46 protein-coding genes (1 of these 46 running past the window's edge) are annotated in these 57,671 nt (G+C 66.0%); 16 read left to right on the top strand and 30 right to left on the bottom strand.

Features of this window, described 5'->3' with window-relative positions; all coding sequences use genetic code 11:
- Positions 1-703: the 3' portion of a 2OG-Fe(II) oxygenase gene (locus tag ABE543_RS08370; RefSeq protein ID WP_074902476.1), read on the top strand. The gene continues 8 nt to the left of window position 1, outside the view; the window shows 703 of its 711 coding nt (coding positions 9-711); its start codon lies off the left edge, out of view; it ends in the stop codon at positions 701-703.
- A 347-nt stretch (positions 704-1,050) separates the two neighbouring features.
- On the opposite strand, the gene ABE543_RS08365 is transcribed toward ABE543_RS08370, so the two are convergent.
- The 17 genes from ABE543_RS08365 to dnaA all read right to left on the bottom strand — a co-directional run bounded on the left by ABE543_RS08365 (position 1,051) and on the right by dnaA (position 23,350).
- The gene (locus ABE543_RS08365; protein WP_346475572.1) at positions 1,051-3,264 is read right to left on the bottom strand and encodes an RHS repeat-associated core domain-containing protein; all 2,214 of its coding nucleotides are present in this window, start codon (positions 3,262-3,264) and stop codon (positions 1,051-1,053) included.
- A 14-nt stretch (positions 3,265-3,278) separates the two neighbouring features.
- Complete coding sequence (locus ABE543_RS08360; protein WP_346475571.1) at positions 3,279-6,527, bottom strand: DUF6531 domain-containing protein; 3,249 nt, start codon at positions 6,525-6,527, stop codon at positions 3,279-3,281.
- Positions 6,528-6,726: 199 nt separating this feature from the next.
- Positions 6,727-7,818 carry a PA0069 family radical SAM protein gene (locus tag ABE543_RS08355; protein WP_346475570.1) on the bottom strand — a complete coding sequence of 364 codons (1,092 nt, stop codon included), beginning with the start codon at positions 7,816-7,818 and terminating at the stop codon, positions 6,727-6,729.
- A gap of 77 nt (positions 7,819-7,895) precedes the next feature.
- Positions 7,896-8,639, bottom strand: a complete 744-nt coding sequence (locus tag ABE543_RS08350; RefSeq protein WP_065182131.1) for a pyridoxine 5'-phosphate synthase — start codon at positions 8,637-8,639, stop codon at positions 7,896-7,898.
- Between the two features lie 9 nt (positions 8,640-8,648).
- The gene (locus ABE543_RS08345; protein ID WP_053517208.1) at positions 8,649-8,918 is read right to left on the bottom strand and encodes a hypothetical protein; all 270 of its coding nucleotides are present in this window, start codon (positions 8,916-8,918) and stop codon (positions 8,649-8,651) included.
- A 40-nt stretch (positions 8,919-8,958) separates the two neighbouring features.
- Complete coding sequence (gene cls / locus ABE543_RS08340; RefSeq protein ID WP_346475569.1) at positions 8,959-10,422, bottom strand: cardiolipin synthase; 1,464 nt, start codon at positions 10,420-10,422, stop codon at positions 8,959-8,961.
- A 160-nt stretch (positions 10,423-10,582) separates the two neighbouring features.
- Positions 10,583-10,996, bottom strand: a complete 414-nt coding sequence (locus ABE543_RS08335) for a biopolymer transporter ExbD (RefSeq protein WP_053517211.1) — start codon at positions 10,994-10,996, stop codon at positions 10,583-10,585.
- Between the two features lie 3 nt (positions 10,997-10,999).
- Positions 11,000-11,425, bottom strand: coding sequence for a biopolymer transporter ExbD (locus ABE543_RS08330; RefSeq protein ID WP_053517212.1), 426 nt, complete (start codon positions 11,423-11,425; stop codon positions 11,000-11,002).
- 61 nt (positions 11,426-11,486) lie between these two features.
- Complete coding sequence (gene exbB / locus ABE543_RS08325) at positions 11,487-12,248, bottom strand: TonB-system energizer ExbB (protein ID WP_053517213.1); 762 nt, start codon at positions 12,246-12,248, stop codon at positions 11,487-11,489.
- Between the two features lie 92 nt (positions 12,249-12,340).
- Complete coding sequence (locus ABE543_RS08320; protein ID WP_180876273.1) at positions 12,341-12,898, bottom strand: energy transducer TonB; 558 nt, start codon at positions 12,896-12,898, stop codon at positions 12,341-12,343.
- 254 nt (positions 12,899-13,152) lie between these two features.
- A complete protein-coding gene (locus ABE543_RS08315) occupies positions 13,153-14,346 on the bottom strand; it encodes a tetratricopeptide repeat protein (protein ID WP_128987818.1) in 1,194 nt (397 codons plus the stop codon).
- A 132-nt stretch (positions 14,347-14,478) separates the two neighbouring features.
- The gene (locus ABE543_RS08310; protein ID WP_053517217.1) at positions 14,479-15,285 is read right to left on the bottom strand and encodes a M48 family metallopeptidase; all 807 of its coding nucleotides are present in this window, start codon (positions 15,283-15,285) and stop codon (positions 14,479-14,481) included.
- A 70-nt stretch (positions 15,286-15,355) separates the two neighbouring features.
- The gene (locus tag ABE543_RS08305) at positions 15,356-16,201 is read right to left on the bottom strand and encodes a CPBP family intramembrane glutamic endopeptidase (protein WP_053517218.1); all 846 of its coding nucleotides are present in this window, start codon (positions 16,199-16,201) and stop codon (positions 15,356-15,358) included.
- A 67-nt stretch (positions 16,202-16,268) separates the two neighbouring features.
- Positions 16,269-18,728 carry a DNA topoisomerase (ATP-hydrolyzing) subunit B gene (gyrB, locus tag ABE543_RS08300; RefSeq protein ID WP_164151460.1) on the bottom strand — a complete coding sequence of 820 codons (2,460 nt, stop codon included), beginning with the start codon at positions 18,726-18,728 and terminating at the stop codon, positions 16,269-16,271.
- 112 nt (positions 18,729-18,840) lie between these two features.
- Positions 18,841-19,935, bottom strand: coding sequence for a DNA replication/repair protein RecF (gene recF, locus ABE543_RS08295; protein WP_065182135.1), 1,095 nt, complete (start codon positions 19,933-19,935; stop codon positions 18,841-18,843).
- A gap of 707 nt (positions 19,936-20,642) precedes the next feature.
- Positions 20,643-21,743 (bottom strand): DNA polymerase III subunit beta, encoded by a 1,101-nt coding sequence (dnaN, locus tag ABE543_RS08290; RefSeq protein ID WP_005411731.1) that lies wholly within the window; start codon positions 21,741-21,743, stop codon positions 20,643-20,645.
- Positions 21,744-22,018: 275 nt separating this feature from the next.
- Positions 22,019-23,350, bottom strand: a complete 1,332-nt coding sequence (dnaA, locus tag ABE543_RS08285; RefSeq protein ID WP_065174068.1) for a chromosomal replication initiator protein DnaA — start codon at positions 23,348-23,350, stop codon at positions 22,019-22,021.
- Between the two features lie 254 nt (positions 23,351-23,604).
- Between dnaA and rpmH the strand changes: the two genes are divergently transcribed.
- The 6 genes from rpmH to ABE543_RS08255 all read left to right on the top strand — a co-directional run bounded on the left by rpmH (position 23,605) and on the right by ABE543_RS08255 (position 31,360).
- A complete protein-coding gene (gene rpmH / locus ABE543_RS08280; protein ID WP_005411729.1) occupies positions 23,605-23,745 on the top strand; it encodes a 50S ribosomal protein L34 in 141 nt (46 codons plus the stop codon).
- A 5-nt stretch (positions 23,746-23,750) separates the two neighbouring features.
- Positions 23,751-24,245, top strand: a complete 495-nt coding sequence (rnpA, locus tag ABE543_RS08275; RefSeq protein WP_262218830.1) for a ribonuclease P protein component — start codon at positions 23,751-23,753, stop codon at positions 24,243-24,245.
- The gene (yidC, locus tag ABE543_RS08270; protein ID WP_346475568.1) at positions 24,245-25,960 is read left to right on the top strand and encodes a membrane protein insertase YidC; all 1,716 of its coding nucleotides are present in this window, start codon (positions 24,245-24,247) and stop codon (positions 25,958-25,960) included. Before rnpA ends, yidC begins: the two co-directional genes overlap by 1 nt.
- A 115-nt stretch (positions 25,961-26,075) precedes the next feature.
- Entirely contained in the window at positions 26,076-28,748 is a 2,673-nt protein-coding gene (locus ABE543_RS08265; protein WP_346475567.1) for a polysaccharide deacetylase family protein, read from the top strand.
- Complete coding sequence (mnmE, locus tag ABE543_RS08260) at positions 28,749-30,101, top strand: tRNA uridine-5-carboxymethylaminomethyl(34) synthesis GTPase MnmE (RefSeq protein WP_197571995.1); 1,353 nt, start codon at positions 28,749-28,751, stop codon at positions 30,099-30,101.
- A 143-nt stretch (positions 30,102-30,244) separates the two neighbouring features.
- Positions 30,245-31,360: a glycerophosphodiester phosphodiesterase gene (locus ABE543_RS08255; protein ID WP_065182139.1), complete on the top strand. Its 1,116-nt coding sequence runs from the start codon at positions 30,245-30,247 to the stop codon at positions 31,358-31,360.
- Between the two features lie 88 nt (positions 31,361-31,448).
- Here the strand turns inward: ABE543_RS08255 and ABE543_RS08250 are convergent, their stop codons facing one another.
- Together ABE543_RS08250 and ABE543_RS08245 are read right to left on the bottom strand one after the other, a co-directional pair.
- Positions 31,449-32,219: a rhomboid family intramembrane serine protease gene (locus ABE543_RS08250; RefSeq protein ID WP_053517228.1), complete on the bottom strand. Its 771-nt coding sequence runs from the start codon at positions 32,217-32,219 to the stop codon at positions 31,449-31,451.
- A 103-nt stretch (positions 32,220-32,322) separates the two neighbouring features.
- Positions 32,323-33,285, bottom strand: coding sequence for a TerC family protein (locus ABE543_RS08245; protein ID WP_053517229.1), 963 nt, complete (start codon positions 33,283-33,285; stop codon positions 32,323-32,325).
- A gap of 350 nt (positions 33,286-33,635) precedes the next feature.
- Between ABE543_RS08245 and ABE543_RS08240 the strand changes: the two genes are divergently transcribed.
- A complete protein-coding gene (locus ABE543_RS08240; RefSeq protein ID WP_053517230.1) occupies positions 33,636-34,805 on the top strand; it encodes a class I SAM-dependent rRNA methyltransferase in 1,170 nt (389 codons plus the stop codon).
- Positions 34,806-34,933: 128 nt separating this feature from the next.
- On the top strand, positions 34,934-36,175 hold the full coding sequence (locus ABE543_RS08235) for a membrane dipeptidase (RefSeq protein ID WP_197572078.1): 1,242 nt from the start codon (positions 34,934-34,936) through the stop codon (positions 36,173-36,175).
- 51 nt (positions 36,176-36,226) lie between these two features.
- On the opposite strand, the gene ABE543_RS08230 is transcribed toward ABE543_RS08235, so the two are convergent.
- From ABE543_RS08230 to ABE543_RS08220, 3 genes are all read right to left on the bottom strand, one after another.
- Complete coding sequence (locus tag ABE543_RS08230) at positions 36,227-37,654, bottom strand: amino acid permease (RefSeq protein WP_053517233.1); 1,428 nt, start codon at positions 37,652-37,654, stop codon at positions 36,227-36,229.
- Positions 37,655-37,827: 173 nt separating this feature from the next.
- Positions 37,828-38,457, bottom strand: a complete 630-nt coding sequence (gene leuE / locus ABE543_RS08225; protein ID WP_053517234.1) for a leucine efflux protein LeuE — start codon at positions 38,455-38,457, stop codon at positions 37,828-37,830.
- A 15-nt stretch (positions 38,458-38,472) separates the two neighbouring features.
- Positions 38,473-39,444: a LysR family transcriptional regulator gene (locus ABE543_RS08220; protein ID WP_197572079.1), complete on the bottom strand. Its 972-nt coding sequence runs from the start codon at positions 39,442-39,444 to the stop codon at positions 38,473-38,475.
- A gap of 91 nt (positions 39,445-39,535) precedes the next feature.
- On the opposite strand from ABE543_RS08220, the gene ABE543_RS08215 reads away from it, so the two are divergent.
- Positions 39,536-40,543: a zinc-binding alcohol dehydrogenase family protein gene (locus ABE543_RS08215; protein ID WP_164151451.1), complete on the top strand. Its 1,008-nt coding sequence runs from the start codon at positions 39,536-39,538 to the stop codon at positions 40,541-40,543.
- A gap of 72 nt (positions 40,544-40,615) precedes the next feature.
- Here the strand turns inward: ABE543_RS08215 and ABE543_RS08210 are convergent, their stop codons facing one another.
- Entirely contained in the window at positions 40,616-41,221 is a 606-nt protein-coding gene (locus ABE543_RS08210) for a glutathione S-transferase N-terminal domain-containing protein (protein ID WP_164151449.1), read from the bottom strand.
- 50 nt (positions 41,222-41,271) lie between these two features.
- On the opposite strand from ABE543_RS08210, the gene rmuC reads away from it, so the two are divergent.
- The 3 genes from rmuC (at position 41,272) to ABE543_RS08195 (ending at position 43,909) form a co-directional block, all read left to right on the top strand.
- Positions 41,272-42,834, top strand: coding sequence for a DNA recombination protein RmuC (rmuC, locus tag ABE543_RS08205; protein WP_164151447.1), 1,563 nt, complete (start codon positions 41,272-41,274; stop codon positions 42,832-42,834).
- Between the two features lie 71 nt (positions 42,835-42,905).
- The gene (locus ABE543_RS08200; RefSeq protein WP_111187105.1) at positions 42,906-43,295 is read left to right on the top strand and encodes a hypothetical protein; all 390 of its coding nucleotides are present in this window, start codon (positions 42,906-42,908) and stop codon (positions 43,293-43,295) included.
- Positions 43,296-43,363: 68 nt separating this feature from the next.
- Positions 43,364-43,909: a glutathione peroxidase gene (locus ABE543_RS08195; protein ID WP_065174060.1), complete on the top strand. Its 546-nt coding sequence runs from the start codon at positions 43,364-43,366 to the stop codon at positions 43,907-43,909.
- Positions 43,910-43,967: 58 nt separating this feature from the next.
- Here the strand turns inward: ABE543_RS08195 and ABE543_RS08190 are convergent, their stop codons facing one another.
- From ABE543_RS08190 to ABE543_RS08165, 6 genes are read right to left on the bottom strand one after another with little or no spacing between them, the layout of a single operon-like run.
- Positions 43,968-44,972 carry a VacJ family lipoprotein gene (locus ABE543_RS08190; RefSeq protein ID WP_065174059.1) on the bottom strand — a complete coding sequence of 335 codons (1,005 nt, stop codon included), beginning with the start codon at positions 44,970-44,972 and terminating at the stop codon, positions 43,968-43,970.
- Position 44,973: 1 nt separating this feature from the next.
- Positions 44,974-45,285, bottom strand: coding sequence for an STAS domain-containing protein (locus ABE543_RS08185; RefSeq protein ID WP_053517244.1), 312 nt, complete (start codon positions 45,283-45,285; stop codon positions 44,974-44,976).
- Complete coding sequence (locus ABE543_RS08180; protein WP_053517245.1) at positions 45,275-45,937, bottom strand: ABC transporter substrate-binding protein; 663 nt, start codon at positions 45,935-45,937, stop codon at positions 45,275-45,277. The genes ABE543_RS08185 and ABE543_RS08180 overlap by 11 nt, the downstream gene beginning before the upstream one ends.
- Positions 45,934-46,458 (bottom strand): outer membrane lipid asymmetry maintenance protein MlaD, encoded by a 525-nt coding sequence (gene mlaD / locus ABE543_RS08175; protein WP_053517247.1) that lies wholly within the window; start codon positions 46,456-46,458, stop codon positions 45,934-45,936. The genes ABE543_RS08180 and mlaD overlap by 4 nt, the downstream gene beginning before the upstream one ends.
- 58 nt (positions 46,459-46,516) lie before the next feature.
- Positions 46,517-47,266: an MlaE family lipid ABC transporter permease subunit gene (locus tag ABE543_RS08170; protein ID WP_053517248.1), complete on the bottom strand. Its 750-nt coding sequence runs from the start codon at positions 47,264-47,266 to the stop codon at positions 46,517-46,519.
- A complete protein-coding gene (locus ABE543_RS08165) occupies positions 47,266-48,054 on the bottom strand; it encodes an ATP-binding cassette domain-containing protein (protein ID WP_065174056.1) in 789 nt (262 codons plus the stop codon). The genes ABE543_RS08170 and ABE543_RS08165 overlap by 1 nt, the downstream gene beginning before the upstream one ends.
- Before the next feature lie 190 nt (positions 48,055-48,244).
- Between ABE543_RS08165 and recC the strand changes: the two genes are divergently transcribed.
- The 3 genes from recC to recD are packed head-to-tail and all read left to right on the top strand — an operon-like array spanning position 48,245 to position 57,143.
- The gene (recC, locus tag ABE543_RS08160) at positions 48,245-51,595 is read left to right on the top strand and encodes an exodeoxyribonuclease V subunit gamma (RefSeq protein WP_346475566.1); all 3,351 of its coding nucleotides are present in this window, start codon (positions 48,245-48,247) and stop codon (positions 51,593-51,595) included.
- 8 nt (positions 51,596-51,603) lie between these two features.
- On the top strand, positions 51,604-55,266 hold the full coding sequence (gene recB, locus ABE543_RS08155; RefSeq protein ID WP_346475565.1) for an exodeoxyribonuclease V subunit beta: 3,663 nt from the start codon (positions 51,604-51,606) through the stop codon (positions 55,264-55,266).
- Positions 55,263-57,143, top strand: coding sequence for an exodeoxyribonuclease V subunit alpha (gene recD, locus ABE543_RS08150; protein ID WP_346475564.1), 1,881 nt, complete (start codon positions 55,263-55,265; stop codon positions 57,141-57,143). Before recB ends, recD begins: the two co-directional genes overlap by 4 nt.
- Positions 57,144-57,190: 47 nt before the next feature.
- Here the strand turns inward: recD and ABE543_RS08145 are convergent, their stop codons facing one another.
- Positions 57,191-57,589, bottom strand: coding sequence for a hypothetical protein (locus tag ABE543_RS08145; protein WP_053517252.1), 399 nt, complete (start codon positions 57,587-57,589; stop codon positions 57,191-57,193).
- Between the last annotated feature and the right edge of the window lie 82 nt (positions 57,590-57,671).

Here is a 57,671-nt window from a genome sequence, read left to right as displayed (position 1 = left end):
GCAGGGCCCGGTCGATTTCATCGAAGTCATCCACAACGCGGTCCCCACGGAGGTCTGCGCTGCCATCGTCGAGCGCCTCCGTGCCACCCGCGGGCTGATGCCAGGTGCCGTCGGCAGCGGCGTGTTCCCGGAACTCAAGCACAGCAAGGACCTGCGCATCAGCGGCCTGGAGGGCTGGCAGGACGTCGACGTACAGCTGCAGCAGGCCGTGTTCAAGGGCCTGCTGACTTATCTACGCCGTTATCCACAGGCGCTGATCGCACCGTTGATGTTGCAGATCCAGGACAGCGACGGCCAGCCGCGACGCTTGTCGGCCGAGGACTTCCCCGACATGCCGGAGCAGCAGCTGGCCGACCTGGCGCGCACCTGCCTGCGCCCGGGCGCGATCAACCTGCAGTGGTATGCCGCAGGCGAGGGCGGTTACCCGTACTGGCACTGCGAGCTGTACCCGAAGGATGCGCAGGCCGAAACGCTGCACCGGCATGTACTGTGGACGCTGTACCTCAACGATGGATTCGACGAAGGCGAAACCGAGTTCCTGTTCCAGGGCCGCAAGATCGCACCGCGTACCGGCAGCCTGCTGATCGCCCCGACCGCCTTCACCCACACCCATCGCGGCAATCGGCCGCAGGGCGGCGACAAGTTCATCGCGACGAGCTGGATCCTGTTCCAGAGTGCGCAGAAGTTGTTTGGGGGTGGGTGAGGCATCACGGACATCGCCGGATAGGTTCTGGCAGGTCGGTGGTCCTGCCAGCGCCTGCTGGAGAGCCGTCGAGCAATACATCCGGTACGCGGCGTAAGGAAAAGGCGACACAGCGGACGACTGACATCAGCGTCAACGATTGCCTTGTCGTCGAGAGCTTCCGAGCGAGCGCCGTCTATACAGAATGACGGCCGCCGCTACTCCGAATATCGCCATGCCAAGACCTACCATGTCCTTCTCTCCCCAGGCCTCGCCTGACAGAATTCTGCCAATAGTCACCACGAGGAAGTTCACCGGAAGCATCAATAGAAATGCCATGCCAAGCCAGAAAAGTGTTTTCATAATTTTTACTTTCCACAATCGCAGGGCGATGCAGGGTCCGTTACGTTATCTTTTATCCCTTTTGCGACTTCGTTCGCGTCCGACAACTTAGCATTTCCTCGTAGCATGTTCCGGATTCCTTTAGTCAGGCCTGTGACTGAGTTGAAGTCACTCGCATATCGTCCGATCTGAGCTCCGTGTGCGCCAAGTACCGCACCACCGACTTTTTCCAACGCTGGCGTCCTCTGTTTGCCGTCGAAGGCTGTCGCCAAGTTGTTGGCGCCGTCGTGAAACGTTGCAAGGCCAAGGGCAGCTACAGATAAGCCTATAAGTCCGCCATCTTCGCTTCCGGCGATAGACGCAATGATGGCGTCTGCCCCACCTGCAGCCAAGGCGCCGGCTCCTGCGACCATATCGGCTACCCCCAGCACCGCTCCAAGGTAGTCCGTTTTGCAGAGTCCGAGCGGATCAAAGCCGCTGATTGGGTTTCCCTCCGCATAGGCATAGGTGTTCATCCCACCCGCCAACCCAATCGGATCACTCTGCACATAACGCCCAGCGCTCGCGTCATAGTCACGGAATCCGTTGTACCAGAGCCCACTCTCACTGTCGTAGTACTGCCCCGGGAAACCAATGTTGAGCCCACCGATATCGTCCTTCAGGACGCTGCGCCCGTAGGCATAGTTGTACGCTTTCCACACCACCTGCTGCGCCTTGTTGGTCGCATATTCCGGCCGCCCCAGATGGTCGTTGTGAACGAAGTTCACCGACCCCTTCCTGTCGATGCCAACCAGCTCACCACCGAACCACAGGTAGTTCGTCCAGGTGTTCCCGGTCTGTTCGGCCAGAAGCTGGTTCTGACCTGCATAGAAGTAGCGACTGGTCGAGCTCGCGCTGCTCTTGCCCACGCGCTGCCCTTGGGCATTGAGCAGATAGTCCGTTCGTTGCCCGCCTACGTTGCTTTGAATCATCCGGTTGAACGGGCCGTAGGTGAACGTCGAGATGCGGCTGCCCGATGTTTCGCTGATCCTGTTGCCGAGCGCATCGTACTGATACGTACGGGTGCCATCCTGGTTGATGAACTGCAGCATCCGGTTGCTGCTTGCGTCGATGACGTAGCGGGTCGCCTCTGTTTTTGCGTTGAGCGCGGTGTAGTTCCCACCCGCGTCATGGGAAAGCGTATAGGCGATGCCAGCTCGTGTCAGCGTGCTCAGGCGTCCCAGTGCGTCATAGCCCAGGACCTGGCTGAGGTTGCTCGTCACATCGTCGTTGATCTTGATGATCTCGTTGTCGCCGTTGTAGCGGTATGACGTGCGGCTGAGAGCGGTGGTCTGCTGATTCCGCACCGCCTGGGCCTCCAGGCGGCCGCCCTGATCGAACGCGTAGCTGCGCGCCAGGCCGTTGCCAAAGGGCATGCGTTGCCGCGCTCCCAGAGCGGAGTAGACGCTGGGTCCAACAATCTGTTGCGTCACCGAGCCCTTGGTGAGGGTCATGGACTGCGGAAAGCCCCTACTGTTATAGACGTACTTCGCGAGCGTGCCATCGGGATAGGTGACGGTGCTGTTCCTCCCGATACTGTCATAGGTGTAGCTGACAGTTCCCTCACTCAGGGTGTTCGCCTGCGAAAGCTGGTCAGTCCGGCTTACCAGCTGTCCTGCGGCGTTGTACGTGAAGCGCGCGCTTGCACCTGGAGCCGAATGGGCACACAGACGCCCCTTGCCGTTCACGCAGTTGTCGTACGTATAGGTCTGCTGCTGCCCCTCAGCATTCTGGCTGGTCAAGCGGCCCAGCCCGTCGTACCCGTAACCGACAGTGCTGCCGTCGTTCAACACTGTCGCAATGCGCTTGCCCGCCGCGTCGTACTCATGGTCTGTCCGACCCGTGTCCGGACTGTTCTGCGTCCAGAGCTGTCCAAATCCATCGGTCTGGTAGGTCGTTACCAGGCCGCGGGGATCGGTCACAGATGCCAGCCGGTCACCCTTGTCGTAGGCAAAGCGTGTCGTTCCGCCATTCGCATCCGTCTGTACGAGCAATCGACCCAGCGGATCATAGGAGTATCGGCTCACCCGGTTCTGGGAATCGGTGGTCTGCACCAGCCGATCCTCCAGATCATAGGCATAGCGCACATTGCGCCCCTGATCATTCCGCTCGGCGACAAGCCTTCCCAGCTCGTCGTAGTCGTAGTTCACGGCCGAGACGATGGTGTTGAGCCCCATCATGGCCAAAGCAATTGTGGACATGGTCTTGGCTTTCCTTAGCGGGGTTGTTCACAGAAGATCAGGTTGCAGCTTCCTGTATGGTTCTCGGCTCTGATCGTTATCTGTCCCTTAGGTCCCCAGGCGGTTGCACCGGATGCGAGCTGCCCGAAGTACTGGAACTGGGCAACTCCGCTGCCACTGTTGACCGGCGAGACGTTGATGGTGAAGGTCGCGACGGCACCAGGAGCCACCGTATTGTTGAGCCCCACGGATTGACTCGTCCGCAACGTCGTCAGCGCCAAGTAGGTGTCACCGGGGTTCCAGACAACGTTGCCGGTGTTCCGGAACTGGAATGTCACCGTGGACGTTTCACCATTGAAGATGTGCTCTGGGCCGGCTGACGCCTGCACCAGCTCAGCAGTACGCGAGATGGTTGGAACGGTGAACGTGCCGGACCGATTGATGGCCAGGTTGGGGCCGCCCCAGGGAGAGATGCCATGAACATAAAGCGGCTTTCCGCCATGAACGCTTCGTGTATTTGCATCCAATGCAAGTCCGAACCAGTAAGAGCCTTGTGATTGGCAAGCCTCTTTCACATCGTCATTCGGGATCAACATACCGGTCACACTGCCGAGGTAGGTGCCGCTCCCTGCAGGTCCACCTGCGTAGACATGAACCGTGGTCGCGGCGTTGACTCCTACCGAGCAGGCCCATCCCTGCACGGAATAGTTCCAGTTCCCATCATTCATGATCCCTGCAACATCACCGATGATGTGCGCGGTGGGAATGGAGAAGGTGCTGGAGTTGTCCAGAGCTCGGTTGTACTGCGCGCCCAGCGGAGAGTGGCCGTAGAGCGTGATCTTTTTCCCACCCAGCTGCTGGCGCTGTTCCAGCGTGAGGGGGAGCTGGAATCGATATGCGTTTCCTGTTGCCTGGCACGCGGATGCTACCTGGCTCTCGCTGGCGAGGTTCGCCTGTGCGCTGCCGAGATAGGTTCCGCCCTCCGCATAGCCATCAACCTGGATGGACGAAGCCGATCCCGAGGAGCAGGCCCAGCCTCGCACGAACCAGTTCCATTGCGCGTCGTGGGTGACCTCGTCGATTACGCCCCTGACAACGCTCTCGCTGGAATAGTCCGTCTGCGCGATTTCAGTGCGTGTGCGATTGGATGCGGTGTCATACGTGTGACGCGTCCACAGCCAGTTGCCGTCCCCAATCGGCTGAACTTCGCTCATCAGGCGCCGGCCAGCGTCGTAGCTGTATAGCGTCTTGATTCCCACAGGTGTGGTGATGCTGGCAATGTCGCCCGTCGCGTTGTACGTCGTTGTGGTCGTTGCCCAACCGGACCCTGTGTTGATCCGGTCTACCAGAACACGGCCGCGAGCGTCATAGGTGATTTCACGGACATCGCCATTGGGTCCGGTGATACGGCCCGGCTGCCCCAGTTCGTTGTAGGCGGCGTACGTCACCCTGTGCCCCAACGCGTTGGTGACACTGGACAGATCTCCCTTCGCATTGAAGGTGGACGTGATGTCGTCCTGCGCCAAGGGGCCATCTTCCTTGACGGAAGCCGTCAGTCCATTGGCGTGGTAGGTATAGGTGTACTGAGTGGTTCTGGCCTGACCATTGACGCCGGCAGCACTGAGATTTCGTGTCGTGACCGAGCTGACGTTACCGCGGCTGTCATAGCTGAAGCTGGTCTCGCGATCACCAACCCGCGTTTCCTTCAGCAGATGCCGTCCCGCCGCATCCCACTGATAGAGCGTGACACGTTCCGCAGCGCTGCCAACGGCCTCGGCCTTCCTCAGCAGATTGCCATCGGGGCTGTAATCAAAATCGGTGACGTTGTCGACAAAGTCGTGAACGAGGTCAGGATTGCCATTGGCATCGTAGGTGCGTTCCTTGTAGCTGGCGGGACAGGTCGTTGACCGGTTGCCGGTCACCGACACCTGGCGTCCGTCCTCATAGGCATACGTTGTCGTGCGGCCGAGTGGATTGGTCTCGCTGACCTTCAGTTTGACCGGACGGGTCCGATCCCCGGCTGCGGCCAACAGCACGCCTTGGGCGCTCGGATCGGCGGCGATTTGAACTGGGCCGCCGGGCAAGGACCGGGGCTGGATGCAGATATTGCCTTGGCCCGGTCTGTACTCACACCAACCCGTCTCTTCGTTGCCCCGGATGCCGCCTGGATGCACTGGCGCTGGAGGGACCGCCACCGGCGCGCTGCTCTCGATGGCGTAACTGAAGGTGTGCCGCTCGATACCGCCGGCATGTTCCGAGAGCGTTGCTCGCCTGTTGGCATCGTAGGCGAAAGTAGAGTAGCGCACGCCGTTGTAGGACTTGCCGGTGAAGCCACCTGGATATCGCGCGTCCTCGTAGTGGTAGCTGATCGTGGTCTGCGGCGAACCCGGTAGGGTTGCGCTGGCAAGACGCGCACGCCCCGTGCCGAACGCATTCGGGGTATAGGTGTACTGGTAGACGTTGCCCGCAGGATCCTTGACCTGTGTCAGCGATCCATTGGACCAGACGAACTGGATGCTGCGGCCGGAGGAATGCGTAACCTTCTGCAGATACTTGTCGCTGTACGTGAATGTCCAGAAGACGCCCTGCTCATTGCGAAGCTCGGTAATGTATCCAGCGGCGTCGTACCGCTCGCTGCCCAGCTCCTCGTTGTACAGGGTGAAGCTGCCATCGCTGTTCTTTGTCAGGTAGGCGATCGGCTTGGCACGATCCTCGTTCCAGCGCCCGTTCGCTTCGCTCCAGACGAACTTGAGCCTGCGACCGTCCGGCCGCTGTGCCCAGGCCGTCTTCTGCGCGTTCGAGAATGCGATGCTGTAGTCGAAGTTGCTGATCCAGTGGTTGCCAAACAGGCCAGCAGCACTCCAGTGATGGTTGTAGGTGCGCTCCAGGTACAGGCCCATCTCCCCACCGACGGTGAAGTCCCGTTCGATTTCGACCTTGTTGCCGGTGTAGAGCACAACGGGGTTGCCCTTGCGCTCGCCGCAGTCATCACGACGATCGTCGGTTTCCTGTTCCACCGCTGTCCTGGCGGGCATCGACGCGTCCGAGTGGTAGGACACCCCTATGCCAATCGAGATGACACCTGAAGTGCCAACTGATGGACCACGCAGATGGGTAACGGTGATCTTGTCCAGATCCTTGATTCCGGAGTCCCCGTTGTTGTTCTGATAGAAGACCCTGGTTGCCTTTTTCGCGGACGCAGGAGGTGCCAGGAGGAAGCCCGATATCAGCACGGGCAGCAGAAGTGCGGCGGTGGTAGACACGCCTTTCGAACGGAGCTTCATGCTCGCTTTTATTCCTTGTGTTGCCAGATCTGAAGTCGCTTTCGCCTGAACCGTGAGTTCAGGAGGAAGTGGATAGTAATCTGGAGTTCACACAGTTGAACAGAGCGATGTGCGCAGTCGCGATGTCGTATCCGTCGCCGAGGCGCAGATCGTGATCACGGTTTTCCATACGCGTTCCGCAGTAGCCAGTGCCACTACTTCAGAACAACGACCCCTGAGGCGAATCCACCTTCGGCGGCAGTGGCTTCTGGAAGCGGCTGCAATCCAGTTTCGGCCAGTGGCTGTTCTGGGCGTCGAAGCCCAGGCGCTTGCGCGCCAGCTTGAAGCGGTTGTTCAACAGATCCGCATAGACCCCCTGGCCCCGCATGCGCGTGCCGAAGCGGCTGTCATAGTCCTTGCCACCGCGCAGCTGCTGGATGGTGCTCATCACGTGCGCGGCGCGATCCGGATGGTGGGCGTCCAGCCAGTCGCGGAACAGCGGTGCAACCTCCAGAGGCAGGCGCAGCAGCACATAGCCGGCAGTACGCGCGCCCGACGCGTGCGCCGCTTCGAGCACGCCTTCCAGTTCACTGTCATTGATCCACGGAATCACCGGCGCAACCATCACGCCAACCGGAATGCCCGCCTCGTGCAGACGCTTCATCGCGCGCAGGCGCGCGTGCGGTGCAGAGGCGCGCGGCTCGAGCTTCGCCGACAGGCGTGGATCCAGCGAGGTCACCGAGAAATGCACGCTGGCCAGGTTCTCTGCCGCCAGTGGCGCAAGCAGGTCGATATCGCGCTCGACCAGCGCGTTCTTGGTGATCAGCGAGAACGGATGCTTCGTCTCCAGCATCACCTCGATCAACTGACGGGTCAGCTTGAACTTGCGCTCGATCGGCTGGTACGCATCGGTATTGATGCCGAGCGCGATCGGTTGCGGGACGTAGCCTGGCCGGGACAGCTCCTTGCGCAGCAGCTGCGGCGCATTGGTCTTGGCAAACAGCTTGGTCTCGAAATCCAGGCCCGGCGACAGGTTCAGATAGGCATGCGACGGGCGCGCGAAGCAGTAGGAACAACCGTGCTCGCAGCCACGATACGGATTGACCGACTGGCTGAAGCCCACGTCCGGGGAGGTATTGCGGCTGATGATGCTGCGCGCGGTTTCAGCGCGTACCTCGGTGCGCAGACGGGGGGCCGCGAACTCTTCGCTTTCATCCACTTCCCAGCCGTCGTCCACTGCCTCGCTGACGGTGCTCTCGAAGCGCCCGGCAAGGTGGGAGCTGGACCCTCGGCCTTTGATCGCGATACCCATGTGGGTAGCCTACGCCGCTGCCGTCTCAGCGGCTGCGACAACAGTATTGGCCCCGCCGGGCAGGGTCCGGCGCTACCTCAGAGCAGCGCCAGATAGCCCCGAACGGTCGCATCCAGCCCGTCATACAGGGCCTCGCCGATCAGCGCATGCCCGATCGAGACCTCCAGCACCTCCGGCACGTTCGCCAGGAAGTCACGCAGGTTGTCCTGCGACAGATCATGGCCGGCGTTCACACCAAGCCCAACGGCCTGCGCGCGGCGCGCGGCCGTGGCGAACAGCGCCAGCATCGCTGCGGCGTCGCCTGCGGCGTGCGCTTCGGCATAGGGTCCGGTGTACAGCTCGATGCGATCGGCGCCGACCTCGGCCGCCTGTTCCAGCAGCGGGTTGCCGGCATCGACGAACAGGCTGACCCGGCAGCCCATCGCCTTCAACTCCGCCACCAGCGGACGCAGGCGCTCGCCGTCGCGCTCGAAGTCGAAACCGTGGTCGGAGGTGATCTGGCCATCGCCGTCCGGCACCAGGGTGGCCTGCGCCGGACGCGTCTGCGCGCACAGCGGCAGCAGCCCCGGGTAGCCGTCGCGTGGCGGTGCGAAGGGATTGCCTTCGATGTTGAATTCGACGCCACGGACGCGGGTCAGCGTGGACAGCGCAAGCACGTCCTCGGCGGTGATGTGGCGTCGATCAGGTCGCGGATGCACGGTGATGCCATGGGCGCCGGCATCCAGGCAGGCCTGGGCGGCACGCACCACATCGGGTTCGGCACCACCGCGCGAATTGCGCAGGACGGCGATCTTGTTGACGTTGACACTGAGCTGGGTCATCGAACGGTACTACTTGGAAAGAGGGGACGGATCGTGTTCGTCGCGTTGATCCGCGCCACGGGCCTCGGCCTGCTCACGCAGGCGGCGCAGCTCGTCGGCATCGATCAGGGTTGAGGGATCACTCTGCAGATCACCGAACCGGGCCACGTAGCGGCCACGCACCCAGGCCAGCAGGAAGGCGAGGGCCGCCAGCAGCGCCAGCGCCATCAGCCCCGGGCTTGGGGTTTTCAGCGCGAAGGCGAAACAGCCCAGCGCCGGCAGCAGGTACAACCAGTACATAGTCAGGCTCCCCGGATGATCGCCGCAGTGTAGCGCCGCCTTACAGCAGCGGCGAGGCCAGGCGCGCGAAGGCCTCGGGCAGGCGTTGCAGCCACAGCGAGCGGGCCGCGGCCTGGTCGTGCACGCGGGTAGCGCGCTCGAACTCGGCCTCCAGCAGGGCCGCCAGGGCGGCCACCCGCTCGCGGTCGCTGATCATCATCGACAGTTCGAAGTTCAGGCGGAAGCTGCGATGGTCGAAGTTGGCACTGCCGACGATGCAGACATCGTCGTCGGCGATGAAGGCCTTGGTATGCAGCATGCGGGGGCCGTACTCGTAGATCTTCACCCCGGCGTGCAGCAGCTCGTCGAAGTAGGACCGTGCGGCCTGGGTCACGAACCAGGAATCGCTCATCTTCGGCACCAGCAGCCGCACGTCCAGCCCCCCCAGCGCGGCCGAGGTCAGCGCCATCCGCGCGGCTTCGCCCGGCACGAAGTAGGGCGTGACCAGCCACACGCGCTCCTGCGCTTCCTGGATGGCCGCCACGTGGAGCCGGTGGATGGTCTCCCAGCCCGAGTCCGGGCCGGACACCAGCACCTGTGCGTTGATCGAGCCTTCGCCGCGGAGCGGCATGTCCGCCGGCCACATCCGCGCGATGTCGAAATGCGAGTGGTCCTGACCGCTGGCGTAGAGCCAGTCCTCGGCAAACACCAGTTGCAGGCTGCGGACCACGTGACCGCGGATGCGCATGTGCAGGTCGCGATAGGCGTTGGCGTTGCGGCTCTCATCCTCGTCATCGGTGATGTTGATGCCGCCGGTGAAGGCGAGGCGGCCATCGACGATCACCAGCTTGCGGTGGGTGCGCAGGTTCAGCCACGGTCGCTTGAAGGGCTTCAGCAGCTGGCGGGGATGGAACCAGACCGCTTCACCGCCGGCGTCGAGCAGCGGCTGCAGGAAGCGTCGCGGCACCGCGGACGAGCCCACTGCATCGAGCAGCAGCCGCACCTGCACGCCGGCGCGGGCACGTTCGACCAGGGCATCACGCAGTGCGGTTCCGGCATGGTCGGGATTGAAGATGTAGTACTCCAGATGCACGTGGTCACGCGCCTGCGCCACCGCTTCCAGCAGCGCGGCATAGGTCGCCGCGCCATCGACCAGCCAGGTCACTTCGGTGGCACTGCTCGGCGCCAGTCCGGTGGTGGCCTGGGCGATCTTGGCCAGCTCGGTGCAATCGGCATCGGGCGGGCAGACGTCGCTGTAATGCTCCATCCCCGATCGCGCGCGGCCACGACGCAGGCGCTGCCGCTTCACCTTCTGCGGACCGAGCAGGTAATAGATGAAAAGGCCGAGGTAGGGCAGCAGGGCCAGCGACAGGATCCAGCTCAGCGTGGCTACCGGTTCGCGCTTCTGCAGCATGATCCAGCCCGCCAGCGCGAGCAGGTACAGCAGGTAGGCCACGGCCAGGATCGAACCCAGGTGGGCAATGCCATCAAGCCAGTGGCGGAGGGAGTCGAAGAGGGCGAGCATGCGCCGATCATAGCGGGCGCGTGAAGTCAGAGGGGGTCAGATCCCTTTTCCGCAGGGAAAGGGATCTGACCCCGTCGGGCTTCGCAGGCACAAAAAAAGACGCCCCTGTCTCCAGGGGCGTCTGCAGTCGCGTCATGACTGTTGTGTTGCGGTATTGCGTTTACTGCTGTACGAAGCCGATCTTCTTCATCTGAGCATTCTTCGCGGCAGCCAGAACCTTGGCCATCACGTCGTACTCGGAATCCGGGCTTGCATCGATCCGCAGTTCCGGCTGGTTGGTCGGGTCACGCTGGACCTCCTGTTCCATCCGCTGCTGCAGCTCGCTGGTGCTGATCGGGCTGTTGTTCCACGAGACCTGGTTGCTGGCGTCGATCTTCAGTTCGATCGGCGGCGGCGGTTCGACCAGCTGCGGCGGTGGGTTGAGCACGCGCTGCGGCAGGTCCACGGCGATCGGGTAGGTCATGATCGGCGCGGTCACGATGAAGATGATCAGCAGCACCAGCATCACGTCCACGAGGGGCGTGACGTTGATGTCGGCCATGGGGCCCTTGCCACCACCACTACTGAATGCCATGGCTTATTGCCCCTTTTCTTTGGTCGCGACGAAGCCGACGTCCAGCATGCCCTGCTCCTGCGCGACCTTGGTCAGGTCGTTGATGACGCGCATCTTGGTGGTGCGGTCACCACGCAGGTTCAGCGGCGGCTGCGGGGTCTGCTGGGCGGCGGTCGCCAAGCGCGACTCGAGCGTCTGCTTGGTGATTTCTTCGTCGTTCCAGTAGATCGAGCCGTCTTCCTTGACTGCCAGGGTGATCGGACCGGAGCGCTTTTCGGCGTCATCCGGATTCTGGATCAGGTTGGCTTCCGGCAGATCCACCTTGACCTTGTGGGACATCAGGGGCGCCGTGATGATGAAGATGATCAGCAGCACCAGCATCACGTCCACGAGGGGCGTAACGTTGATGTCGGCCATGGGGCCGCCGCTGTTACCACTACTGAAAGCCATAACGGGCTCCGTCTAGATCTTGATGACTACTTGCTTCGTCGCGGGTGGAAGCGCGCCGCAATTAGCGGACGCGCGAACCGGTGGCGAAGAAGTCGTGCAGGTCGTGCGCGAAGGTATCGAACTTGCTGATGGTCGCGCTGTTGATCTTGCTGAAGAAGTTGAAGGCGAACACGGCCGGGATCGCGACGAACAGACCGATCGCGGTCATGATCAGCGCTTCACCCACCGGGCCGGCAACGGCGTCGATCGAAGCGGAGCCGGTGGCACCGATCTTGATCAGCGCACCGTAGATGCCCCACACGGTACCCAGCAGACCGACGAACGGAGCGGTCGCGCCGACGGTGGCCAGCAGGGTCATGCCCGACTGCAGCTTGTTGCTTTCGCGGGTGACGGCCTGACGCAGGGCGCGGTCGACGAATTCCGAACGGCTCAGGTTCTCACCCAGGCCACCGGTACCGCCGCCTTCAGCGCGCTGGTGGTGGGCAGCTGCCTGGGCAGCGTCCAGGGCGATCTTCGAGAACGGCTCCGAAGCCGGCTGCTCTTCCATCGCACGGATGGCGTCCTGCGCGTTCGGGGTGTCCCAGAACAGGCTGACGACGCGATCGGCAGCGCTCTTCAGGCGGGTGGCGCGGAAGATGTTGATGACGGTCCAGTACCAGGACATGGCCGACATGATCACCAGGGTCAGCAGCACGACCCAGGAAACAGCGAAATCACCCGGCTTGGTGGTCATTTCGTGGATCAGGTGCTCGAAGCCCATCTGCGACAGGGCGTTGGACGGATTGCCCCCGGCAGCAGCGGCGATGAAAATTTCCTGCAGCATGACGCTTACCTTTGTTGTGTGTGGTGATAAAGGGTGTAGCTAAGCTAAACAATCGAACCGGAGCGGGGGTGGCCCGAAGCCACCCGAACGCATCAGTTCAGCGCAAAGTTGACCGGGACGCGAACGCGACCTGCCGTCTTCTTACCGCCAGATTCAGCGGCGTTGAAGCGCCACTTGCGTGCTGCTTCCATCGCAGCACGGTCCAGGTCGCGGTTACGGCTGGACTTTTCCACCGTGACATTGGTGACGTTGCCGCTGGCATCGACATCAATGATCAGGATCACTTCACCCTGGATACCTGCGCGGAATGCTGCCGGCGGATAACGCGGGGGATTCATCGCCTTGGACGAGATGTCCACGCTGGCCTCGATCGACGCCGGCGGGCTTGGCGGCGACGGCGGGGTCGGCGGAGTGACGATATCGTTCGGACGCGGTTCCGGCACGTCCACGACCGGCGCCTGCGGCGGCGGCGGGACCGGCGACGGCTTCGGCGGCGACAGATTCTTCACCGGCGGCGGCGGAGTATCTGTCGGCGGCGGCGGCGGCGGCGGCGGGGGCGGCGGCGGCGGTGCGTCGACGATGGTCACCATCACATTGCGTTCCTTCTCCGCAGCGGCCTTGGGAGCCACGGCAGGGATCAGAAGCATCATGAAGGCGGCCAGATGCAGGGCGATTACAAACGCGATGCCGACGATGCGAGGCCAGCTCAGCCCCTTGTCATCGGGTTGTTCGTACCGGTGAACGACTAGTTGTTCCGTCATGCGCCAAGAGCTCAATAGTGGGGCCGGGATGCCGGGGGCGGAATCCCTGATCAGCGGTGCATGACACCGCAGGAACCTCCAAGCTTATACCAATCCTGAGCGCCTGCGCATCAACTGAGCAGGCGTTCAGGCGTTATTCCTACTTACTTCAGGTTGATGATTTTCTTGGCATCAGCCTGGTTCTTCACGCCCTTCGCCAGCGCCTGCTGGGCGGCCTGCTTGGCCTCGGGGACGCGACCTTCGGCATGCAGGACGCGTGCCAGGTTCAGGTAGGTCTCACCGTCCTTGGACAGCGGGGCGGCCTTCTGCCACGCATCGATCGCCTGCGGCACCTGGTCGGAGTAGTAGTAGGACTGGGCCAGCGCCAGGTAGACCTGGTAATCCGGCTTCAGGATGCCCTTCTGCAACCCTTCGTTGATGACCGCGATGACGTCCTTTTCCTTGTTCTCGGTGTTGGCATAGATCGAGTACAGCTGCTTGTACTCGCGCTCTTCGGTGAGCTGGCCGCTGCTGCGCAGCTTGTCCATCACCGCGGCGGCCTTGGGCATCTGGTCGGCCTGCATGTACATGTTGGCCAGGTTCAGCTGCGCCTTCTTGTCGTTCGGGTTCTTCGCCGCCAGGGCCTCGGCGGCCTGCACGGCTTCACCGGTCTGGCCGGCCTCGGACAGGGCGGCCATCAGCAGCTGGTTCCAGCTGTCCTTCGGCTCGGTGGAGCCGGCGATCGCCTGCTTCAGCACCGGGATCGCTTCCTGGTAGCGCTCCAGCTGGTACAGCGCCTGGCCCTTGGCGATCAGCTCTTCCGGCTTGGTCGACTTGCTCTCGGCGAAGTACTTGTCCAGGGTGGCCAGGCCTTCGGCGGTCTGGTCTTCCTGCAGCTGCAGCTGGCCCAGCATCAGCATCGACTGGAAGTGGCCGTTGTTGTCCAGGCCGTTGAACTGCAGCACCTGCTTCAGGTAGGCGATGGCGGCGGCGACATCGTCGGTCTGGTAGGCGGCCTGCGAAGCCAGCTGCGCGGCCAGCGACTTGTCGTACTCGTTCGCGGCGCTGTCAGCCAGGATCGCGTCGGCCTGGGTGCGGGTCTCCGGGAACTTTTCCTTGTTGTAGCTGTCTACCAGTTTCTGCAGCTTGCCACCCATCTTGGCCGAGGACTTGGCCGCCGGCTCCTGGCGGGTCGCATTGGGGTACAGCGGTTCGGCCTTGGCCTGCTTGCTGCTGCCGCCGCGGTTGCCACGGTCGGAGGAACGCGAGGACTGCGCGAGCGCATCGGTGACCACGGCGCCGGTCAGGGCGGTCGCGACGAGGACGGAAAGCACAGCTTTGTGTTTACGGAAAATCATCGTTCACCTCGATCGAACCGCCGGATAGCGGCAAAGTCGGACTGTCAGAAAAATCTGAGCCGCCAAACGTATCAGAAACAGATGGCGTGAGAAATCGTTTTATGTGCTGCAATACAGCATGAAACTGCGCACTCATCCGCACTTTGGTCGCAGTCCGGCCGCCTGCGCCTGCTGGTAGACCGGCATCAGGGCAGGGGAATCACGTCGCAGCTCCTGGATCCGGTTGGCCGGATCGGGGTGGGTGGACAGCCATTGCGGGCTGCGTCCGCCGCTGGCGGCCATCATGTTCTGCCACAGGTCCACCGCCTGCGCCGGGTTGAAGCCGGCCTGCGCCATCAGCCGCTGGCCGATCACGTCCGCCTCGCTTTCCTGGGTCCGCGAGCCCGGCAGCAGGAACGCCGTCTGTGCCCCCATGCCGCCAAGCTGGTTGACCGTGCTGGCCGCGCCTTCGCCATAGGCAGCGCCGGCCAGTGCGCCGAGTACCGCCAGGCCGGTCTGCGCGCCCATCTGCCGGGTGATGCGCTCCTCGTGGTGGCGGGCGATGACATGGCCGATCTCGTGGCCGATCACGGCCGCCAGCTGGTCCTGGTTCCTGGCTACGGTGAAGATGCCGGTGTTCACGCCCACCTTGCCGCCAGGCAGGGCGAAAGCATTGGGTTCCTTGTCGACGAACACGGCGGTTTCCCACCGTACGCCACGGTATTGTGGAGGCAGCTGGGCGACCAGCGCGTTGACCACGCACTGCACGTAGCCGTTCTGCCGGCCGTCCGTGCTGATCTTTTCCTTCTGCTTCGTCTCGGCGAACGCCTGCGCGCCGAGCTGGTCAAGCTGTGCCTGCGAGACGCCACCGATCATCTGCCGCCGTCCGGTCGGCGAGGTGGTGGTCGCGCAGGCGCTGACCAGGGTGGTGATGACAAGGGCCAGCAGCAGTTGTTTCATGGGTCCACCCCCGTGTTCATGAGCGCAGTGTGTATCGTCGCTGCTTAATCTTTCGTCAAGCGGACAGCCGTTACGTCGCGCCGAAGAACACCAGCGCCACCAGTGCCACGGCATTGTTCAGGGCATGTGCGGCGATGGCCGCCCACAGCGTTCCGGTACGGCGGTACAGCCAGCAGAATGCAGCGCCCATGCCGCCGTAGACCAGCCAGAGCTGGGCGATCTCGGCCGGGCCGTTGGCGCTGGTGCCGGGAATTTCATGGATCAGGGCGAAGGCAAGGCTGCTCAGTATCATGCCCAGCCAGGGGCGACCGGCCTGCCACAAGCGCCCGAACAGGACGCGCCGGAACAGCAGTTCCTCGTAGGCCGGCGCCAGCACCACCGCGAACAGCATCAGGAACAGCGGAAAGCGCGCGACCGCGTTCTGCATCAGTTCCACGTTGGTCGGCACCGGTTCGATGCCGAACTGCCGGGACAGGAAGGCGATGCCGTTGCTGCCCACTACGATCAACGTGGCCACCAGCAGCGTCCAGCCCCAGGTGGAGGGCCGGCGCAGCGCGTCACGCGACGCCTGGCGTTCGGCCGCATTGGCCGGTCGTCGCCAGAAATACAGCAGCAGGGCCGCGCCGCCGGTAGCGAACAGCGCCATCAGGATCTGCGCCAGGGCACCCGGCTGGCCCAGTGCTTCGGTCAGGGTGCCGGGATCGGGTGCGGCGCCGTTGGCCTTCGCGTTTGCGTAGCCGACCATCATTCCGCGGTACAGGCCCCAGAACAGGCCACTGATCAGGCTCAGGCCGAACAGGGTGACGGCGGCGATGCCCAGATCGATGAAGAATCCCGCCAGCGGCGAAGCGGCGCGGGGGGCGGCGGTCGCCGGCGGAACCGGCGGCGGTGCGGAAACCGGAGCGGAAGCGGACATCAGATACCTGCGATCAAGGGGCAAGGGCCGGCGCGCCTCCCCGCGCACCGGCCACGTCCCGATTGTGTCAGATATCCAGGTTGGCGACCTTCAGTGCGTTGTCTTCGATGAAGTCGCGACGCGGCTCGACGACATCGCCCATCAGGGTGCTGAAGATCTGATCGGCGGCCACGGCGTCTTCGATGCGTACCTGCAGCAGGCGGCGGGTATCCGGATTCACGGTGGTATCCCACAGCTGTTCCGGGTTCATTTCACCCAGGCCCTTGAAGCGCTGGATCTGGCGACCGCGCTTGGCTTCATCCAGCAACCAGTTCTGCGCCTTGACGAACGAATCGACCTCGATCGACTTGGCACCGCGGGTGATGGTCGCCCCCTCGCGTACCAGGCCATGCAGCAGCTTGGCTGCCTGGTGGATCGCGCGCAGTTCGCCGGTTTCCAGGGCCGAAAGCGGCAGCACCTGGATGTGCTCCTCGCCCATGTGGCGTCGGGTCACCAGCACGGCCGCGGGGCGCTGTTCATTGGCCTCCTGCAGTTCCAGGCTGAAACGCGGGCTGCCCAGGCTGCCCTGGTTCAGGCGCCTGGCCAGCGCGTCCAGGCCTTCGCCTTGTCCGGCATTGCGCAGGGTGTCCGGTTCCAGCGGCATGAAGTCGACCAGCGCTTCGAGCAGGTTGCGATCATAGCGATGCGCATTGCGTTCGATCGCGTCCTGCGCGGACGCGTAGGCCAGCAGCAGCTTCTCCAGGGCAACGCCTTCGATGCCGGGCTCGCCGGCGGCCGGCACCAGCGACGCGTTCTCCACCGCGCTGCTGGCCAGATAGCTGTCCAGCGCCGGATCATCCTTCAGGTACAGCTCCTGCTTGCCCTGCTTGATCTTGTACAGCGGCGGCAGGCCGATGTAGACGTAGCCGCGCTCGATCAGCTCCGGCATCTGACGGTAGAAGAACGTCAGCAGCAGCGTGCGGATATGGGCGCCGTCGACGTCGGCGTCGGTCATGATGATGATCTTGTGGTAGCGCAGCTTGTCCGGGTTGTACTCATCACGGCCGATGCCGGTACCGAGCGCGGTGATCAGCGTGCCGACCTGGTCGGACGACAGCATGCGGTCGAAGCGCGCACGTTCCACGTTGAGGATCTTGCCGCGCAGCGGCAGCACCGCCTGGTTCTTGCGGTTGCGACCCTGCTTGGCCGAACCACCTGCCGAGTCACCCTCGACGATGAACAGCTCGGACAGCGCCGGATCCTTCTCCTGGCAGTCGGCCAGCTTGCCCGGCAGGCCGGCGATATCCAACGCGCCCTTGCGGCGCGTCAGGTCACGGGCCTTGCGGGCCGCTTCGCGCGCGCGCGCGGCATCGACGATCTTGCCGGCAATCGCCTTCGCTTCGTTCGGATTCTCCTGCAGGAATTCTTCCAGACGCTGGCCGAAGGCACTTTCCACGGCCGGACGCACGTCCGAGCTGACCAGCTTTTCCTTGGTCTGGCTGGAGAAGCTGGGATCGGGCACCTTCACCGACAGCACCGCGATCATGCCCTCTCGCATGTCATCGCCGGTCAGGTTGATCTTTGCCTGCTTGGCGATGCCGTTCTGCTCGATGTAGTTGTTGAGCACACGGGTCAACGCACCGCGGAAACCGGCCAGATGGGTGCCGCCGTCCTTCTGCGGAATATTGTTGGTGAAGCAGTACATCGTTTCCTGGTAGGAATCGGTCCACTGCAGCGCCACTTCCACGGTGATGCCGTTGGATTCGCCGCTGACCGCGATGACGTTCGGATGCAGCGGCGTCTTCAGCTGGGCCAGATGCTCGACGAAACTGCGGATGCCGCCTTCATAGTGGAAGTCGTCGCGCCGGCCATCGCCGCGTTCGTCCGCCAGCACGATCTTGACGCCGGAGTTCAGGAACGACAGTTCACGCAGGCGACGGGCCAGGATGTCGTAGTGGAATTCGACGTTGTCGTGGAACGCGACGGTCGACGGCCAGAAGCGCACGGTCGTGCCGCGCTTGGTGGTGCTTTCCAGCTTGGCCAGCGGGCTGACGGCAGCGCCGTTGCTGAATTCCTGCTGGTAATGGAAGCCGCCCTGGAATACGTCCACCAGCAGCTTCTGCGACAGCGCATTGACCACGCTGACACCCACACCATGCAGGCCGCCGGAAACCTTGTAGCTGTTGTCGTCGAACTTGCCACCGGCGTGCAGGACCGTCATCACCACTTCGGCTGCCGAGACTTCGCGGCCCAGCTTGGCGCTCATCTGCTCATGCTTGCCGACCGGAATACCACGACCGTTGTCGGAGACCGACACCGAACCGTCGGCGTGGATCGTCACCGCGACATGGTCAGCATGACCGGCCAGCGCCTCATCGATGGAGTTGTCGACCACCTCGAACACCATGTGGTGCAGGCCGGTACCGTCATGGACGTCGCCGATGTACATACCGGGACGCTTGCGGACAGCCTCCAGGCCTTCCAGGGCGGTGATGCTGTTGGCGTCGTAGTTGCCATTGTTTACCGGGGTGTTCTGTTCGTCGCTCATTGCGCTTGCCGTAGGCTCCGCAGGTCGGGCACCACAGGAAGCGGTGCGCCGAGAATGAAAGGATTGCAACCCGAATTATACCAGCCAGGGTCGAGCGGCCCTGTTGTACGCACTATGGCACAGCCACGATCTGTCCATGTTCCACGTGGAACCGGGTGATGTCGGTCAGCGCCTGCAGCGCGGCCGGCGTTTCGGTTGCCGTGACGAAGATCTGCGCCGGGCCGGCAAGCAGGCGCTCCAGCACCCGCGCCTGGTGGGTGCGATCCAGTTCGGAGGCCAGATCGTCCAGAGCAATGACCGGCCATTCCCCGCGCTGTTCCGCATAGTCTTCGGCCTGGGCCAGCAGACACGCCAAGGCCGTGAGTTTGGCCTGGCCGCGCGACAGCGCGTCCCGCCCTGGAATATGGCTGAAGTCCACGCTCCAGTCCGCCCGATGGGGCCCAACGGATGTATAGCCCGCCTGCCGGTCCCGCTCGCGTGCCAACAGCAGTGCATCGGCCAGCGGCAGTTCGTGGCGGCGCCATCCCGGACTCAGGTCCAGCGCCTGGATACCCAGCTGGGGGGCAAGACTGGCCGCCAGCGCGATGGTGCGCTCCTGCAGCCGCTCCAGATAACGCTGACGTCGGCTGGTCAACGGTTCGCCGGCCTCAGCCAGTTCGTGATCCCACGTATCGAGCATCCTCGCCGGCCCTCCCTGCTTGAGCAGGGCGTTGCGCTGCTTGAGCGCCCGTGAGTAGCGGCGCCACAGGGACAGAAAATCCGGTTCCACGTGGAACAATCCCCAATCGAGGAAACGCCGACGGGGCTCACCACCACCGCTGACCAGAGCATGGCTGCCCGGCTCGAACGTCACCACCGCCAGTGCAGCACATAGATTGCCAAGCTGGCTGACATCTTCACCATCCAGACGCCCCTTCCAGTCCTGTCCGCTATGGCGGAGACCGGCCTTGCGGCGGTGCGGCGATGACTGGCCGCGCTGTTCGTCCCATTCCACAAAGATGTCCAGCGCATCCTGGCCCTGGCGCACCAGGCCGTCGCGCACCCGACCACGGAAGCTGCGCCCGTAAGCCATCAGATGCAACGCCTCCAGCACACTGGTCTTGCCGGCCCCATTGTCGCCCGTCAGCAGATTCAATCCCGGTTGTGGCGACAGATCCACCACGGCGAAGCGGCGCAGATGGTGCAGGACGAGGCGACGGATCTGCATGGGGTGCGAAGGACCATCCGCACGAAGCGGTAGAGGGGCAGGGAATCCATCAGCTTACTGCATCGGTCAAGTCCGCCGTTGGCGTCAGGCTATCGCCCTGCAGACCATGGCGCGGTTGCGAACGTGTCCTGACCGGCTTACGGACGACGGCCCGCAAAAAACCTGCCGCATTTCCTTGAAATCTGCGCACCAACACCCGTGGCGGTTCCACAGATTTCAAGAATTTCAAGCCAGCGGTTTCACGCTATGCACAGCGACCCGGTATTACTTATACACAAGGTATGGGCAATCTGTGGATAAAAAAGCCGCTTTGGCCCTGCCTGAAATCTATCCACAGGTTCCCCCCCAGCCCCAGGCGCCGATATGCAGGGGGTTTCATTGCACTAAAAACCAATGAAATCAATGAGATGACCCTGTTTTCCACGAAATCTGGCTCTACCATCACCACCAGGCTTTAGATTTATACCCAGATTTAGAAGCTAGGAAGGGCACACAGCGCCTGCAACGACGTCTGTGGATAGTCGCGTCAGCAACAGGAGCAACTACGCGGATCCGGGCAGGCAGAACAGCTATAGGGATCTGCCACACCGGGGACTGGCCCCTTGCAGCACGATGGAGAAACGGGATGCTCCACGTGGCCCCCCCCCCAAAAAAAACGCCCGGAACGTTCCGGGCGTCTTCTGGTTCCACGTGGAACAGCGCAACCGTCAGAGACGCAGCGGCATCACCACATGGCGGGACTTCTCGCTGCTGGACTCGCGCACCAGCGCCGACGAATTGGAGTCGCGCAGCTGGATGATGACCTCTTCGTCGCGCAATGCGGACAGGGCGTCCAGCAGGTAATTCACATTGAAGCCGATGGCCAGATCGCTGACGGTGGTATCGGCTTCGATCTCTTCCTGCGCTTCTTCCTGTTCCGGGTTATGCGCGCTGATCTTCAGGTTGCCCGGCGAAACTTCCACGCGGATGCCGCGGTACTTCTCGTTGGACAGGATGGCCGCACGCTGCAGCGAGGCGCGCAGTGCCTCACGGTCGACCTTCACTTCGCGGTCGGCACCAATCGGAATCACCGCTTCATAGTCCGGGAAACGACCGTCAATCAGCTTCGAGGTGAACGTGACATCGTCCCGCTTCACGCGCACGTGGCTGCGGCCTACCTCCAGCTCGATCTCCCGGTCGCCGCTCTCCAGAAGGCGCTGCAGCTCGGTCACGCCCTTGCGCGGCACGATGATCTGTCGCTTGGAGCCGCTGGGCTTGGCCAGATCCGTTTCACACAGGGCGAGGCGGTGTCCGTCGGTGGCCACCGTACGCAGCGCATCGCCACGCAGGTCGAACAGCAGGCCGTTGAGGTAGTAGCGCACGTCCTGCTGGGCCATCGCGAACGCAGTGCGTTCAATCAGCTCCTTCAGGGTCGCTTCGCCGATCGCCACGCGCTCGGTGGCTTCCACCTCGTCTACCGACGGGAAGTCGTTGGACGGCAGCGTTGCCAGGGTGAAGCGGCTGCGACCCGCCTGCACGGTGATCTTGTCACCGGTCTGCGAGACGGTGATCCGGCTGCCATCGGGCAGGGCGCGGATGATCTCGAACAGCTTGCGCGCCGGAATGGTGGTTTCGCCGTCCTGGGCATCTTCAACCGCGATCCGCGACACCATCTCCACTTCCAGGTCGGTACCGGTCAGCGAAAGCTGGCCGTTCTGCACCTGGACCAGGAAATTGGCCAGAACCGGAAGGGTCTGGCGGCGTTCGACCACGTTGACGACCTGTGCCAACGGCTTGAGAAAGGCTTCGCGCTGCAGTGTGAAACGCATGTGGTTCCGTGCCCCTATGCTTTAAAAAATGTGGAATAAATCAAAAGCTTGGTGGTGCTGGTAGAGACAGAATCGCTGGAAAACAACGTTAAGTCTTTGTAATAAAAAGGATTTCTGGCCTCGAAACCCTCTGTATTACCGCCCCCCAGAGGGTGGGGAAAGCTGTGGATAAATTCCGCGCGTTGTCAGGCGCCTTTTTTATCCACAACTCATCCCGCGCTTGCTACCGGATTCTGCACCGTTTTGTGCGATGACGCCTCATCGGCGTCCGTGCATCATTCGCTCAGCTTCCGGATCAGCTTGTCCCAGTCTTCGCGGAGCTTGCCGTCGGTTTCCATCAACGTCCGGATCTGACGGCAGGCATGCAGCACCGTGGTGTGATCGCGACCGGCGAATGCGTCGCCGATCTCGGGCAGGCTGTGCTCGGTCAACTCCTTGGTCAGGGCCATGGCGACCTGGCGCGGACGGGCCAGCGAGCGGGTGCGGCGCTTGGACAGCAGATCCTTGATCTGCAGCCCGTAGTAGTCGGCAACGGTTTTCTGGATGTTGGGAATGCTGATCGCCTGCTGCTGGGCGCGCAGCAGGTCACGCAGGGTTTCCTGCGCGAACTCGGTGGTGATCGCACGGCCGGTGAAGTTGGCGCGGGCGGTCAGGGTATTCAGCGCGCCCTCGAGGTCGCGCACATTGGAGCGCATCTTCTTGGCGATCAGGAACGCAACATCATCGGGAATCTCCGCACCGCGTTCGCGCGCCTTGGCCAGCACGATCGCCGCACGGGTCTCGAAGTCAGGCGGTTCGATTGCGACCGACAGTCCCCAGGCAAGCCGCGACTTGAGGCGCGCTTCCAGCCCTTCGACCTCACGCGGGTACCGGTCACAGGTCAGGATGATCTGCTGCTTGCCGTCGAACAGGGCGTTGAAGGTGTGGAAGAACTCTTCCTGGGTGCGATCCTTGCCGGCGAAGAACTGGATGTCGTCGATCAGCAGCGCGTCGACCTGCTGGAACTGGCGCTTGAACTGATCCATGGTCTTTTCCTGCAAGGCCCGGATCATCGCGCTGAAGAACTGTTCCGAGCGCAGGTACAGCACCTTCGCACCCGGATTGGCCTGGCGCATGGCGTTGCCGGCGGCGAACATCAGGTGGGTCTTGCCCAGTCCGGTGCCTCCGTACAGCAGCAGCGGATTGTGTGCGCGATCGCCCGGTTTCTGCGCTGCCTGGAACGCAGCGGCGAGGCCGAGCTGGTTGCTGCGGCCTTCGACGAAGTTGGCGAAGGTGTAATGGCTGTCCAGATTGCCGGCGAACGGCACCTGGGGTTCGCTGGCTGCGTGCGCCGAATGCGTGGAAACCGGCGCGGTCTGCGCCTCTACCGGGCGCGGACGGGAGCCGATTTCAAGAAAAACGTCGCTGAAACCAGCGAAATGCGCCAGCAGCTCGCGGATGCGCGGCAGGTACAGCTCGCGCACCTGGTCGACGATGAAGGCATTCGGTGCATACAGCACCAGGCTGTCCACGCGCAGATCGGCCTGCAGCGGCTTCAACCAGGTGTGAACGTCTTCAGGCGGGAACTCCGCTTCGAGGCGTTCGAGACTACGGGACCAGGCATCCATCAGCAATAATCGTCCGATGGCCGGGGTGGGGGCGCGACAAGGCGCCCAAACACAGGCCGGAAAGGGGGGAAATGGATGGCTCAGACTACCACCGAGCGCCCGCCTTCGGAATGCTTGTCCCCTACTTATTCACAAAAACATCCACAGCTATTGCACAGGCCGGTGAATTCGCGTAGTCCCCAGGGCTTGACGCGGGGTGGGGTACCTCTCTAGAATTTCCGGTTCTTTCCGTCCCATTCATACGAGAGGCCCCAATGGCCACCAAGCGCACCTACCAGCCCAGCAACCTCAAGCGTAAGCGCGACCACGGCTTCCGTGCCCGTATGAAGACCGCTGACGGCCGCAAGATCCTGTCGCGTCGCCGCGCCAAGGGCCGCAAAGTCCTGAGCGCCTGATTGCCATGCCGCACATCGCGGCAGACGCAATCCCTTCGACAGTGAATACTGCAGACCTGCGCAAGCGATTCCCTCGCTCTGCGCGGGTTCGCACGCGTGCCGAATACTCAACGGTCTTCAACGGCGCCCGCCGTGTGTCCGATCCGCTGATGACCCTGCACTGGCTGCCGGCTGACCGGCCGGCCAGGCTGGGTCTGGCGGTTTCCCGCAAGGTCGATCCGAACGCCGTGGGGCGCAACCGGATCAAGCGCGTCCTGCGCGACATCCTGCGTCAGACACGAACCGATATCCAGCCAGGCGACTTTGTCGTCGTGGCCCGTAGTGCTGCGCGTCACGCCAGCAATGACGACATCCGCCAGGCCTTCCTGCGCCTGCTGCGCCGCCTGCGTGCATTGCCCGCGCCGGGCGTGGACGGCACAATGCCGCCGCCTGATGGCATCGCAACTCCCTCTTTGACCGAGCCGGCACCGCGTTCCGGCCCCGCCGAGCCTGTCCGCTGATGAACCAGACCCGCGTATTTCTCATTTTTGCCTGGCTGATGGTGGCCGTGCTGCTGTGGATGGAGTGGAGCCGCGAGCAGGCCGCTCCGACCCCTGCTCCGACGACCCGTTCTGCCCCGGCCGCGGCGCAGACCGTGCCGGGCGCCGCCGCAGGCAGCGTTCCCACCGCCCAGGTGCCGGCGGCCCCGGGCCAGGCGCCCACGCAGGCCCAGGCCAGCGCGACCCCGGCCGCCCAGCGCGTGACCGTCACCACCGACGTCCTGCGCCTGGTACTGGACGGGGGCCGCGTGCTCGACGCCGAGCTGCTGCAGTTCCCGCAGACCAAGGATGAAGGCAGCCCGCCGGTCCGCCTGCTGACCGAAGATCCCGCGCATCCGTACAGCGCGATCAGCGGCTGGGCAAGCCAGGACAAGAACGCCCCGGTGCCCGGCGCCGACGGCTTCAAGCTGGTCGGTGACACCCGCGACTTCGTGCTGGCCAAGGGCCAGAACGAACTGCAGATCCCGTTCGTGTGGACCGCCGACAACGGCGTGACCATCAAGCGCACCCTCACCGTCTCGCGCAACGAGTACGCCGTGCGCTTCAAGGATGAAGTCAGCAATGCCGGCGCCACCACGTGGAACGGCTACGTCTACCGCACCCTGGATCGCACCCCGACCATCCTGTCGCGGAGCATGACCAACCCGGATTCCTTCAGCTTCAACGGTGCCACCTGGTACGACAACGACAAAAAGTACCAGCGTCGTGCGTTCAAGGATTACCTGGAGGACGGTGCGCTGAACCAGAACATCACCGGCGGCTGGCTGGCGATGCTGCAGCACCACTTCTTCACCGCGTGGATCCCGCAGAAGGACCAGGTCGCCCACTACGTGCTGTCGCAGGTGGACGGTCGTGACCTGATCGAAGCGCGCGGACCGGCCTTTACCCTGGCCCCGGGCCAGTCCACCAGCACCGAAGCGCGCCTGTGGGTCGGCCCCAAGCTGGTCAACCTGATCGCCAAGGAAGACGTGCCGGGCCTGGATCGCGTGGTCGACTACAGCCGTTTCTCGATGATGGCGGTGATCGGCCAGGGCCTGTTCTGGGTGCTCAACCAGGTGCACAAGCTGGTCGGCAACTGGGGCTGGGCGATCGTCGGCCTGGTGGTGCTGCTGAAGCTGGTGCTGTACCCGCTGTCGGCCGTGCAATACAAGAGTGGCGCCAAGATGCGCCGCTTCCAGCCGCGCATCCAGCAGCTGAAGGAACGCTATGGCGATGACCGCCAGAAGTTCCAGACCGCGATGATGGAGCTGTACAAGAAGGAGAAGATCAATCCGATGGGCGGCTGCCTGCCGATCCTCATCCAGATGCCGATCTTCTTCGCCCTGTACTGGGTGCTGGTGGAGTCGGTCGAACTGCGCCAGGCGCCGTGGCTGGGCTGGATCCAGGACCTGACCGCGCGTGACCCGTACTTCATCCTGCCGGTGATCAACGTGGCGGTGATGTGGTTCACCCAGAAGCTCACGCCTGCGCCGGGCATGGACCCGATGCAGCAGAAGATGATGCAGTTCATGCCGCTGGTGTTCGGCGTCATGATGGCCTTCATGCCGTCCGGCCTGGTCCTGTACTGGGTGGTCAACGGCGGCCTGGGCCTGCTGCAGCAGTGGTGGATGACCAAGCGCCATGGCGGCGACCCGGTCCCGGCCACCGCCGCGTCGGCTCCGGTCAAGAAGAAGTGATCGGTAGAGTCGGCCGCTGGCCGGCTGACCGCAGCAGAAGCCCGCCGTAAGGCGGGCTTTTCGCATGCGGCGTTAGAATTCCCCGCACACCGTTCCTCCCACTTCCGAGTTGGCCATGCCACGTGCGTCGTCGTTCCGCCTGTTCCTTCCTTCGCTGCTGCTTACCCTGGCCGTTGCCGGCTGTGGTGACAAGGATGCGAAGGCACCGGCGACCACCGTCACCCAGCCCAGCGCGCAGGTGGCGGCGGCCGCCGATCCGGCTGCTGCGCCGTTGCTGGCTGCGTTGCAGAAGCAGCTCGACGGCTACCGCCGGATCATCGTGCTGCTGGCCGACGAGGAACAGCAGTCGGCCTCCGATCGTGGTAGGTCCACACGCGTGGGCCAGCAGCTGTTCCACGATGGGCTGGAACAGCGCACGGCGATCGCCGCGCAGTTCGATACGCTGCTGCGTGGTTCCAGCTCCCAGCGCTTCGCCACTCTCGGCACCGTGCTGGACTACATCGAGTCGGCGCCGGAACTGTTCGACGCCGACCGCCTGGCCTTCCGCGAAGTGCTGCGCGATCTGCATGAGCGCATCGGCACCGACTCTTCGCTGCCGGCGGTGAAGCTGCACCAGCGCATCGGCGAGGATCTGGAAGCGCTCGATGAGATCGAGCGCAACTACAACCAGGAACTGACCCGCATCTTCAGCCGTTTCGAGCGCACCCGTGCCATCGGGCTCAAACGCGAGAAGTGGGAGGACTACATCGCCCACCTGCGCAAGGACTACAGCCGCGAAGCGATCCTGCGCGACTACGGGGTGATCGAGCCGTATCCGATGTCGATGAAGGACAGCGACCGCGAGATCTTCGGCCGCGACCTGCCGGCCAAGACCGTGGTGCTGACCTTCGACGATGGCCCGCATAAGGCCTATACCGATGAAGTGGTGGCCATCCTCAAACGCTACGACGTGCCGGGCGTGTTCTTCGAGGTCGGTCGCAACCTCGGCAAGGTCGAAGCCGATGGCAAGGTCAGTCTCGGCCCGATGGCGAAGATCAGCCGCCAGCTGATGGAAGACGGCTATGCGGTGGGCAACCACAGCCTGACCCATGCGCAGCTCTCGCGCACCACCGGTGATGCGCTGCGCCAGCAGGTGCTGGACACCGATACGCTGTTGAAGGATGTGGACAGCAAGCGCGCGCCGCTGTTCCGCTTCCCGTACGGTGCGCGCAACGCCGAAGGCATGCAGCTGCTGAACGAGGCCGGACTGAAGTCGATCATGTGGAACATCGACTCGATGGACTGGGCCGATCCGGTGCCGGAATCGATCGTGCAGCGCGTGCTCGACCAGGTGAACAAGGAACAGCGCGGCATCATCCTGTTCCACGACATCCACGATCGCGCAGTGAAGGCGCTGCCGCAGATCCTCGACCGGCTGATTGCCGACGGTTACCAGTTTGCCGGCTGGAACGGCCGCGATTTCACCGTGGCGCGTGCGCGCAAGGGGGATGCCGGTGCCGCCACCGTCACCACCGGCTACGAGAAATCATGGGCGATCGTGGTCGGTATCGACAGCTACGCCAAGTGGCCGAAACTGGAATACGCCAGCCATGATGCGCAGGCGGTCGCCGACACTCTGACCGGGCAGTTCGGCTTCCCGTCCTCGCAGGTGATCGTGCTGAAGAACGAGCAGGCCACGCGCAACAACATCCTCGCCGCCTTCCACGACCGCCTGGCCGATGACCGCACCGGAAAGAACGACCGCGTGTTCGTGTTCTTCGCTGGCCACGGCGCCACCCGCCAGCTCGCCTCCGGACGCGACCTTGGCTACATCATCCCGGTCGATTCGGACCCGAAGGAGTTCGCCACCGACGCCATCGCGATGACCGACATCCAGAACATCGCCGAGAGCATGCAGGCCAAGCACGTGCTGTTCGTGATGGATGCCTGCTACAGCGGCCTGGGCCTGACCCGTAGTGGCCCCTCGTCGTCGTCGTTCCTGCGCGAGAACGCGCGTCGCAGCGCGCGGCAGATGTTGACCGCCGGTGGTGCCGACCAGCAGGTGGCCGACGCCGGCCCGAACGGGCACTCGGTGTTCACGTGGGTGCTGCTGCAGGCATTGGCCGGCAAGGGCGATCTCAACGGCGACGGCCTGATCACCGGTACCGAACTGGCCGCCTACGTGGCGCCGGCAGTATCGGCCGTTTCGCACCAGACGCCGGCCTTCGGCAGCCTGCCCGGTTCGCAGGGCGGCGAGTTCGTGTTCCAGGTTCCGGACAGCCAGGAATTCCTCAACGCCGATACGCGCCAGCTGACTGCCGATGCGATCGCACTGAACAACAAGGTCGAGGCCGCCAGCGAAGCCAAGGGCAGCCAGGCGCCAGTGACCGTGGCCGACCTGCAGGGCGGCAGGGCCAAGCTGGTGGTGCCCAGCGCCGGTCCTGCGTCGGATCGCCAACGCGCGCAGCAAGCCAATGACCGAGGTCTGCAGCTGTACCGGGAAAAGCAGTACGACGAGGCGGTCGCGCAGTTCACCGAGGCGCTGAAGCTTCGCCCGGACTTCGCCCAGGCCGCGAACAACCTCGGCTTCGTCTACTACCGCCAGCAGCGCTACGCTGAAGCTGCGCGCTGGCTGGAGAACACGCTGAAGATCGACCCATCGCGCGCCGTGGCCTATCTGAATCTGGGCGATGCCTACTTCAACGCCGGCGACAAGGCCAAGGCGAAGCAGGCCTACACCACCTACCTGGCGCTGCAGCCGCAGGGCAGTGGTGCTGCACAGGCGCGCGCACAGCTGGAGAAACTCTGAGTGACGAACGACGCGACCCGCACCGACACCATTGTCGCCATCGCCAGCGCGCCAGGTGCAGGTGGCGTCGGCATCCTGCGCCTGTCCGGCCCGCGCGCCGCCGCCATCGCCAACGCACTGGGCGCAACCGGCCTGCGCCCACGTCACGCGCATTACGCACGTCTACGCGACGCCGACGGCGAGGTGATCGACGATGGCATCGTGCTGTGGTTCCCGGCACCGAACAGCTTCACCGGCGAAGAAGTGGTGGAACTGCAGGGCCATGGCAGCCCGGTGTTGCTGCAGCAACTGGTTGCACGCTGCATCGCGCTCGGCGCGCGGCAGGCGCGGCCCGGTGAGTTCAGCGAGCGCGCCTTCCTCAACGGCAAGCTCGATCTGGCTCAGGCCGAGGCCATCGCCGATCTGATCGCTGCGGGCGACAACCGCGCCGCGCGTGCTGCCCGTCGCTCGCTGGACGGGGTGTTCTCGCGCCGCATCGACGCCGTGGTCGAGCAGCTGGTGCTGCTGCGCGTGCATGTGGAAGCGGCCATCGATTTTGCCGATGAGCCGCTGGATACGCTGGGCGGCGCGCAGGTGCGCCGCGGGCTGGAACTGGCACGCAGCGACCTGGCCCTGCTGCGCCGCGATGCCGAGCGTGGCCGTCGCCTGCGCGATGGCCTGCACGCGGTGCTGATCGGCCCGCCCAACGCCGGCAAGAGTTCGTTGCTCAATGCGCTTGCCGGCAGCGAACGCGCCATCGTCACCGACATCGCCGGCACCACGCGCGACACGCTGCGCGAGACCATCCGCCTGGATGGACTGGAGCTGACCCTGGTCGATACCGCCGGCCTGCGCGACGGTGGCGACGCCATCGAACGCGAAGGCATGCGCCGCGCGCGCGTGGAGATCGAACGCACCGACCTGGCGCTGATCGTGCTGGATGCACGCGATCCGGCGGCGGGCGAGGCGGCCATCGGCGAAGCGGTGCGGGCTGTGCCGCACAAGGTCTACATCCACAACAAGTCAGATCTGCTGCAGGCCGGCCCAACCGTGGACGATCCGGACCGTGTGTTCGTTTCGGCCGCCACCGGTGCAGGACTCGACGACCTCCACGCGCGCCTGCGCGCGATCGCGTCGGCAGGCGCGGGCGAACAGGTGGACGGCGAGTTCTCCGCGCGCACCCGCCACGTGGATGCAATCGAGCGTGCGCAGGAACATGCCCGTCGCGCTGATGGCGAGCTGGCCCACGAACACCTGGAACTGGCAGCCGAAGAGCTGCGCCTGGCGCATGACGCGCTGGGCGAGATCACCGGGCAGATGAGCGCCGATGACCTGCTGGGACGGATCTTCTCCAGCTTCTGCATCGGCAAGTAAGCCGGGGTCAGATTCCCGCAGGGGCTCTGACCCCGTTTGCCACATGGGGTGACAGCCGCTGCGGGGATCCGACCCCAGGTCCCCCACCTGTCACATTGCCGCCGCATACTGCCGCCCATCACCTACCGTTGGGGGACGTTGCAGTGAAGTCGTGGGGTTGTGCGTTGCTGTTGTCGCTGGCCGTGGCACCATCGGTGGCCATGAGTGCTGAATCCTCTCTCCCGGCCGCGGCCAGGGCGTCGGTCTATGGTCATCGCGGCGCCAGCGCGCTGCTGCCGGAACACACCCTGGCTGCGTATGCACAGGCCATCGCCGACGGAGCCGACTACATCGAACCGGACCTGGTGATGACCAGGGACGGGGTGATGGTGGCCCGCCATGAGAACGAGATCGGGGGCACCACCGATGTCGCCTCGCATCCCGAATTCGCCAGCCGCCGCACCCGCAAGGTCATCGACGGGCAGACGGTGGACGGATGGTTCACCGAAGACTTCACCCTGGCCGAGCTGAAGACGCTGTACGCGCGCGAACGCCTGCCCGACCTGCGCAGCACCGCCTACGACGGACAGTTCCGCATCGCCAGTCTCGATGAAATCCTCGCCTTCCTGGTCCAGCAGGCCGGCCGCGCCAATCGAGGCATCGGTCTGGTGCCGGAGATCAAGCATCCGACCTACTTCCAGTCCATCGGTCTGCCGATGGAAGACAAACTGCTGGCCGCGCTGCGTGGCAATGCCTACACCAACGTCGGCCCGGTCACCATCCAGTCCTTCGAAACCGCCAACCTGCGTTACCTGCGCAGCAAGATCCCGCAGGACAGCAACATCCGCCTGCTGCAGCTGCTGTGGAAGGGTGATACCCAGCCGGCCGACGTCGCCAAGGCCGGGGGCACGCTGACCTATGCACAGATGATGACTCCAGCGGGCCTGAAGGACATCGCGGCCTATGCCGATGGCATCGGTCCTGAACTGCGCTCGATCATTCCGCTGGACGCCAACGGTGCACTGGGAACGCCGACCGCGCTGGTGCGCGATGCGCACGCGGCCGGCCTGATGGTGATCCCGTATACCTTCCGCCCGGAGAATCAGTTCCAGCCCAGCAACCTGCGCAGGGGGGCGGACAACGCGCGCAATGCCGAAGGCTCGATCGCCGAGATGCGCGCCTATCTGGCCACCGGCATCGATGCGTTCTTCACCGATGACCCGGCGCTGGGCCGGCAGGCGGTGGATGGCACTGGCGCGGCGGGCAACGCGGCGAACTGACACGTCAACGCCGCCGGGCATGGCCCGGCGCTACCCGGGATGCCGGTGAACCGTAGCGCCGGGCGATGCCCGGCGGACCCATCCCACCTCAGCCGCGCGGTTCGTCCGGCCGCCGGAACGGGATGACCACGTAATCCTGCCCTTCGCGCGGCTGCCACAGGACCGGCACACGGTGTGGCGACGGCGGCTCCAGTTCATCGTCGGCCAGCGGTTCTGCGTTGTCTTCCTCGTCCTCCCAGCTGTAGCGCGGACGCGGTGGCAGCGGGTCAGCGGTGCGGAACAGCAGCGCTGCGATGATGCCGGCGAAGGCGCCGCCCATGTGCGATTGCCAGGACACGCCGTCGGCATGCGGCAGGATGGTCATCAGCATGCCACCGTAGAACAGCATGCCGATCAGGCCGGTGGCGATGGCGGCGCGGTCGCGGCGCAGCAGGCCGAGGCCGGCGAGCAGGAACATCAGGCCGTGGGTCACGCCACTGGCACCCAGATGGACGCTGCCGGGATTGCCCAGCATCCATGCGCCCACACCCGATCCCAGCCAGAGCAGGGGCAGGGCGCGGACGGTGGCCCTGGGATAGACGCTTCCGGCCAGGGTGCCGAGGATCAGGATCGCGATGCTGTTGGCGGCGATGTGCTCGACCGAGGCATGCAGCAGCGGGCCGCCGAGCAGGCCGAGCAGGCCCTTGGCTTCCAGCGGCGCTACCGCCCAGGGGCGCCAGTCGAACGTGCCCTGCAGGGCGAACACGACCACCAGCACCAGCACGGCGGCCAGGCTGACATTGAACGCCCGCAGGATGCGGAGGCGGTCGTTGCGGGGGGCCGGCACGTCGCCGGCGGGCAGGGGCGCGTTGCTGTTCATACCTCAAGCAATGGCGGTGGCTGGCGCGAAACCAAGGCCACCGCTGCGGGAGAGTGGAAGCGGCCAGCGGGACAATCCCGCTGGCCATGTCTGCCAGCCGCGATCAGGCCTGGCCTTCGCCTTCCTTGGGCGGGTACTTCAGGCTCAGCACGACGGTGGCGGCAATGATCAGCGCGACCACGCCCAGCGAGACCGGGGTCGGGATCTTGAACAGGTCGATGATCATCATCTTGATGCCGATGAAACCCAGCACCAGTGCCAGGCCGTACGGCAGCAGGTGGAAGCGGTCGGCCATGCCGGCCAGCAGGAAGAACATCGCACGCAGGCCCAGTACCGCGAACACGTTGGAGGTCAGCACGATGAACGGATCGGTGGTGATCGCGAAGATCGCCGGGATGCTGTCCACCGCGAAGATCACGTCGGTGACGGCGATCAGGATCAGCACCGCGAACAACGGGGTGAACCAGCGCACGCCGTCGCGCTTCACGCTCAGGGCGTTGCCTGCGTACTCCGGCAGCAGGCGAAGGTGCTTGCGCATCCAGCGCAGGGCCGGGTTGCTCTCCAGGTCCGGCTCCTGTCCGGCGGCAAACCACATCTTCCAGCCGGTGAACAGCAGGAAGGCGCCGAACACGTAGAGCAGCCAATGGAACTGGCTGATCAGCACGCTGCCGGCGAAGATCATGATCGTACGCAGCACGATCGCGCCCAGGATGCCGATGATCAGCACCTTCTGGCGCTGTTCCTCCGGCACCGCGAAGTAGCTCATGATCATCAGGAAGACAAAGATGTTGTCCACCGCCAGCGCCTTCTCGACCAGGTAGCCGGTCAGGAACTCGAGACCGACCTTGTTGGCCACGACCTGGCCGGCCGTCTCATTCAGGTAGTACCAGAGGCCGGCGTTGAACAGCAGGGCCAGCGCGACCCAGCCGATGGACCACCACAGGGCCTCCTTGAAGGTGACCTTGTGCGGGCCACCATGGCGCATCAACACGAGGTCGACCAGCAGGGCGATGACCACCACCGCTGCGAAGCCGCCCCACAACCACATGTTACCGATCGTCTGCATTGGGAATGTCCGTTGGAAAGATGAATGCCAGGCCGGACGGCGAGGATCTGCAACGGAGGATCGGGAGGGGATCCAGGGACAGAGCTTCGCCAGTACGGCGAAGGTCTCGCTCGCAGTTCCAGTCGGCTGGAACTGCCGTTGCACCGGAGCCTGCGGGCTCGAAATGACGGCGACAACGTCTGGGAGCTACTCCCCTTCTGGCGCCGATTCTGCGGCCTGCCGCGTCCGCCGTCAAATGCCCGGGCACGGGGGTCGGATCCCCGCAGGGGGCCCGAGCCCATGTTCCCGCCAGAGAGGGGTCAGAGCCCCTGCGGGGATCTGACTCCCGGCGGCCGGTTTACAATAGGTGGATGAATACCCCCCTTCCCGTTGTCCGCCTCAAGAACGCGTGGCGCTCCAGCCACCCGTGGATCTTCCAGAAACTGGTCGAGAAGCCGACCGTCCGGCCCAAGCCCGGTTCCCTCGTCGACGTGGTCGGGGTGGACGGGGAATTCATCGGGCGCGGGTTCTACAACGGGCACTCGCGCATCGCCGTGCGCATTCTTGAAACCCATCAGGCCGTTGCGGTTGATGCCGGCTGGTTCTCGCGCAAGATCGCCCAGGCGGTGTCGCTGCGCCGTGACGTGCTGAAGCTGGACGCCGTGTCCGACGCCTGGCGCGTGGTGCACAGCGAGGGCGATGGCCTGTCCGGCCTGGTGGTCGATCGCTACGGCGACCTGGTGGTGGTCGAGTTCTTTGCCGCCGGCATGTTCCGCCACCGCGAGTGGATCTACGATGCGCTGCGTGAGCAGTTCCCCGGCTGCCGCTTCCACAGCTTCGCCGACGAACACGTGCAGAAGCAGGAAAGCTTCGATTTCCACGGCAACACCACCACCGAAGCGTCGGTGATCACCGAGTACGGGATCAAGTTCCGCGCCGATCCGGCCGGCGCGCACAAGACCGGCTTCTTCGCCGACCAGCGCGAGAACCGGCAATGGCTGAGCCAGCAGGTGGAAGGCAAGAGCGTGCTCGACCTGTGCTGCAACACCGGCGGCTTCGCGGTCTATGCAGCGGCACGCGGGGCCTCGGACGTGGTCGGCATCGACATCGATGAAGACGTCATCCAGATCGCCAAGGGCAATTCGCGCCTGAACAACGTGCGCCCGAAGTTCATCCAGTCCGACATCTTCCCGTGGCTGCGCGATGCCGCCAACCGCGGTGAGCAGTACGACGTGGTGATCCTGGATCCGGCCAAGATGACCCGCGACCGCGACCAGGTGATCAATGCGCTGAAGAAGTACCTGGACATGAACAAGCTGGCGCTGGGCGTGGTCAAGCCCGGCGGCCTGTTCGCCACCTTCTCCTGCACCGGCTTGGTGGCCGAGGACCAGTTCCTGGACATGCTGCGCCGTGCGGCCTATTTCTCCGGTCGCACCCTGCAGATCCTGAAGGTTGCCGGTGCCGGCGCGGATCATCCGTTCATGGCCCACGTGCAGGAATCGCGTTACCTGAAGGCGGTGTTCTGCCGCGTGGTTGATTGACCGCGTGGCGCTGTAGAGCCGAGCCCACGCTCGGCTGATCTGTCTGGCAGCCGAGCATGCGCTCGGCTCTACAAATTGGCCGGCCGCAGCGCTATGGTCGGGTTCTTCCCATTGCCGGTAGGAACCCCATGCCGTCGTTGCGCCGTCTGTCCGTGCTGCTTGCCCTGGCGCTGAGCGCGCCGCTGACCGCCCATGCCATCGAGTTCAGCGCGCAGGAGCTTGCGCGTGCCAAGACATTGCAGCAGCGCCTGCTGACGCTCGACAGCCACCTGGATACGCCGGCCAACTTTGGCCGCACCGGCTTCGATATCGAACAGCGCCATGATCGCAATGCGCTGTCACAGGTGGACTACCCGCGCATGGTCGAGGGAGCACTGGACGGCGGGTTCTGGGCGATCTACACCGAGCAGGGCGACCGCAGCGCCGCCGCCCACCTGGCCGAGCGCGATCACGGCCTGCAGCGCCTGCTGGAAATCCGCGAAATGGTGGCGGCCAACGGCGATCGGTTCGCCCTGGCCCTGACCGCTGACGATGCGGCGCGGATCAAGGCCGCCGGCAAACGCGTGGTCTACATCAGCATGGAGAACGCCAGCCCGCTGGTGGCCGACCCCAGCCTGCTTTCGTTCTATCACCGTGCCGGCCTGCGCCTGCTGAGCACGGTGCATTTCGCCAACAACGAGTTCGCTGATTCTGCGACCGATCCGAAGGGACCGGAGTGGAAAGGCCTGAGCCCGGCCGGCAAGGCGCTGGTGCGCGAGGCGGTGAAGCTCGGCATTGTCATCGACCAGTCGCATGCCTCCGATGCCGTGTTCGACGATCTGCTGGCGATGATGCCGGTGCCGTTCGTGCTCTCGCACAGTTCAGCCAAGGCGGTCTACGACCATCCACGCAACCTCGACGACGCGCGGCTGAAGAAGCTGGCCAAGGCCGGTGGTGTGATCCAGGTCAACGCCTATGGCGGCTATCTGATCGACACCGGCAAGACGGCCGAGCGCAAACAGGCCGAAGAAGCACTCAGCCGGCAGCTGGGAGGCTGGGAAGGCATGGGCATCGAGCAGGGCGTGGCCTTGTTGAAGGCCGAACAGGCACTGGACCACGAACACCCCGTCCGGCACGCCAGCCTGGAGGACTTCTTCGCCCACTTCGAGCACATCCTCCAGGTGGTCGGGCCCGAACACGTGGGCATCGGCCTGGACTGGGACGGCGGCGGCGGCCTGAGTGACCTGCCCGATGTCAGCCAGCTGCCGAAGATCACCGCGTGGCTGCTGCGCAAGGGATACACGGAACAGCAGATCGCCGGCATCTGGGGCGGCAATCTGCTGCGGGTGATGCGGCAGGCGCAGGACTACGCCGCCAGGCAGGGCGGGTAACCGCCCCGCCCGGGCCGGATCTGCGCCGGGCCGTGCCCGGCGCGGTCTGGATCAGCGCGCGATCAGCGCATGGCGACGGCTGTACAGGAAGTACAGCACCAGGCCCGCGACATTCCACAGCAGGAAGTACAGCTGCGTGGTGTGCGGCAGGCTGATGAACAGGTAGATGCAGCCCAGCGCGGCCAGTGGCCCGACGATGAAGGCCAGCGGCGTGCGGAAGGTTCGCTCGCGGTTCGGTTCACGCACGCGCAGCACGACCAGGCAGATGCCCACCGCGGTGAACGCCGCCAGGGTGCCGGCATTGGCCAATGCCGCGATCTCGTCCAGGCGTGCCACGCCGGCCAGGGCCGACACCACCAGCGCGGTGAACAGCGTGGTGGCCACCGGCGTACCGGTGCGCGCGCTGACCTTGGACAGGCCACGCGGCAGCAGGCCATCGCGGCTCATGACGAAGAAGATGCGGCTCTGCCCGTACAGGAAGGCCAGCAGCACGGTCGGCAGGGCGATGATCGCGATGACACCGATCACCATCGCCGCGGTCGGGTGGCCGAGCTGGCGCATGATCAGCGCCAGCGGCTCAGCACTGTGGCCGAACACCGCGTAGCTCATCGCACCCACGGCGGCCAGCGCCACCAGCACGTAGACGATGGTGCAGCCGATCATCGAACCGATGATGCCGATCGACAGGTCGCGGCCCGGGTTCTTGGTCTCCTCGGCAGCGGTGGAGATCGCGTCGAAACCGTAGAAGGCGAAGAAGATGATCGCGGCGGCCGCCATCACGCCTCGCTCGACACCATCCGGACCCAGTGATTTGGCGAAGCCATACGGCATGAACGGCTGCAGGTTGCTGCTGTCGAAGGCCGGCAGTGCCACTGCCACGAAGATGGCCAGCGCGATCAGCTTGAACACCACCAGGATCGCGTTGAGGGTCGCGCTCTCCTTGGTGCCGGCCATCAGCATCAGGGCCACCAGCCAGGTGATGACGATCGCCGGCAGATTGATCATGCCGCCTTCCACGTGCGGACCCGCGGCCAGCGCGGCCGGCAGGGTCACGTCCCAGCCGAACTGGGTGTGGACCCACTCCAGGAAGCCGACGAAGTACCCCGACCAGCCCACGGCCACCGTGCTGACCACCAGCGAGTACTCCAGGATCAGGCTCCAGCCCACCACCCAGGCGAACACCTCGCCCAACGCGCTGTAGCTGTAGGTGTAGGCACTGCCGGCGGCCGGCATCATCGTCGACAGCTCGGCGTAGGACAGGGCTGCGCAGGCGCAGACCGCACCGGCGATGGCGAAGGAGATCAGGACGGCCGGGCCGGCGAGATTGGCGCCGACGCCGATCAGCGTGTAGATGCCGGTACCGACGATGGCGCCGATGCCCAGCGCGATCAGGTGCGGCCAGCTGAGTGTCGGGACCAGCCGCCTGCCGGCTTCGTGGACGGTGACGGAATCTAGGGACTTGCGCCGGAGCAGGGACATGCAGGCCTCGGAAGGGGTGACTGATAACGACAAGTCTCCGAGTGTGACCGAATGCAGCGCAGCATTACCACTGACGGGGGTCATGCCTGGCGCAGCGCGCGCATGACCGCGACGACACTGCCGGAATCAGCATAAAGGTTGCGGAACGGGCCCGACAGCCGTCGCCGTGCCGGTCAGCCGTTCAGTCCCAGGCGGATGCCGAAGCCGACCAGGAACACCCCGGCCACGCGTCGCAGCGCGTCGCTGACGCGCGGATGCTGGATCAACCGGCGCCGCGCCAGGTTGCCCACCCAGATCAGCAGCGAGCAGTAGGCGATGCTGACCACGAAGATGATCCCCGCCAGCGCGACGAAGGTGGCGATGCCCTGGTGCGCCCTGGGGTCGATGAACAGCGGCAGGAAGGCCATGTAGAACAGGATCGCCTTCGGATTGAGCAGGCTGACCAGGATCGCCTGCTGGAAGTAGCGACCCGGCTGCATCCGGATCGGGCCGGCATCGCCGCCCTCCTGCCTGGGCGTGCGCAGCAGGCTGATACCCACCCACACCAGATACGCCGCACCCAGGTACTGCACGGCGTGGAAGACCAGCGGGTTGGCCTTCAGCAGGGCCGCCACGCCGGCCAGGGCCAGCCACATCAGGATCTGGTCGCCGACCAGCAGGCCGGCCAGTGCGGTGTAACCACCGCGCACCCCGCCCCGGCCGGTGGCGGTCAACAGGGTGAACGTGCCAGGCCCGGGCAGGGCGAGGAACACCAGCACGGCGACCAGAAACGTCCACAGGTCCTGGATGCCCATCCACGGCATGGCGGTGTTCTCTCGCTACGGGGAGCCGGTATTGTCGGCCAGTGCCGCGCGCTGCGACAGGGGGCCGCCGCCGCCCTCGGGCATGCCCGACAGCAGCGGTTGCAGATACTGGCGCAGTTGCGCATGCAGCTGCCGCACCGCGGGCGAGAACTGCTTGCGGTGCGGGCAGACCAGCTGCAGTGGGATGTGGCTGCCCACACCGCCAAGCAGCAGCTGCAGGCGCCCGGCGAGCACGTCCTCGCGCAGGTCCAGCCAGGACTTGTAGGTGATGCCCTCACCGGCCACCGCCCAGCGCCGCACCACATCGGCGTCGTCGCACACCAGCGGGCCCTGTACCGGGATCACCACGCGACGGCCGTCGACCTCGAAGGCCCAGCGGTCGTAGGCGCGACCACCGAGCTGGTAGGCCAGGCAGTCGTGCTCGCGCAGATCCTCCAGCCGCCGCGGCGTGCCGCGCCGCTGCAGGTAGCCGGGTGACGCCGCCAGCACGCGCCGGTTGCCTTCCAGCAGGGGCAGGGCGACATAGCTGGCATCATCGAAGTGCCCGATGCGGATCGCCACATCGACCGGATCGCGGAATACATCGGCCACTTCGTCGGACAGGCGCAGATGCAGCCGCAGTCGCGGATGCATCGCACGGAACCGGGTCAGCCACGGCAGCAGCAGGTTGCGTCCGAAGTCCGACGGGGCAGAGAGCCGCAGCGTGCCATGCAGCTCGGCATCCTCGCCCTGCACCCGGGCCTGGCCTTCGCGCAGGGTCGCCAGCACCTCCTGCGCGTAAGGCAGGTACAGCGCGCCTTCGGCGGTCAGCCGCAGGCTGCGGGTGGTGCGCACGAACAGGCGCAGGTCCAGTTCGCGCTCGAGCCGGGCCACGGCGGCGGCGACCTGACCGGGCAGCAGGTCGGCCTCGCGCGCGGCCTGCGAGAAGCTGCCCAGTGCGGCGGTACGGACGAACAGCTGCAGGTCGTCGAAGCGGATCATTTTCATTGCAGGAGTGAAAGTCCTGCCCGATTGTGCGCCTTTCTGGCGGACCGTGCGCGGCGCACGCTGTGGCCTCCTTCCCCACTGGACCGCTGCCATGCGCGCCATTGCCTATTCCCATGCCGGCCTGCCGATCGACGATGCGCAGGCCCTGATCGATATCGACCTGCCGCTTCCCCAGCCGGGCCCGCGCGACCTCCGGGTGGCGGTGCGCGCGGTGGCGGTGAACCCGGTCGACACCAAGGTCCGCCGCAACATGGCCACCGATGGCCCGCGCGTGCTCGGCTGGGATGCCGTCGGCATCGTCGATGCGGTGGGCAGTGAGGTGACCCTGTTCCAGCCGGGCGACGCGGTGTACTACGCAGGCGTGATCGACCGGTCCGGCAGCAATGCCGAGTACCAGCTGGTGGACGAGCGCAGCGTGGGCCGCAAGCCGGCCAGCCTCGACGATGCGGCCGCCGCAGCCCTGCCGCTGACGGCGATCACGGCCTGGGAGCTGCTGTTTGATCGCCTGCGCATCGCCGAGGGCGCAGGCGAGGGCCAGACCCTGCTGGTGATCGGCGCGGCCGGTGGCGTCGGCTCGATCCTGGTGCAGCTTGCGCGTCGCCTGACCCGCTTGACCGTGATCGGCACCGCCTCGCGCCCGGAGACGCAGGACTGGGTGTACGCGATGGGCGCGCACCATGTGATCGACCACGGCCAGCCACTGGCCGAAGGGCTGGCACGGCTGGGCATCGCGCAGGTGGAGCATGTCGCCAGCCTGACCCACACCGACCAGCATTTCGCGCAGATCGTGGAGGTGCTGGCGCCACAGGGCCAGTTGGGGCTGATCGACGATCCTGGCCAGCTGGATGTGATGGCGCTCAAGCGCAAGGCGCTGTCGCTGCATTGGGAATCGATGTTCACCCGCCCGCTGTACCGGACGCCGGACATGCAGCAGCAGCACGTGCTGTTGAACCGCGTCGCGGACCTGGTCGATGCCGGCGTGCTGCAGACCACGCTGGGCGAGCATTTCGGCCGCATTGAAGCGGCGAGCCTGCGTCGCGCGCATGCCGTGCTGGAGAGTCACCGCGCCAAGGGCAAGATCGTTCTCGAGGGCTGGTAGAGGCCTGTCTGCCTCCTGCAGAGCAAAGCATGACCCGGCCCTGCAGGAGGCCTCGCGGTACGTGCCGCTGCCTCAGGGGTCACCGTTGTCGACGTGTTCGGCGAACCCGGGTCGCGACCGCAGGCGGTCAAACCAGGCGTCAAGGCAGGGCAGCGCGGGCCTGGCGCCGGGGGTGCTGCGCCAGCGCTGGGTGGACAGGCCCAGCGCGATGTCAGCCAGGGTGAAGTCGTCGCCGGTGACATACGCTCCCGTGCCGGCCAGCTGGGCATCCAGCAGACCCATGAGCTCATTCCAGCGGGCCAGGCCGGTCTCGGCGCGGCCGTCGTCGGGATAGTCAGGATGCTGCCGCACGCGCGCCATGAACACGTGGCGCCAGGCGCTGTTGAGGTCGGTCGCCTGCCAGTCCATCCATTGCTCGACCTTCGCACGCGCCTGCGCATCTGCCGGCAGCAGGTCAGCGCGTCCGGCGCGGGAGGCCAGGTAACGGCAGATGCTGTTCGATTCCCACAGCACGAAGCCGCCGTCGCGCAGCACCGGCACCTGCAGGTTCGGATTCAGCCCGGCCAGCTGCCGTGCCGACGGTGCCGGGTCGTGCTCGATGGCCAGCCTGAGCTCGGCGCACAGCCACAGCACCTTGCGTACGTTGATCGACGTGGGCTTTCCGAACAGCGCGAGCATGACCGGGGCGGGACGCAGCAGTTGAGACTGGCCCAGCCTACACTGGTGCCATGCAAACCGAATCCCTGCTCATCGCCGGCCTCCTGTTGGTCGTACTCATCCTGCAGCTGGTCGCCCTGCTGCGCCGCCCACCGCATGATCGGCTGGAGCAGGCCGTACGCGAGGAGGCACGGACGGGCCGCAGTGAACTGCGCGAACAGTTGGATGGCTTTGCCCGGGCGCTGACCGACCTGTCGACCCGCACCGACCAGCGCCTGGACCTGCTGCGCGAGGCGCTGGGCGAGGATGCACGCAAGGCACGCGCCGAAGCCGCCGACAGCCAGCAGCGCAGCGGCGCCCTGCTGGCGCAGCGGCTGCAGGAACTGCGAGGCCAGCTGGAGAGCTTCGGCCAGCAGCAGGAGGCGCGCATCCATGCCTTCGGCCAGCAGCTGCAGGAACTCACCGGCCGCACCGATGCCCAGCTCGGCGCGCTGCGCCAGACCCTGGTGGACGATGCACGCAAGGGCCGCGAGGAAGGGGCGCTGTCCCAGCAGCGTCTGACCGAGAGCCTGGGCCTGCGGCTGCAGGAGCTGACCCAGCGCAATGAACAGCGCATCGCCGAGATGCGCGCCACTCTGGAAGAACAGCTGCGCGCGCTGCAGAACGACAACGCCCAGAAGCTGGAGCAGATGCGCCACACCGTCGATGAGAAGCTGCAGTCGACGCTGGAAACACGACTGGGCCAGTCGTTCACCCTGGTCTCCGAACGCCTGGAACAGGTGCAGCGCGGGCTGGGCGAGATGCAGCAGCTGGCCACCGGCGTCGGCGACCTCAAGCGCGTGCTGACCAACGTCAAGAACCGCGGCAGCTGGGGCGAAGTGCAGCTGGAGAACATTCTCGAGCAGACCCTGACCCAGGAGCAGTACGCGCGGGGCGTCAAGGTCCGTCCAGACAGTGGCGAGATGGTCGACATCGCCGTGCGCCTGCCGGGCCGCAGGAACGACGACACGCCGGTATGGCTGCCGATCGACTCCAAGTTCCCGCGTGAGGACTATGAGCGCCTGCTCGATGCGCAGGAGCAGGGCGATGCCGAGGGCGTGCGCCTGCAGGGCATCCAGCTTGAGCGCGCGGTGCGGGTGCAGGCCAAGTCGATCTGCGAGAAGTACATCGTGCCGCCGCACACCACGGATTTCGCAGTGATGTTCCTGCCTACCGAGGGCCTGTATGCCGAAGTGATCCGGCGTCCGGGCCTGGTCGACGGCCTGCAGCGCGATCACCGCGTGGTCGTGGCCGGGCCGACCACGGTCACCGCTCTGCTCAACAGCCTGCAGATGGGTTTCCGCACGCTGGCCATCGAACAGCGGTCCAGCGAGGTGTGGAGCCTGCTGGGGGCGGTGAAGAGCGAATTCGGGAAGTTCGCCGGCATCCTCGAGAAGGCCGAGAAGCAGATCAGCACCGTGGGCCGCAGCATCGGCGACGCCAGCCGCAAGACGCGCACCATCGAGCGCAGGCTGCGCGGAGTGGAATCGCTGGCCACCGAGCAGGCGCAATCGCTGCTCGGCGACCTGGGCGAAGGGGATGCGGAAGGCAGCGGCGAGGATGACGGAAGTGAAGGCGGGACCGACGCCCGCTGAGCGACGCAGACACCCTGCCGACGGGGGCGATGCGTATGCTGGCGGCCTGTCCATCGCCAACAGGTACCGCCATGCGTTTCCACCTTGCCGCCAGTGCCGCCCTGGCCGCAGTGCTTGCTGCATGCAGCAGTACACCGCCTGCCACGCAGGCCGGTGATGCCCAGCCAGGCCCGGAGGCCACGCAGGCCTACCAGGACGCGCGTGATGTGGACTGCCAGGCCGCCGGCGGCACCCTGCAGCCGCTGGGACGCCTGCAGCGCCTGCAGTGCGTGATTCCATACGCCGACGCAGGAAAGACCTGCAGCAGCAAGCGTGACTGCACCGGCCAATGCCTGGCCAGCGACGGCATCGCCGCCGGCACGGCAGCCACCGGCACCTGCCAGCGTGACGTCAGCCAGAACTTCGGCTGTCGTCAGCGCATCGACGACGGCAAGGCACAGGGCACGCTCTGCGTGGATTGAGGCGTTCCGGCGCAGCCACGTGGCGCTATGCTGATGGGCCATTCCCCGCTGTTGCCGGAGCACCCCGCGTGAGCACCCCGATCCAGGACATTCCCCTCACCACCATCGACGGCCAGCCGTCCAGTCTTGCCGATTACCAGGGCAAGGTGCTGCTGCTGGTCAACGTCGCCTCCAAGTGCGGCCTGACCCCGCAGTACGAGGGCCTGCAGGCGCTGTATGCGCAGAAGCAGGCACAGGGGCTGGAAGTGCTCGGTTTCCCGGCCAACAATTTCCTTGGCCAGGAGCCGGGCAGCGAGGCGGAGATCCAGCAGTTCTGCCAGCTGACCTACGATGTCACATTCCCGATGTTCGCCAAGATCAGCGTGGCCGGCGATGACACGCACCCGCTCTACCAGCAGCTGATCGCCGCGCAGCCGCAGGCCATCGGCGAAGGCCCGCTGCGCGAGCGACTGTCCAGCAAGGAGATTCCGATCCACCCGGCGCCGGCGGTGTTGTGGAACTTCGAGAAGTTCCTGGTGGGCCGCGACGGCGCGGTCATCGCCCGCTTCGCGCCGGATGTGGCCGCCGATGATGCGCGTCTGCGCGAGGCCGTCGACGCCGCACTGGGCGCCTGATCGCCCGCCATGAAAAACCCCGCCGAGGCGGGGTTTTTTCATGGGGTGCCGGCAGGACTCAGTTGCCCCACTGCGGCATCGGCATCGCATCGATCGGGATCGGCGAGTTGGGATCGTCCTGGCCGCGGTTGCGCTTGCCACGCAGATCGTTCTCGATCTGGTAGTTGCGACGCTGCAGCCACGCATCGCGGACCAGCGCGTACTCGTCCACCGCCGAACTGCGCAGATCGTCCACCGCCAGCAGCTGCGCGCGGCTGTCGACCAGCTGCAGGCCCTGCAGGCCGATGCGGACCTTGTCCTCTTCGATGTTGCGGATCGGCGAGAGCGGCATGTCGCCGGCCAGGCCGAACACATCACGCACGGTGCGGGGACCGAAGAACGGCAGCTCGACGTAGCGCGAGCGACGCCAGCCCCATGCACCCAGCGTCTGGCCGAAGTCTTCCTTGCGGTTGGCGACCATCGCCTTGCTGGCCGGATCGAACAGGCCACCGATACCCAGCGTCGAGTTCATCAGGAAGCGACCCAGCGTGTCCCAGGCATCATCCGGACGGCCCTGCAGCAGCTGGTTGACGATCGTTACCGGCGAGCGCAGGTTGCTGAAGAAGTTGCTCACACCGGTGCGGGCAAAGCGTGGCACCACGTGGGTGTAAGCCGTCGCCAGCGGTCGCGCGACGGCATTGTCGACCGCCACGTTGAACCGGTGCACCTTGCGGTTGAACGGTTCCCACGGGTCGTAGGCCACCGCGTTGCCAGCCGCACCGTCGGCGCCGTACAGCGCGTCGAAATCATCGTCGCCGCCGGGCTGCGCAGCGGCAGCCGAGGCACTGGTTCCAGCAGACGCGTCCGTGGCCGGAGGCGTATTGGCCGTGGCCGTTTCGCCGCTGGCCACGGGGGTGGGCTCCGCTGCCGGTGCGGGGGCATCGGTGGCGGTATCGGTGGCGGCGGTCGGGCTGGCCGGAACCAGCGTATCGGCAACCGGCGCATCGCTGCGCGCGGGCTTGCCGGCACAGGCGCTGAGCGCGGCGGCCAGGACGATCAGGGGGAGAGCGCGTACGACGTTCATGTCAGCTCGCAGCAGAAGTAGCGTTGAAATCCAGGTCGGGCGACAGCCGGTAGGCTGCGCTCAGTTCGTTGTAGCCGGCGGGCATGCCGGAGATCACCAGGGGGTGGCCGGCCTTGCGCGCGCGCGCGGCCAGTTCGGCCAGCAGGGCCAGGCCGGCGCTGTCCACGCGCTCGACCTCGCCCAGTTCCAGCCGTGCCAGCTGCGCCGGCAACGCCTGCAGCTGCGGCCACAGGGCAATCACTGCGGCACGATCCAGCGCCCCGCGCAGGCGCAGGGTGCCGCCTTCCAGCAGTGCCAGCGCGTTACTTGCCATTGCCGGCCGGTCCGGCCTGGATGCTGCCGCTGTGCAGTTCGTTGGCCACCTGTCGGATGCCCTTCTGGCGCAGGGGACTGTCGAACTGGTTGCGGAAGGTCTGCACGTAGGAGATGCCCTCGATGTTGACGTCGAAGATCTTCCACTGGCCGTTCACGTTGCGCATCCAGTACTCGACGGGCGTCGGTTCGTTGCCCGCACGCACCAGCTCTGTGCTCACGCGCACGCCGCGGTTGCCGGGCAGCGGGCTTTCACCCTTCAGGCGGAAGCTCGGCCTGCCCTGGATGTTCAGCAGGGCCGAACCGTAGCGCTGCATCAGGCTGTCGGCCATCGCATCGGCGAACAGCTTGATGTCCGCATCCGACGCGCCGCGTGCATGCGTGCCCAGCACCAGGCGCGCCGCGTAGTCGCGGTCGAAGGTGCGGTTCAGTTCGCTGTCGATGTAGGAGCGCAGGCTGGACGGATTGCTGCTGAACTCGCTCTTGCGCTGCTGCAGGGTGGACAGGATGCGGCTGCTGGCATCGATCACCACTTTGCCGGCCTGGGCCTGCGGAGCGGCGGCAGCGGGGGCCGCGGCCTGCGCCTGGGCGAGCAACGGGGTCGCCAGCAGCAGCGAGGACGCGAGCAGGGCCGGGATCAGTTTCATCTTCATGGTTGCGGTTCCTTTGCAGGCGCCTGTGCGCCATCGTTGGGCTTCGGGTCTGCGCCGCCGCCGGCGCCGCCACTGAACATGTACTTGCCGACCAGCTGGATCAGGTCCACCGCCGGCTGGGTGAAGACGATCTCCTCACCGGGCTTGAGCACTTCCGGATCACCACCGGGCTGAAGACCGATATAGCTCTCGCCCAGCAAACCACTGGTGAAGATGCCGGCCGAGGTATCCGCCGGCAGGTCCTTGACCTTGCTGTCCATGCGCAGGGTCACGATGGATTCGAACTTGACCGGGTCCAGGTCGATCGCGGCAACCTGGCCGACGGTAACGCCGCCGATCTTGACCGGCGCCTGCTTGCGCAGCTGGCCGACCTGGGAGAAGCGCGCCTTCAGCTCGTAGCCGTCACCGCCCCAGCTCCAGCGCTGGTTGGTGGAAGCCACGGCCAGCACCAGCAGCGACGCCAGGGCCAGCAGCAGGAATGCGCCGACGGAGAATTCGAGTCTGGGACCGCGGATGGCCATGGGGAGTACCTGATCGAGTCGTTGTGGCCGCGCGCACCGCGCACCGCCGATGGAAGGGTTAGGTGAACAGCATTGCCGACAGCACGAAGTTGAACATCAGCACCAGCAGGGAGGCATTGACCACCGCACGGGTGGTGGCCACCGAAGTGCCTTCGATGGTCGGCTCGGCGTGGAAACCGACATAGGCGGCGACCAGGGCTGCAGTGCCGCCGAAGATCGCCGACTTCAGCATCGCCACGCCGAAATCGTCCCAGAAGTCGACACTGTTGCGCAGCGCCGACCAGAACACGCCATTGTCCAGGCCGAGCACGTGCACCGCTTCGAAGTAGCTGGCGCTGATCGCCAGCGAACAGAAGATGCCGGTCAGCAGCGGCACGGTCAGCACGGCTGCCCAGAAGCGCGGCGCCACGGCCTTGGCCACCGGGTCGATCGCCATCAGCTCCAGTGCCTTGATCTGGTCGGTGGCGCGCATCAGGCCCAGTTCGGCGGCGATCGAGCTGCCGGCACGGCCGATGAACAGCAGCGCGGTCAGCACCGGGGCCAGTTCACGGTAGAGCGACAAGCCGAGCAGGGTCGACAGGGCATCGGCCGCGCCGAAGGTGGTCAGCGTGCGGTAGCCCTGCAGGGTCAACACCAGACCGACGAAGGCGCCGCCGACAGCGATGATCGGCAGCGAGCGCGCGCCGATCTTGTAGATCTCGCGGGTCAGTTCGCTCAGGAAATCACGGGTCGGCAGCGAACCGCGCAGCACGGTCAGCGAGAACAGGCCGGCGCGGCCCAGCGAGCGGGTGGCTTGGATGAAGGGCATCAGGCGACCCTCGCGCGCGGCTCGGCGTCGAACGGGATGGGGCCATCGGGCTGGCCGTGCAGGAACTGACGCAGCAACGGGTCCTGGCTGGACTGCAGCGCGTCGGGCGTGCCCTGGAAGACGATGCCGCCGTTGGCGATGGCGATCACCTGGTCGCAGATCGGCAGCGTCTCGTGCACGTGGTGGCTGACGATGATGCTGGTCAGTCCCAGGCTGTGGTTGAGACGCTGGATCAGGCTCATGATCACCCCGGACGCGATCGGGTCCAGCCCGGTCAGCGGCTCGTCATAGATCATCAGCGGCGGATCCAGCGCCAGCGCACGGGCCAGCGCCACGCGGCGCGCCATGCCGCCGGACAGCTCGCGCGGCCAGGCATCGGCCGCGGCCAGCAATCCCACCGCGTGCAGCTTCATCTGCACCAGCCGGCGCAGCACCGCCGCCGGCAGGCGGGTGTGGGTGCGCAGCGGCAGGGCGACGTTCTCTGCCACGGTGAGGTCGGTCAGCAGGCCATTGCCCTGCAGCAGGACGCCGACGCTCTTGCGCATCTCCAGCAGCTCGGCGCTGCGGTGCGGGATCGGCTTGCCGAACAGGGTGATATCGCCGGCCGCTGGGCGCAGTTCGCCGGTCAGCGCGGCCAGCAGGGTCGACTTGCCGCTGCCGGAGGGACCGAGCACGGCGGTGATGCTGCCCTTCGGCACCTGCAGGGAAACGTCGCGCAGGATCGTGCGTCCGCTCCGGTCGATGCGGACGTTGGACAACTGCACCAGACTGGAGGTGGAAGCCGACATGGGCACCATTAACATTTTTTCGACATCGAAGGATCGGGTCAGCCGGCTGAACATAAGCAGACTGGACGGTGCAGTATTGTGGCACGGCAGGGCCCCGGGCAGGTCGGGACAATCGCCGGGCGACCCGGAACAATCCGTGCCGGTGACAGGTTTGACCATTGAATACTGCCAGCCGTGCTGCACACTGTGCATGATGAGTGACCCGGGCAGCGACTTCCGCCTCTACCATTCCAACTCGCTGGATGTGCTGGCCGCGCTGCTGGCACGCAACGTCCGTGCGCCGATGCCAGGGCAGCCGCTGCTCGCACCGGACGTGGTGCTGATCCCGCAGGTGGCGATGCGGCGCTGGCTGCAGGCGACATTGGCCGCCGAATACGGTGTCGCCGCCAACCTCGAATTCCTCACCCCGGGTGAGTTCGTCGCCCGTGCGCTCAACGCCAACGTCGATGGCGAAGCCGACGATCTCGATGCTGCCGGCCTGCACTGGCGGCTGTACCGGGCGCTGCGCGATCCGGCGCTGCTCGGGCAACCACCGATGCGCGCGCTGCAGTCCTATCTTGCCGGCAGCGATGGGCTGAAACCCTGGGCCCTGGCCGGCGAGCTGGCGTCGGTGTTCGAGAAATACCAGGCCTGGCGGCGCGACTGGCTGCTGCGCTGGGAGGCCGGGGCCGACCCGGCCGATCCCCAGGCGATCCTGTGGCGCGCCGTTGCCGGTGGGCATGGCTACCGCGCGCGCCGCATCCAGACCTACCTGGACCGCTTCGAGGGTGCCGGCCAGCCATTGCCGCAGGGGTTGCCGCCGCGCATGTCCGCATTCGCGACGCTCAACATCTCCCCGGACGTGCTGCGGGTCATGGCGACCCAGGCGCGGGTGGGCGAACTGCATTTCTACCTGCCCAGCCCGGTGCAGTCGTACTGGGGCGACCTGCAGACCCTGGCCGAGCGGCTGCGCAGCGGCGCTCCCGATCCCTTCGGCGAAGCGGCGGGAGAAAACCGCCTGCTGGAAGCCTGGGGCGCAGCCGGCCGCGACTTCATGGCGGTGCTGGGCAGCTATGAAGTGGTACACCCGGCCGGTGAGATCGCCGCCTACATCGACCCGGAAGACGACGCGCGGCCGACGATGGCCGACGGCGGCCTGTCCGACAGCCTGCTGCACCGCCTGCAGCGCGATCTGTTCCACCGTCGGGCGCTGCCGTCCGGCGAACTGCGTGATGGCCTGGCCGGCGATGATCCCAGCCTGCAGGTGCACGCCTGCCACACCCGCCTGCGCGAACTGCAGGTCCTGCACGACCAGCTGCGTGGCCTGCTTGAGGATGACCGCTTCGACCCGCCGCTGCAGGCCCGCGAGATCGCCGTGCTGGCGCCGGACATCGATCCCTACGTGCCCTACCTGGAGGCCGTGTTCGGTGGCCGCGGTGGCGAGGACGACCACATTCCCTACGCGTTGGCCGACAGCAGTCCGCTGGCGGGCGAACCGCTGGCCGATGTGTTCGTGCACCTGATTGGCCTGCCGGTCTCGCGGTTCGGGCTGAATGAAATGCTGGACCTGCTGGCCAGCGCGCCCCTGGCCGAGGCAGCCGGACTGGACGCGACCGACTTCGACCGCCTGCATGGCTGGCTGCAGCAGGCGGGCGCACGCTGGGGGCTGGATGCGGACCATCGCGCCCGGCACGGCGCGCCGCCGGATGATGCCTACACCTGGCAGTTCGCGCTGGATCGTCTGCTGCTGGGCCATGCCACCGGCAGCGATGCCGACCTGGCCGGCGTCGCGCCGTGGACCGGGCTGGAAGGTGGCGCGCTGGATGCGCTGGACCGCCTGCTGCGCCTGCTGCGGGTACTGGCCGTCTACCAGCGCCGTCTTGGCGAGACGTTGACTCCGGCGCAGTGGCGGCAGCGCCTGCTGTCGCTGCTGGATGCGCTGCTGCCGACCCCGCCCGGCTCACCCAACAGCCAGCGCGCGCTGGAGCGGCTGCGCAAACTGCTCAACCAGTTCGCCGAAGACGCAGACAAGGCCGGCTTCAGCGACGGGGTGCCTCCCGAAGTGATACGTGCGCATTTCGCCTCCGCCCTGGCCGAAGCCGACACGCGTGCACCGCTGCTGACCGGCGGCATCAGCTTCGGCCGCATGGTGCCGATGCGATTGCTGCCGTTCCGGGTGATCTGCGTACTCGGCCTCAATGATGGCGATTTCCCGCGTCGCGATCCGGCGGCCGGCCTGAACCAGCTCACCGCCGAACTGGACACGCCCCGACGCCGCCCGGGCGACCGTTCCACCCGCGAGGACGATCGCTTCCTGTTCCTGCAGCTGTTCGCCGCCGCACAGGACGTGTTCTACCTCAGTTATCTCGGCGCCGATCCGCGCGATGGCAGCGTGCGGGAACCGTCGGTGCTGGTCAGCGAGCTGATCGACGCGGTGGCGGCCTACCACCTCGATCCAGCCGCCGCCGCCGCGGCATTCACGGTCCGCCACGCGCTGCAGCCGTTCTCCCCCGCCGCGTTCGGCGATGGCGACCCGCGTCGCTTCAGCTACCGCCGGCAATGGCATCCGGCAGCCGGTCGCCTGGCCGGGCAGCGTGGCGGGCTGTCGCCGTGGTTCGACGCGGCGGCGCTGCCGCCGCCGGTCGAAGCTGCGGTGGAAGAAGAACTGTCTCTGGAAAGCCTGCGCCGGTTCCTGTGCGACCCGGCTGGGCAGTTCCTGTCGCAGTCTCTGGGCCTTCGACTGGCCGATGAGGTCGAGGACGTCGTTGATCTGGAGCCGCTGGTGCTGTCCGCGCGAGGGCCGGACACGCGCAGTGTGCAGGCCGCGGTGGTGCGTGCCACCCTCACCGGCGATGACGACCCGCTCTACCCGAGGCTGCGCGCACGTGCGCTGGTGCCGTCCGGTGCGCTGGGCGAGCGGCAGTTCGAGGTGGAACAATCGAAGACCCGTCCCTATGCCGACGCAATGCTGCGCTGGATGCAGGGCGTACAGCCGGAAAGCCGCCGCTATGAGGTCCAGATCGACGGCGTGCGCCTGCACGGCCGGGTTGCCGATCGCCATCCCGGCGGTCTGGTGCGGCTGCGCGCGGGCACGCTCAACGGCAACGCGGTGATCCGCCAGGGGCTGGACTGGCTGCTGGCCAATGCGGCAGGCGACGCGTTGCCGCTGGTTCAGTTCCACGACGGTGGTGACGCCGGTCAGGGTCCGCACGTCCTGCCGGCACTGTCCGTGCCCGCGGCGCGGGCCGCCCTGCGCGCGCTGCTGCAGCTGCGCCGGCGTGGCCTGCGTGAGCCGTTGTGGTTCGCTCCCTACACCGGCTGGGTGCTGTACACGACCAGCGGCGAGAAACAGCGCAGCGAGGGCTGGAAGCAGTGGCATGGCAGCGACCGCAGCTGGGGCGAATCCCGCAGTGACGCCTGGCAGTTGCTGATGCGCGGTGCCGATCCCTTCGCAGACGATGCCCGGTATGCCGAGCTGCTGCACAACAGCCAGGTGGTGTTCGGCGCGCTGCGCGAAGGCCGCGTGCCCGGCGCCGGTTCACATACAGAGGTCACCGGATGAACGCTACCGTGGCAGGGGCCCCCATCGAACATCCCGGTATCGACCCGTATCTCGCACTGCCCCTGGATGGCGTCCGCCTGATCGAAGCCAGTGCCGGCACCGGCAAGACCTTCACCCTGGCCACGCTGTTCACCCGGCTCGTGGTCGAGCAGGGCCTGCGTATCGGCCAGATCCTGGCGGTGACCTTCACCGATGCCGCTACCCAGGAACTGCGCAAGCGCATCCGTGAGCGACTGGCGCTGGCCGCGCGGATGGTCGACCTGCCTCCGGGCGACGGCGAGGCACCCGACATGCGGTTGACCCGGCAGATCCTGTGGCGCCATCTCGATGCCGGCAATGAGAGCGCGGCGGCGCTGAAGCGTCGCCTGCAGGTCGCTGCCGACGAAATCGATCTGGCCGCGATCTTCACCATCCACGGCTTCTGCACCCGCGTGCTGCGCGAGCACGCACTGGAGAGCGGCCACACCTTCGATCCTCCGGAGCTGCTGACCAGCGACCGCGAGCTGATGGAGGAACTGGCGGCTGACCTGTGGCGCGTGCACGCCAACGATCCGGCCACACTGGAGCCGCTGACCTTGTTGTGGTCGAGCCCGGACGCACTGGCAGGCGACCTGCGCGCGCTGCTGGCCGCACCGCCGCTGCATCCATTGCCATTGCCGACGCTGCCGGACGATCCGCGGCCGCGGATGCTGCAGGCCGCGCAGGTCCTCGCGTCCGCCATCGACTCCGGTCTTGATGCGGCCCGTGGGCAGATCGCCACGGCGTTCGAGAAGAAGGTCTTCGATGGACGTCGTGCCAAGCGGCCGAGCTTCGACAAGGCATTCTCCACCCTGGTCGCCGGGCAGGCCGGCGCGGACTGGTCACGCGATGGAAAACTCCATCTGGAGAAGCTGCTGCCCACTTCGATGCAGGCGCTCTGCCGGGACGATCAGCAGAGCGCATGCCCGGATGCACCCCTCTTCGACGCATTGCAGGCCTGGTGGGATGCCGCCGACGTGGTCATGTCGTGGCTTCGCCAGCGCGCGATCCGCTTCCTGCACGCCCTGCGCGCCGAAGCCGCGCAGCGACTGGCCCTGTTGAAACAGACGCGACGGGTGCAGACCTACGATGACCTGATCGACGGCGTGGCGCTTGCCCTGCAGGGGCCGCAACGGCTGACGCTGGTGCAACGGCTGCGCGCGCAGTACCGCATTGCCCTGGTCGATGAATTCCAGGATACCGATGACCGTCAATGGGGCATCTTCCACACCCTGTTCGGCGATTCGCCGGAGGTGCGCGAACTGGGACTGGCGCCAGCGCTGTTCCTGATCGGCGATCCGAAGCAGGCGATCTATGGCTTCCGCGGCGGCGACATCCATACCTACCTCAAGGCCAGGCAGGTTGCGCAGCCTGCGCCGGCACTGGACCAGAATTTCCGCTCGCGGCCTGCGCTGCTGCGCGTGCTGCAGATGCTGTACGACAACGGCGGTGAGGACGCCTTCCTCGAGCGTGACATCCGCTTCGAGCCGGTGCGGCCGGGCGGCGTACGTGCAGATGCGGATTACCAGCGTGATGGCCATGCCGCCGCAGCCCTGACCCTGCGCGTGCTGCGCAGCGGCGGTGACAGGCCGCTGGCTGCCGATGCCTCCCGCGAGGCAGCGACGCGGGCCTGTGTGGCCGCCATTCACCAGGTGCTGGTGGACGCGCGCGCCGGCAGGGCCCTGCTGCGTGGTCGCCCGGTGCAGCCGGCTGACATCGCCGTGCTGGTGCGTTCGCATCGCGAGGCCACGCTTGTACAGCGTGCGCTGGCGGCTGTTGGAATTCCCGCGGTGGCAGCCGGCAGGCAGAGCCTGTTCGCCACCAGCGAAGCCCACGACCTGCGCGCGCTGCTGCTGGCCCTGCTGCAACCGGCCGACGAAGGCCGCCTGCGTACCGCGCTGGCCACCGTGCTGCTCGGCCAGCCTGCCAGTGCGATCGCAGCGATGGAACACGAAGGCGACCTGCAGCGGGGATTCCAGGCGCAGCTGCTGCACTGGCGCGAACGATGGCAGCGCGGCGGCCCGTTCGCGGTGATCGCCGACGTCTGCGCCGCACAGGGCGAACGCCTGCTGGCGCTGATCGATGGCGAGCGCCGGCTGACCAATTACCTCCAGCTCGGCGAGCTGCTGCAGGAGGCGTCGGCACAGGCGCTGGGCATGCATGGCCTGCTGGACTGGCTGCAGGGCCGGATGGCCAGCGCCGACCAGGACGATGAGCAGCAGCTGCTGCGCCTGGAATCGGACGCGCGCCGTGTGCAGATCATCACCCTGCACAAGAGCAAGGGCCTGGAATACCCCTTGGTGTTCCTGCCGTTCGTGGGCATCGAGCGCGGCGCGAACAACAGCGCTGCACACTGCACCGTGCATCTGGACGGCGAGCGCCAGCTGCACTGGAAGCTGGACAGGGACGAGGTGTGGGACGCCGTCAGCCGCCAGGCGCGGCACGAACAGCAGGCAGAGGACGCGCGCCTGCTGTACGTCGGCATGACCCGAGCCGAGCACGCGCTGTGGATCGCCATCGGTGACCTGGCCGGTCTTGCCAGGACCCCACTGGCGCCGTTGCTGGGCGACCTGCAGGCCCTGCGCGGGTGCGCCGATGTGCAGGTCGACGACAGCGAGCCGGTGGCGCAGCTGCCGCAGCTGGCGGTGGAAATGGACGGCGAACTTCCGGCAGTGCGCACGCAGGCGCGTCGCGTGCCCCACGACTGGTGGGTATACAGCTTCACCCAGCTGGCCCATGCCGATGCCGGCAGTGGCAGTGACATCGAGGCGGCCGCCACCGAACTTCCGGCGCCGGCGGCCGACGAACCGGTTGGCGCGGAGCTGCCCCTGGAGCCCGCGCTGCCGGATCCTGCCGCGACCGAAGAGGCCGCGCCGGTCGACCCGCGTTTCATGGGCAGCCGCTTCGGCAACGTGCTGCACGAAGCGATGGAGAACGTCGACTTCGCCGCATGGGGCGCCTGGCAGCCTGGCCAGGAAGCGCCGGAAGGCCAGGCCGCCGTGCTGCGCAAGGCATTGCGCGACGAGGGCTATGCAGATGCGGACCTGGATGACGGCATCGCGGTGCTGGTGCCACTGGTCGGCCAGACCCTCATCGCGGAGCTGCCGGAGGGTGGCGCGCTGTACAGCGTGCCCGCGCAGGATCGTCGTGCCGAGATCGACTTCCACTTCGCCATCGAGCCGACCGCTGTGCCGGCGCTGCTGGATGTACTGCATGCCCATGGCATCGCCAGCGCGCGCCGGGGCTTCGGCCAGCGCCGCCGGCTGGAAGGGCTGATGACCGGCATGATCGACCTCACCTACGTGCGCGATGGTCGCTGGTACGTGCTCGACTACAAATCCAACCGGCTGCCGGGCTACAGCCCCGACCTGCTGGCCATCGCCATGCGCCACAGCGAGTACGACCTGCAGGCCCTGATCTATACCGTCGCGCTGCATCGCTGGCTGCGCTTCCGGCTGGGGGCGGCCTACCGCTACGAACGCGACATGGGCGGCATCCGCTATCTGTTCTGCCGCGGCCTGGATGGCACTGGCAATGGTGTCTACACCGATCGTTTCCCGCTCGAACTGGTGGACGCGCTCGATGCGTTGTTCGCCGGAGGCAGGCAGGCCCAGGCCGAGCTGGCGGCACGCGCGCTTGGAGCCAGCGCATGAGCCTGCTCAGGGATCTGTACCGCAATGGCCAGCTGCGGACGATCGACCACGCCTTGGCGACCGGCCTGCAGCGCCTGCGCACGGACACCCCGGAGGACGTGGCCCTGGCGGCGGCCCTGGCCTCGCTGGCGGTATCGCTGGGGCATGCCGGTTTCGATCCGGCGCAGCCGCACCGGCTGCTGGAAGGCGTATCCGCCTGGCCGGCGCCGCAATCCTGGATCGAGCAGCTGCGCGCCTCGCCCTGGGTCGCGACCCCCGGGCGCGCCGATGCTGTCGCAGATGACGCCCCGCTGGTGATGGAGAATGGCCTGCTGTACCTGCGCCGCTATCGCGAGTACGAGCGGCAGCTGGCGGCAGGCCTGCAGCGCATCGGCGGCCATCCGCTGCCGGCGCCGGATCTGCCCGCGTTGGCGCCTCTGTTCGCACGGCTGTTCCCGCAGGCCCGGGATGCCGAGGATCATCAGGCGCGCGCGGCAGGCGTGACCCTGCGTCATCCCTTGGCGCTGGTGACCGGAGGACCCGGCACCGGCAAGACCACCACCATCGCGCGCCTGCTGCTGTTGCTGGCTGCGCAGGCAGCGCATGCCGGCCAGCCACCGCCGAAGGTGGCCTTGGCCGCACCGACCGGCCGCGCCGCAGAGCGGATGGCTGAAAGCCTGCGTCTGGCCGTGCAGCGGTTGCAGGAGGAGGGCCTGGACCCGGCGCTGTGCGCCGAATTGCCTACCACCGGTACCACCCTGCATCGCCTGCTGGGCGTCATTCCCGACTCGCCTCGTTTCCGCCACCACGCCGATAATCCGCTGCCGCTGGATGTGGTGGTGATCGACGAAGCGTCGATGATCGATCTGCCGATGATGGCCAAGCTGGTCGATGCCATCGCCAGCGGCACCCGCCTGATCCTGCTCGGCGATCCTGACCAGCTGCCCTCGGTCGAAGCCGGCGACGTGCTGGGCGCGATCCTGCGAGCCAGCGGTGATGGCATGGGCACGCGCGTCGATGATGCACTGGCGTTGCAGGGGATGTTGGCGGCACCGGCATTGCAGCCGCCGGCGCCGGTCCATGCATTCACCGGTCGGCGGGTGCAGCTGCAGCGCGGTTACCGGCAGAGCGACGCATTGGATCTGGCACCGTTGGCGCGTGCCGTCCGCGATGGCGACAGCGTCACCACGCTGCGACTGCTGCGCAGTGGCGAACTGTCGGGAGTCCGCTTCCACGAAGGGGAGCCGGATCCGCTGCGTGACCAGCGTGAGCATCTGCTGGGCCGCTGGCGTGCATTGGCCGATATCCGGGACCCGGTCCTGGCACTGCAGCAGGCCGGCCGCCTGCGCGTGCTGACCGCGCTGCGTGAAGGGCCGCAGGGAGCCCGTGGCCTCAACGAGCGGATCGAACAGCTGCTGGCCGGCACCACCCCGGGCTACTTCCAGGGGCGCCTGCTGCTGGTAACCGAGAACAGCTATCGGCATCGCTTGTTCAACGGCGATGTCGGCATCTGCCTGCGCGACAGCACGGGCGCGATGGTGGCGTGGTTCCCCGGCGACACCGCCGATCAGCCGCGCGCCTTCCATCCGGCCGCATTGCCGGCGCACGAGAGCGCGTTCGCAATGACCGTGCACAAGGCACAGGGCTCGGAGTTCGATGAGGTCTGGCTGCAACTGCCACGGCAGGACAGTCGCGTGCTGTCGCGCGAGCTGATCTACACCGGGCTGACCCGTGCCCGCCAGGTCCTGCATGTGGCGGCCAGTGCCGACGTGCTGCAGGCCGCGCTCAAGCGCCATGCCAGTCGAATCGGCGGCCTGGCCTGGCGGCTGGGTGCAGAAGAGGTGGCCGAACAACCAGCGCGCATGGAACAGCCCACGGTGCAGGGCCAGTTGTTCTGAACCGGGGTCGGATCCCCTTCCCACCGGCAAGGGGATCCGACCCGGCGTCATTCCGCGATCAGCACCAGGCCATCGGGGAACACGATGGCCGCTTCATCCGCGCTGACATCAAAGAAGCCCACCCCGTGCTCCTCCGCAAGGTCCTGTACCCGGCCATGCGCACGCTCGGCCACGGAGTAGGCAAACGCACCGTAGATGACGTGCCGGCCGATGCTGTAGTCGGTGACCTCGGCGCGATCGTCCTCATCGTTGCTCAGCGGACCATTCAAGGGCGGGAACTCCTGTGCCATCGCGGCGAACCAGCCCTGCAACGCCGGACTGCTGACCACCGGATCGTCGTACTCGTGGTTCTCGCCCCAGGCGGTCTGCTTCTCGAACCAGGCGATGAACGCTGCCGCCTCACGCGGGGCGACGCTGGCCTCGAACACCATCATGTCGTAACTCATTGAACCGTCCTGTTGTCGGGGCGAAAGGCCGCCGGGCATCGCCCGGCGCTACGGGGTAGCGATGGTAGCGCCGGGGGATGCC

This window comes from Stenotrophomonas sp. TWI169, from assembly GCF_039674705.1.
Taxonomy (GTDB): Bacteria; Pseudomonadota; Gammaproteobacteria; order Xanthomonadales; family Xanthomonadaceae; genus Stenotrophomonas; species Stenotrophomonas maltophilia_P.
This window is presented reverse-complemented; position numbering and strand designations above follow the sequence as displayed.

Coding starts and splice junctions, on each gene's coding strand:
- ABE543_RS08170 (WP_053517248.1), bottom strand. CDS start 47,266: ATGCCCTTCATCCAAGCCACCCGCTCGCTGGGCCGCGCCGGCCTGTTC.
- ABE543_RS08335 (WP_053517211.1), bottom strand. CDS start 10,996: ATGGCATTCAGTAGTGGTGGTGGCAAGGGCCCCATGGCCGACATCAAC.
- ABE543_RS08245 (WP_053517229.1), bottom strand. CDS start 33,285: ATGCAGACGATCGGTAACATGTGGTTGTGGGGCGGCTTCGCAGCGGTG.
- recC (WP_346475566.1), top strand. CDS start 48,245: ATGATGAGTGACCCGGGCAGCGACTTCCGCCTCTACCATTCCAACTCG.
- ABE543_RS08180 (WP_053517245.1), bottom strand. CDS start 45,937: ATGAAGATGAAACTGATCCCGGCCCTGCTCGCGTCCTCGCTGCTGCTG.
- yidC (WP_346475568.1), top strand. CDS start 24,245: ATGAACCAGACCCGCGTATTTCTCATTTTTGCCTGGCTGATGGTGGCC.
- ABE543_RS08365 (WP_346475572.1), bottom strand. CDS start 3,264: ATGTCCACAATTGCTTTGGCCATGATGGGGCTCAACACCATCGTCTCG.
- ABE543_RS08210 (WP_164151449.1), bottom strand. CDS start 41,221: ATGCTCGCGCTGTTCGGAAAGCCCACGTCGATCAACGTACGCAAGGTG.
- rnpA (WP_262218830.1), top strand. CDS start 23,751: ATGCCGCACATCGCGGCAGACGCAATCCCTTCGACAGTGAATACTGCA.
- ABE543_RS08265 (WP_346475567.1), top strand. CDS start 26,076: ATGCCACGTGCGTCGTCGTTCCGCCTGTTCCTTCCTTCGCTGCTGCTT.
- ABE543_RS08235 (WP_197572078.1), top strand. CDS start 34,934: ATGCCGTCGTTGCGCCGTCTGTCCGTGCTGCTTGCCCTGGCGCTGAGC.
- dnaA (WP_065174068.1), bottom strand. CDS start 23,350: ATGGATGCCTGGTCCCGTAGTCTCGAACGCCTCGAAGCGGAGTTCCCG.
- ABE543_RS08190 (WP_065174059.1), bottom strand. CDS start 44,972: ATGAACGTCGTACGCGCTCTCCCCCTGATCGTCCTGGCCGCCGCGCTC.
- ABE543_RS08230 (WP_053517233.1), bottom strand. CDS start 37,654: ATGTCCCTGCTCCGGCGCAAGTCCCTAGATTCCGTCACCGTCCACGAA.
- ABE543_RS08305 (WP_053517218.1), bottom strand. CDS start 16,201: ATGTCCGCTTCCGCTCCGGTTTCCGCACCGCCGCCGGTTCCGCCGGCG.
- ABE543_RS08145 (WP_053517252.1), bottom strand. CDS start 57,589: ATGAGTTACGACATGATGGTGTTCGAGGCCAGCGTCGCCCCGCGTGAG.
- ABE543_RS08185 (WP_053517244.1), bottom strand. CDS start 45,285: ATGGCAAGTAACGCGCTGGCACTGCTGGAAGGCGGCACCCTGCGCCTG.
- ABE543_RS08320 (WP_180876273.1), bottom strand. CDS start 12,898: ATGATGCTTCTGATCCCTGCCGTGGCTCCCAAGGCCGCTGCGGAGAAG.
- mlaD (WP_053517247.1), bottom strand. CDS start 46,458: ATGGCCATCCGCGGTCCCAGACTCGAATTCTCCGTCGGCGCATTCCTG.
- recF (WP_065182135.1), bottom strand. CDS start 19,935: ATGCAGATCCGTCGCCTCGTCCTGCACCATCTGCGCCGCTTCGCCGTG.
- ABE543_RS08215 (WP_164151451.1), top strand. CDS start 39,536: ATGCGCGCCATTGCCTATTCCCATGCCGGCCTGCCGATCGACGATGCG.
- ABE543_RS08330 (WP_053517212.1), bottom strand. CDS start 11,425: ATGGCTTTCAGTAGTGGTAACAGCGGCGGCCCCATGGCCGACATCAAC.
- gyrB (WP_164151460.1), bottom strand. CDS start 18,728: ATGAGCGACGAACAGAACACCCCGGTAAACAATGGCAACTACGACGCC.
- dnaN (WP_005411731.1), bottom strand. CDS start 21,743: ATGCGTTTCACACTGCAGCGCGAAGCCTTTCTCAAGCCGTTGGCACAG.
- ABE543_RS08250 (WP_053517228.1), bottom strand. CDS start 32,219: ATGAACAGCAACGCGCCCCTGCCCGCCGGCGACGTGCCGGCCCCCCGC.
- ABE543_RS08350 (WP_065182131.1), bottom strand. CDS start 8,639: ATGACCCAGCTCAGTGTCAACGTCAACAAGATCGCCGTCCTGCGCAAT.
- ABE543_RS08355 (WP_346475570.1), bottom strand. CDS start 7,818: ATGGGTATCGCGATCAAAGGCCGAGGGTCCAGCTCCCACCTTGCCGGG.
- recD (WP_346475564.1), top strand. CDS start 55,263: ATGAGCCTGCTCAGGGATCTGTACCGCAATGGCCAGCTGCGGACGATC.
- ABE543_RS08240 (WP_053517230.1), top strand. CDS start 33,636: ATGAATACCCCCCTTCCCGTTGTCCGCCTCAAGAACGCGTGGCGCTCC.
- ABE543_RS08220 (WP_197572079.1), bottom strand. CDS start 39,444: ATGAAAATGATCCGCTTCGACGACCTGCAGCTGTTCGTCCGTACCGCC.
- exbB (WP_053517213.1), bottom strand. CDS start 12,248: ATGCTGCAGGAAATTTTCATCGCCGCTGCTGCCGGGGGCAATCCGTCC.
- rmuC (WP_164151447.1), top strand. CDS start 41,272: ATGCAAACCGAATCCCTGCTCATCGCCGGCCTCCTGTTGGTCGTACTC.
- cls (WP_346475569.1), bottom strand. CDS start 10,422: ATGCTCGCCCTCTTCGACTCCCTCCGCCACTGGCTTGATGGCATTGCC.
- ABE543_RS08315 (WP_128987818.1), bottom strand. CDS start 14,346: ATGATTTTCCGTAAACACAAAGCTGTGCTTTCCGTCCTCGTCGCGACC.
- ABE543_RS08165 (WP_065174056.1), bottom strand. CDS start 48,054: ATGTCGGCTTCCACCTCCAGTCTGGTGCAGTTGTCCAACGTCCGCATC.
- ABE543_RS08310 (WP_053517217.1), bottom strand. CDS start 15,285: ATGAAACAACTGCTGCTGGCCCTTGTCATCACCACCCTGGTCAGCGCC.
- ABE543_RS08360 (WP_346475571.1), bottom strand. CDS start 6,527: ATGAAGCTCCGTTCGAAAGGCGTGTCTACCACCGCCGCACTTCTGCTG.
- ABE543_RS08345 (WP_053517208.1), bottom strand. CDS start 8,918: ATGTACTGGTTGTACCTGCTGCCGGCGCTGGGCTGTTTCGCCTTCGCG.
- rpmH (WP_005411729.1), top strand. CDS start 23,605: ATGGCCACCAAGCGCACCTACCAGCCCAGCAACCTCAAGCGTAAGCGC.
- ABE543_RS08200 (WP_111187105.1), top strand. CDS start 42,906: ATGCGTTTCCACCTTGCCGCCAGTGCCGCCCTGGCCGCAGTGCTTGCT.
- leuE (WP_053517234.1), bottom strand. CDS start 38,457: ATGCCGTGGATGGGCATCCAGGACCTGTGGACGTTTCTGGTCGCCGTG.